The organism is Pseudonocardia sp. ICBG601 (assembly GCF_020496245.1).
Genome location: NZ_JAHLJA010000021.1, coordinates 1 through 55,806 on the forward strand (window position 1 = coordinate 1; position 55,806 = coordinate 55,806).

The 55,806-nt window shown below is 75.0% G+C and carries 52 protein-coding genes and 8 pseudogenes (1 of these 60 only partly in view); 25 read left to right on the forward strand and 35 right to left on the reverse strand.

The genetic code is table 11. The features are described from left to right. Positions 1-246: 246 nt before the first annotated feature. The 3 genes and pseudogenes from KPL57_RS71840 to KPL57_RS07315 all read left to right on the forward strand — a co-directional run. Positions 247-375: pseudogene (locus KPL57_RS71840) on the forward strand (AMP-binding protein); the annotation flags it as partial. A 163-nt stretch (positions 376-538) separates the two neighbouring features. Then, a pseudogene (locus KPL57_RS71845) lies at positions 539-745 on the forward strand (hypothetical protein); the annotation flags it as partial. 271 nt (positions 746-1,016) lie between these two features. After that, positions 1,017-1,976 (forward strand): phosphopantetheine-binding protein, encoded by a 960-nt coding sequence (locus KPL57_RS07315; RefSeq protein ID WP_226350991.1) that lies wholly within the window; start codon positions 1,017-1,019, stop codon positions 1,974-1,976. 328 nt (positions 1,977-2,304) lie between these two features. Here KPL57_RS07315 and KPL57_RS07320 read toward each other — a convergent pair whose 3' ends face one another. Beyond that, the gene (locus KPL57_RS07320; RefSeq protein ID WP_226350992.1) at positions 2,305-2,820 is read right to left on the reverse strand and encodes a hypothetical protein; all 516 of its coding nucleotides are present in this window, start codon (positions 2,818-2,820) and stop codon (positions 2,305-2,307) included. Between the two features lie 119 nt (positions 2,821-2,939). Between KPL57_RS07320 and KPL57_RS07325 the strand changes: the two genes are divergently transcribed. The 7 genes from KPL57_RS07325 (at position 2,940) to KPL57_RS07350 (ending at position 8,939) form a co-directional block, all read left to right on the forward strand. Further along, positions 2,940-3,104 (forward strand): hypothetical protein, encoded by a 165-nt coding sequence (locus KPL57_RS07325; protein ID WP_226350993.1) that lies wholly within the window; start codon positions 2,940-2,942, stop codon positions 3,102-3,104. Further along, entirely contained in the window at positions 3,098-4,255 is a 1,158-nt protein-coding gene (locus KPL57_RS07330) for a hypothetical protein (RefSeq protein WP_226350994.1), read from the forward strand. The genes KPL57_RS07325 and KPL57_RS07330 overlap by 7 nt, the downstream gene beginning before the upstream one ends. 1,070 nt (positions 4,256-5,325) lie before the next feature. Then, entirely contained in the window at positions 5,326-5,667 is a 342-nt protein-coding gene (locus KPL57_RS07335) for a hypothetical protein (RefSeq protein WP_226351097.1), read from the forward strand. Then, positions 5,664-6,077 carry a chorismate-binding protein gene (locus KPL57_RS66010; protein ID WP_308252807.1) on the forward strand — a complete coding sequence of 138 codons (414 nt, stop codon included), beginning with the start codon at positions 5,664-5,666 and terminating at the stop codon, positions 6,075-6,077. Before KPL57_RS07335 ends, KPL57_RS66010 begins: the two co-directional genes overlap by 4 nt. Further along, on the forward strand, positions 6,074-7,102 hold the full coding sequence (locus KPL57_RS69420) for a chorismate-binding protein (protein WP_308252808.1): 1,029 nt from the start codon (positions 6,074-6,076) through the stop codon (positions 7,100-7,102). The genes KPL57_RS66010 and KPL57_RS69420 overlap by 4 nt, the downstream gene beginning before the upstream one ends. Continuing rightward, positions 7,063-8,130 (forward strand): AMP-binding protein, encoded by a 1,068-nt coding sequence (locus KPL57_RS07345; protein WP_308252822.1) that lies wholly within the window; start codon positions 7,063-7,065, stop codon positions 8,128-8,130. Before KPL57_RS69420 ends, KPL57_RS07345 begins: the two co-directional genes overlap by 40 nt. Further along, positions 8,127-8,939: an alpha/beta fold hydrolase gene (locus KPL57_RS07350; RefSeq protein WP_226350995.1), complete on the forward strand. Its 813-nt coding sequence runs from the start codon at positions 8,127-8,129 to the stop codon at positions 8,937-8,939. Before KPL57_RS07345 ends, KPL57_RS07350 begins: the two co-directional genes overlap by 4 nt. Here the strand turns inward: KPL57_RS07350 and KPL57_RS07355 are convergent. Both KPL57_RS07355 and KPL57_RS07360 read right to left on the reverse strand, forming a co-directional pair. Further along, the gene (locus KPL57_RS07355) at positions 8,926-9,960 is read right to left on the reverse strand and encodes an ABC transporter substrate-binding protein (protein ID WP_226350996.1); all 1,035 of its coding nucleotides are present in this window, start codon (positions 9,958-9,960) and stop codon (positions 8,926-8,928) included. The genes KPL57_RS07350 and KPL57_RS07355 overlap by 14 nt on opposite strands. Before the next feature lie 130 nt (positions 9,961-10,090). Next, complete coding sequence (locus KPL57_RS07360) at positions 10,091-10,927, reverse strand: TIGR03084 family metal-binding protein (protein ID WP_226350997.1); 837 nt, start codon at positions 10,925-10,927, stop codon at positions 10,091-10,093. Between the two features lie 312 nt (positions 10,928-11,239). On the opposite strand from KPL57_RS07360, the gene KPL57_RS07365 reads away from it, so the two are divergent. Then, entirely contained in the window at positions 11,240-11,785 is a 546-nt protein-coding gene (locus KPL57_RS07365; RefSeq protein ID WP_020625921.1) for an NADPH-dependent F420 reductase, read from the forward strand. Between the two features lie 4 nt (positions 11,786-11,789). On the opposite strand, the gene KPL57_RS07370 is transcribed toward KPL57_RS07365, so the two are convergent. Together KPL57_RS07370 and KPL57_RS07375 are read right to left on the reverse strand one after the other, a co-directional pair. Next, the gene (locus KPL57_RS07370) at positions 11,790-12,713 is read right to left on the reverse strand and encodes a DUF5996 family protein (protein WP_226350998.1); all 924 of its coding nucleotides are present in this window, start codon (positions 12,711-12,713) and stop codon (positions 11,790-11,792) included. A gap of 106 nt (positions 12,714-12,819) precedes the next feature. After that, positions 12,820-13,119 carry a GNAT family N-acetyltransferase gene (locus tag KPL57_RS07375; RefSeq protein ID WP_020625919.1) on the reverse strand — a complete coding sequence of 100 codons (300 nt, stop codon included), beginning with the start codon at positions 13,117-13,119 and terminating at the stop codon, positions 12,820-12,822. A gap of 368 nt (positions 13,120-13,487) precedes the next feature. Here KPL57_RS07375 and KPL57_RS07380 point away from each other — a divergent pair, with 368 nt between their 5' ends. Then, the gene (locus tag KPL57_RS07380; RefSeq protein WP_226350999.1) at positions 13,488-16,229 is read left to right on the forward strand and encodes a LuxR family transcriptional regulator; all 2,742 of its coding nucleotides are present in this window, start codon (positions 13,488-13,490) and stop codon (positions 16,227-16,229) included. A gap of 34 nt (positions 16,230-16,263) precedes the next feature. On the opposite strand, the gene araA is transcribed toward KPL57_RS07380, so the two are convergent. The 3 genes and pseudogenes from araA to araB all read right to left on the reverse strand — a co-directional run bounded on the left by araA (position 16,264) and on the right by araB (position 20,192). Continuing rightward, positions 16,264-17,775 carry an L-arabinose isomerase gene (gene araA, locus KPL57_RS07385; protein ID WP_226351000.1) on the reverse strand — a complete coding sequence of 504 codons (1,512 nt, stop codon included), beginning with the start codon at positions 17,773-17,775 and terminating at the stop codon, positions 16,264-16,266. Positions 17,776-17,805: 30 nt separating this feature from the next. Next, positions 17,806-18,468 (reverse strand): annotated as a pseudogene (locus KPL57_RS07390) (L-ribulose-5-phosphate 4-epimerase); the annotation flags it as partial. A gap of 21 nt (positions 18,469-18,489) precedes the next feature. Next, positions 18,490-20,192 (reverse strand): annotated as a pseudogene (gene araB, locus KPL57_RS07395) (ribulokinase). A 310-nt stretch (positions 20,193-20,502) separates the two neighbouring features. On the opposite strand from araB, the gene chvE reads away from it, so the two are divergent. From chvE to KPL57_RS07415, 4 genes are all read left to right on the forward strand, one after another. After that, a complete protein-coding gene (gene chvE, locus KPL57_RS07400; RefSeq protein WP_075306627.1) occupies positions 20,503-21,633 on the forward strand; it encodes a multiple monosaccharide ABC transporter substrate-binding protein in 1,131 nt (376 codons plus the stop codon). 92 nt (positions 21,634-21,725) lie between these two features. Then, positions 21,726-23,243, forward strand: coding sequence for an ATP-binding cassette domain-containing protein (locus KPL57_RS07405; protein ID WP_308252823.1), 1,518 nt, complete (start codon positions 21,726-21,728; stop codon positions 23,241-23,243). Beyond that, a complete protein-coding gene (locus tag KPL57_RS07410; RefSeq protein WP_226351003.1) occupies positions 23,240-24,178 on the forward strand; it encodes a hypothetical protein in 939 nt (312 codons plus the stop codon). Before KPL57_RS07405 ends, KPL57_RS07410 begins: the two co-directional genes overlap by 4 nt. After that, positions 24,082-24,489, forward strand: coding sequence for a hypothetical protein (locus KPL57_RS07415; RefSeq protein ID WP_308252809.1), 408 nt, complete (start codon positions 24,082-24,084; stop codon positions 24,487-24,489). Before KPL57_RS07410 ends, KPL57_RS07415 begins: the two co-directional genes overlap by 97 nt. A gap of 86 nt (positions 24,490-24,575) precedes the next feature. Here the strand turns inward: KPL57_RS07415 and KPL57_RS66020 are convergent, their stop codons facing one another. From KPL57_RS66020 to KPL57_RS07445, 7 genes and pseudogenes are all read right to left on the reverse strand, one after another. Beyond that, a complete protein-coding gene (locus KPL57_RS66020) occupies positions 24,576-24,911 on the reverse strand; it encodes a hypothetical protein (protein ID WP_308252810.1) in 336 nt (111 codons plus the stop codon). Then, positions 24,803-25,219 (reverse strand): annotated as a pseudogene (locus tag KPL57_RS66025) (hypothetical protein); the annotation flags it as partial. The pseudogene KPL57_RS66025 and the gene KPL57_RS66020, both read right to left, overlap by 109 nt. Before the next feature lie 136 nt (positions 25,220-25,355). Next, on the reverse strand, positions 25,356-25,475 hold the full coding sequence (locus tag KPL57_RS71850) for a hypothetical protein (protein ID WP_374203682.1): 120 nt from the start codon (positions 25,473-25,475) through the stop codon (positions 25,356-25,358). 124 nt (positions 25,476-25,599) lie between these two features. Beyond that, a pseudogene (gene yjfF, locus KPL57_RS07430) lies at positions 25,600-26,608 on the reverse strand (galactofuranose ABC transporter, permease protein YjfF); the annotation flags it as partial. Further along, positions 26,605-27,636, reverse strand: a complete 1,032-nt coding sequence (locus KPL57_RS07435; RefSeq protein WP_226351087.1) for an ABC transporter permease — start codon at positions 27,634-27,636, stop codon at positions 26,605-26,607. The gene KPL57_RS07435 and the pseudogene yjfF, both read right to left, overlap by 4 nt. A gap of 130 nt (positions 27,637-27,766) precedes the next feature. Beyond that, on the reverse strand, positions 27,767-29,341 hold the full coding sequence (locus KPL57_RS07440; protein WP_226351004.1) for a sugar ABC transporter ATP-binding protein: 1,575 nt from the start codon (positions 29,339-29,341) through the stop codon (positions 27,767-27,769). Between the two features lie 121 nt (positions 29,342-29,462). Beyond that, on the reverse strand, positions 29,463-30,476 hold the full coding sequence (locus tag KPL57_RS07445) for an ABC transporter substrate-binding protein (RefSeq protein WP_226351005.1): 1,014 nt from the start codon (positions 30,474-30,476) through the stop codon (positions 29,463-29,465). 429 nt (positions 30,477-30,905) lie between these two features. On the opposite strand from KPL57_RS07445, the gene KPL57_RS07450 reads away from it, so the two are divergent. After that, the gene (locus KPL57_RS07450; RefSeq protein ID WP_226351006.1) at positions 30,906-31,895 is read left to right on the forward strand and encodes a LacI family DNA-binding transcriptional regulator; all 990 of its coding nucleotides are present in this window, start codon (positions 30,906-30,908) and stop codon (positions 31,893-31,895) included. Positions 31,896-31,904: 9 nt separating this feature from the next. Here KPL57_RS07450 and KPL57_RS71855 read toward each other — a convergent pair whose 3' ends face one another. The 3 genes and pseudogenes from KPL57_RS71855 to KPL57_RS07465 form a co-directional block, all read right to left on the reverse strand. Further along, positions 31,905-32,075: a hypothetical protein gene (locus KPL57_RS71855; protein WP_226351098.1), complete on the reverse strand. Its 171-nt coding sequence runs from the start codon at positions 32,073-32,075 to the stop codon at positions 31,905-31,907. A gap of 43 nt (positions 32,076-32,118) precedes the next feature. Next, positions 32,119-32,901 (reverse strand): annotated as a pseudogene (locus KPL57_RS07460) (LLM class flavin-dependent oxidoreductase); the annotation flags it as partial. Between the two features lie 36 nt (positions 32,902-32,937). Next, entirely contained in the window at positions 32,938-33,495 is a 558-nt protein-coding gene (locus KPL57_RS07465; protein ID WP_226351007.1) for a MarR family winged helix-turn-helix transcriptional regulator, read from the reverse strand. A 68-nt stretch (positions 33,496-33,563) separates the two neighbouring features. Between KPL57_RS07465 and KPL57_RS07470 the strand changes: the two genes are divergently transcribed. Continuing rightward, a complete protein-coding gene (locus KPL57_RS07470) occupies positions 33,564-34,007 on the forward strand; it encodes a Rid family hydrolase (RefSeq protein ID WP_226351008.1) in 444 nt (147 codons plus the stop codon). A gap of 7 nt (positions 34,008-34,014) precedes the next feature. On the opposite strand, the gene KPL57_RS69425 is transcribed toward KPL57_RS07470, so the two are convergent. Continuing rightward, on the reverse strand, positions 34,015-34,275 hold the full coding sequence (locus KPL57_RS69425; protein WP_308252812.1) for a CGNR zinc finger domain-containing protein: 261 nt from the start codon (positions 34,273-34,275) through the stop codon (positions 34,015-34,017). Beyond that, positions 34,239-34,496 (reverse strand): ABATE domain-containing protein, encoded by a 258-nt coding sequence (locus KPL57_RS69430; RefSeq protein WP_308252813.1) that lies wholly within the window; start codon positions 34,494-34,496, stop codon positions 34,239-34,241. The genes KPL57_RS69425 and KPL57_RS69430 overlap by 37 nt, the downstream gene beginning before the upstream one ends. A gap of 96 nt (positions 34,497-34,592) precedes the next feature. On the opposite strand from KPL57_RS69430, the pseudogene KPL57_RS07480 reads away from it, so the two are divergent. Then, a pseudogene (locus KPL57_RS07480) lies at positions 34,593-35,460 on the forward strand (alpha/beta fold hydrolase). Positions 35,461-35,517: 57 nt separating this feature from the next. Here the strand turns inward: KPL57_RS07480 and KPL57_RS07485 are convergent. The 5 genes from KPL57_RS07485 to KPL57_RS07505 form a co-directional block, all read right to left on the reverse strand. Beyond that, a complete protein-coding gene (locus tag KPL57_RS07485; protein WP_226351009.1) occupies positions 35,518-37,647 on the reverse strand; it encodes a DEAD/DEAH box helicase in 2,130 nt (709 codons plus the stop codon). A 339-nt stretch (positions 37,648-37,986) separates the two neighbouring features. Further along, a complete protein-coding gene (locus KPL57_RS07490; protein ID WP_226351010.1) occupies positions 37,987-38,982 on the reverse strand; it encodes an amidohydrolase family protein in 996 nt (331 codons plus the stop codon). 82 nt (positions 38,983-39,064) lie between these two features. Continuing rightward, positions 39,065-39,685, reverse strand: a complete 621-nt coding sequence (locus KPL57_RS07495) for a TetR/AcrR family transcriptional regulator (protein ID WP_020624550.1) — start codon at positions 39,683-39,685, stop codon at positions 39,065-39,067. A gap of 53 nt (positions 39,686-39,738) precedes the next feature. After that, positions 39,739-41,058, reverse strand: coding sequence for a cytochrome P450 (locus KPL57_RS07500; RefSeq protein WP_226351011.1), 1,320 nt, complete (start codon positions 41,056-41,058; stop codon positions 39,739-39,741). 89 nt (positions 41,059-41,147) lie between these two features. Beyond that, the gene (locus tag KPL57_RS07505) at positions 41,148-41,807 is read right to left on the reverse strand and encodes an HAD family hydrolase (protein WP_226351012.1); all 660 of its coding nucleotides are present in this window, start codon (positions 41,805-41,807) and stop codon (positions 41,148-41,150) included. Positions 41,808-41,930: 123 nt separating this feature from the next. On the opposite strand from KPL57_RS07505, the gene KPL57_RS07510 reads away from it, so the two are divergent. Together KPL57_RS07510 and KPL57_RS07515 are read left to right on the forward strand one after the other, a co-directional pair. Beyond that, positions 41,931-42,929, forward strand: coding sequence for a methylenetetrahydrofolate reductase (locus KPL57_RS07510; protein ID WP_226351013.1), 999 nt, complete (start codon positions 41,931-41,933; stop codon positions 42,927-42,929). A gap of 8 nt (positions 42,930-42,937) precedes the next feature. Then, positions 42,938-43,705, forward strand: a complete 768-nt coding sequence (locus tag KPL57_RS07515) for a class I SAM-dependent methyltransferase (RefSeq protein ID WP_226351014.1) — start codon at positions 42,938-42,940, stop codon at positions 43,703-43,705. 18 nt (positions 43,706-43,723) lie between these two features. Here KPL57_RS07515 and KPL57_RS07520 read toward each other — a convergent pair whose 3' ends face one another. From KPL57_RS07520 to KPL57_RS07545, 6 genes are all read right to left on the reverse strand, one after another. Next, positions 43,724-44,563 (reverse strand): glycosyltransferase family 2 protein, encoded by an 840-nt coding sequence (locus KPL57_RS07520; protein ID WP_226351015.1) that lies wholly within the window; start codon positions 44,561-44,563, stop codon positions 43,724-43,726. Next, the gene (locus tag KPL57_RS07525) at positions 44,560-45,846 is read right to left on the reverse strand and encodes a bifunctional PIG-L family deacetylase/class I SAM-dependent methyltransferase (RefSeq protein ID WP_226351016.1); all 1,287 of its coding nucleotides are present in this window, start codon (positions 45,844-45,846) and stop codon (positions 44,560-44,562) included. Before KPL57_RS07525 ends, KPL57_RS07520 begins: the two co-directional genes overlap by 4 nt. Continuing rightward, a complete protein-coding gene (locus tag KPL57_RS07530) occupies positions 45,846-46,568 on the reverse strand; it encodes an acyl-CoA dehydrogenase (RefSeq protein ID WP_226351017.1) in 723 nt (240 codons plus the stop codon). The genes KPL57_RS07525 and KPL57_RS07530 overlap by 1 nt, the downstream gene beginning before the upstream one ends. Positions 46,569-46,573: 5 nt before the next feature. Further along, positions 46,574-47,797, reverse strand: a complete 1,224-nt coding sequence (locus tag KPL57_RS07535) for an ISAs1 family transposase (protein ID WP_226350739.1) — start codon at positions 47,795-47,797, stop codon at positions 46,574-46,576. Between the two features lie 105 nt (positions 47,798-47,902). After that, on the reverse strand, positions 47,903-48,262 hold the full coding sequence (locus KPL57_RS07540; RefSeq protein WP_226351018.1) for a hypothetical protein: 360 nt from the start codon (positions 48,260-48,262) through the stop codon (positions 47,903-47,905). 56 nt (positions 48,263-48,318) lie between these two features. Next, positions 48,319-49,965, reverse strand: coding sequence for a phytoene desaturase family protein (locus KPL57_RS07545; RefSeq protein ID WP_374111668.1), 1,647 nt, complete (start codon positions 49,963-49,965; stop codon positions 48,319-48,321). Positions 49,966-50,233: 268 nt separating this feature from the next. On the opposite strand from KPL57_RS07545, the gene KPL57_RS07550 reads away from it, so the two are divergent. Beyond that, positions 50,234-51,418 carry an alcohol dehydrogenase catalytic domain-containing protein gene (locus tag KPL57_RS07550; RefSeq protein WP_075333366.1) on the forward strand — a complete coding sequence of 395 codons (1,185 nt, stop codon included), beginning with the start codon at positions 50,234-50,236 and terminating at the stop codon, positions 51,416-51,418. Between the two features lie 5 nt (positions 51,419-51,423). Here the strand turns inward: KPL57_RS07550 and KPL57_RS07555 are convergent, their stop codons facing one another. Continuing rightward, on the reverse strand, positions 51,424-51,909 hold the full coding sequence (locus tag KPL57_RS07555; protein ID WP_075306615.1) for an Lrp/AsnC family transcriptional regulator: 486 nt from the start codon (positions 51,907-51,909) through the stop codon (positions 51,424-51,426). 81 nt (positions 51,910-51,990) lie between these two features. Here KPL57_RS07555 and KPL57_RS07560 point away from each other — a divergent pair, with 81 nt between their 5' ends. The 3 genes from KPL57_RS07560 to KPL57_RS66030 all read left to right on the forward strand — a co-directional run bounded on the left by KPL57_RS07560 (position 51,991) and on the right by KPL57_RS66030 (position 53,474). Further along, a complete protein-coding gene (locus tag KPL57_RS07560; protein WP_226351020.1) occupies positions 51,991-52,611 on the forward strand; it encodes a LysE family translocator in 621 nt (206 codons plus the stop codon). A 30-nt stretch (positions 52,612-52,641) separates the two neighbouring features. Continuing rightward, entirely contained in the window at positions 52,642-53,205 is a 564-nt protein-coding gene (locus tag KPL57_RS07565; RefSeq protein ID WP_226351021.1) for a hypothetical protein, read from the forward strand. A gap of 140 nt (positions 53,206-53,345) precedes the next feature. Next, complete coding sequence (locus KPL57_RS66030; protein ID WP_264197843.1) at positions 53,346-53,474, forward strand: hypothetical protein; 129 nt, start codon at positions 53,346-53,348, stop codon at positions 53,472-53,474. 13 nt (positions 53,475-53,487) lie between these two features. On the opposite strand, the gene KPL57_RS07570 is transcribed toward KPL57_RS66030, so the two are convergent. The 3 genes in view from KPL57_RS07570 to KPL57_RS07580 are tightly spaced (each overlapping or abutting the next) and all read right to left on the reverse strand, a layout consistent with a single transcriptional unit that may run on beyond the window. Continuing rightward, positions 53,488-54,288 (reverse strand): glycosyltransferase family 2 protein, encoded by an 801-nt coding sequence (locus KPL57_RS07570; RefSeq protein WP_226351022.1) that lies wholly within the window; start codon positions 54,286-54,288, stop codon positions 53,488-53,490. Further along, the gene (locus KPL57_RS07575) at positions 54,285-55,343 is read right to left on the reverse strand and encodes a glycosyltransferase (RefSeq protein ID WP_226351023.1); all 1,059 of its coding nucleotides are present in this window, start codon (positions 55,341-55,343) and stop codon (positions 54,285-54,287) included. The genes KPL57_RS07570 and KPL57_RS07575 overlap by 4 nt, the downstream gene beginning before the upstream one ends. Then, positions 55,340-55,806, reverse strand: the end of a protein-coding gene (locus KPL57_RS07580; RefSeq protein ID WP_020623966.1) for a glycosyltransferase. It continues 595 nt past the right edge of the window; the window shows 467 of its 1,062 coding nt (coding positions 596-1,062); the start codon falls outside the window, past its right edge — the gene reads right to left on this strand; its stop codon occupies positions 55,340-55,342. The genes KPL57_RS07575 and KPL57_RS07580 overlap by 4 nt, the downstream gene beginning before the upstream one ends.

Here is a 55,806-nt window from a genome sequence, read left to right on the forward strand (position 1 = left end):
TGCGGCCTACGTGCCGTTGGAGTTGGACCACCCCCCGACGAGCGGCTGGCCGAGGTGCTCGCCGCCTCGGGGACGACGCTGCTGGTGACGTCGCGGGGGTGGCCGCACGGTTCGACGGTGCGGTGGAGCAGGTGCGCCTGGACGAGACCGGTCTGTTCGACGGTGTCCCGGACACACCGCTGACCCACGAGGAGCTGGGGTCGTTCGCACCCGGCAACCCTGGGCCGGCTCGACCACCCTGCGTACGTGATCTTCACGTCGGGGTCCACGGGCAAGCCGAAGGGTGTCGTCACTCCGTTCCGTGGGTTGACGAACATGCAGGTCAACCACCGCGCGAGATCTTCGCCCCGACGATCGAGGCGGCGGGCGGACGGGTGCTGCGGATCGCGACACACGGTGTCGTTCGCCTTCGACATGTCGTGGAGGAGCTCCTGTGGCTGGTCGAGGGCCACGAGGTGCACGTGTGCGACGAGGAACTGCGTCGCGACGCGGAACGGCTCGTCGAGTACTGCGGCGAGCACCGGTCGACGTGGTGAACGTGACCCCGACCTATGCCCATCCCCTGTTCGCCGCGGGCTTGTTGGACGCCCCGCACGTGCCGCCGCTGGTGCTGCTCGGTGGCGAGGCGGTGCCGGAGTCGGTGTGGTCGCGGTTGCGTGACACCGAGGGGACGTGGGGCTACAACCTCTACGGGCCGACCGAGTACACGATCAACACCCTCGGCGCGGGCACCACCGACAGCGCGACGTCGACCGTCGGCACGGCGATCACCAACACCGTCGCGCACGTCCTCGACGGCCGCTGCGGCCGGTGCCCGACGGCGTCGTCGCGAGCTCTACATCGCCGGAACCGGACTGGCCCCTCGGCTACTGGACCGGCCGGACTCGACGGCGGAGCGGTTCGTCGCCGACCCCGTGGACCCCGGTGGCCGATGTACCGGGCCGGTGACCTGGTGCGGCGCCGCGGCGACGGGAACCTGGACTTCCTCGGCCGCAGCGACGACCAGGTGAAGATCCGTGGCTACCGGGTGGAACCGGCGGAGGTCGAGACCGCGCTGGGCGCGGTGGAGGGGGTCGACCAGGCCGCCGTCCGTCATCCGCACGACCGGGACGACGAAGCGGCTCGCGGCCTACCTGGTCGGCGACCCCGACCCGGAGACGGTCCGCGACGCGGTGGCCCGCGTGCTGCCCGACTACATGGTGCCCACCCTGTGGGCGGTGGTCGACGCGCTGCCGCTGACGGTCAACGGCAAGCTCGACACCGGTGCGCTGCCCGAGCCCGAACCGATCGCGCACCGCGCCTCCCGCGCCCCCCGCACCCCGCTCGAACAGCGGCTGTGCGCGATCGTCGCCGCCGTCCTCGGACTCGACACGGTCGGCATCGACGACGACTTCTTCGGCCTCGGCGGCGACAGCCTCGGCGCCATCGACATCGCCGCCACTGCCCGGCGCGAGGGCATCGAGCTGCGCGTACGGGACCTGCTCGTCGCCGGGACGGTCGCCGCGGTCGCGGCGGCGCTCGACGCCGGCGAGGGCGAGGGCGAGGGCGGTGACACAGCCGGTACCGCCGGCACGGTCGGTGCCGGGGGCATCGGCCACCCCGGCCGCCGACGAGCCCGGCACCGCGCCGCTCACTCCGGTCCTGTCCTGGCTGGGATCCGTGGGCGGCCCGGTCGCCGGCCGGGCACAGGCGGTGCTGGTCACCACCCCCGCCGGGTTCGACGCCGACGACCTCACCGCGCTGGCCGACGCCCTGGTCACCCGGCACCCGGTCCTGCACTCGGCCCTGGAGACCGACGCGGACGGGCGCTGGACGGGCCTGCAGATCCTCCCCGCGCCGCGACGCCGACCCGCTGCGCTGGTCCGGCGGGTTCCCGTCGACCCGGCCGCCGGGGCGACGCACTCACACCCGCGCCGTCGCCGACGCGACCCGCACCGCCCGCGACGAGCTCGACGCGGGACCCGGCGGGATGCTGAGGCTGCTCTGGTTCGACCGCGGCACCGAACCGGGACGGCTCGCGGTCCGTGGCGCACCACCTCGCCGTGGACGGCACGTCCTGGCGGGTGCTCGCCGAGGACATCGCGACCCACGGCACCGGACCGAACCGGCCCCGGAGGCCACCGGCTTCGCCGCGTTCGCCGCGCGGCTGCGGGCCCACGGCGCCGGACCACAGGTCACCGCGGAGACCGGCTTCTGGAGCGAGACCCTCGCCTCGTCGGCCCTGCTGCCGGCGCTGCGGCCCCGCGGCCACCGGGACACCCACGCCGACCCTCCGGCAGACCGTCGTGACCGGCCCGGACGTCGTCAACCACGCTCGCCGGGCTGCACGGCGCCGGCGCCGAGGCGGTGCTGCTCGCCGTCCTCGGGGAGGCGCTCACCGTCACCGCGCCGGACGGCCCGCTGCTGGTCGACCTCGAACACCACGGCCGCGCCGAGGAGCTCGGGGACGACATCGACCTCGCCCGGACGGTGGGCTGCCTCACCGTGCTCGCCCCGGTCCCGGTGCGCGGCACCCCCGGCCCCGGAGGTACCCGACGCGGCTCCCGCGATCGCCAGGGCCCGCGACGCCGTCGCCGCACCGCCCGGGCGCGGCCTGGGCTGGGGCCTGCTGCGGTACCCGGCCGACGGCACGGCCCGGGTCACCGGCCCGGGAGCGGAGGTCGCGCTCAACTGGCTCGGTCGCACCACCCGGCCCGCCGGGGACCGCGAGCGGCGGCTGGGAGCCTCGCCCCCGAGCAGACCGCGGTACGGGTCGGACCCGCGCCCGGCGTGCGGGTCGCGCACTCGCTCGTCGTCCGACGTGCTGCTGCGCGACACCATCGACGGCCCCGTCCTGGAGTCGACCTTTGCCCACCCCACCGCGTCCTCGACGCCGGCACGGTCGACCGGGTCGCGCAGCGCTGGGCCGAGGTCCTCATGACCTGGTCGGTGCGTGGCTGATGGCGTCCCTGCTGGTCGACGTCAGCCCGCTGCGCGAGGACCGGACGTTCCGCAACCTGTTCGTCGCCCGGACCATCCTGCTGTTCGGGGTCGGGATCGTCGCGGTCACCGTGCCGCTGGAGGTCTACGGCCGCACCGGCTCCACCCCGGTCGTCGGATGGTGACCGCGATCGAGTCGGTGGCGTTCGTCGTCGGCTACCTCGGCGGCGGGGTCCTCGCCGACCGGGTCGACCGCTGGCTCCTGGTGCGCGTCACCTGGCTGATCAGCGGGACGACGTTCGCCGGGCTCGCGGTGAACGCCGCCTGGATCGGGTCGACCCCGTTGACCCGCCGCACTGGTCGCCGCGAACGGCTGTCCGGCGCCACCTGCATCACCGCGATGCTCGCCGTGACCCCGTCCATCGTGGACCGGGCCAAGCTGCACGCGGTCGGGGCGTTGAACACCGTGTCGGCTGCGACTCGGCGCGGTGGTCGCCCCGGCCGTCGGCGGCATCGTGTTCGCGTCGCCTCCGCCGCCTGGAACTACACCGCCGGCGCACTCGCCGCCGCCGTGACCTGGGTGCTGCTCATGGTCGCGCCGCCACCGGGCCGGGGACGGACGACCGCGGCCGCCGCGGCCGGTCCGGACGGCGACCGGCCCGACGCGGCGGCCGGCGCGGGCGGCGGAGACGGCGCACCGCAGGAACCGGTGGAGAGCCCGCTGGCCGCCCTGCGCTCCGGTGCCCGGTTCGCGGTCCGCGAGCCGGTGGTGTTCGGCGTGATGGTCGCCGGTCTCGTCGGATTGTCGGCGGAGGCTCGTTCGTGCTGGTCCCGGCCTTCGTCGAGGCCCGCTTCGGCGGCTCGTCCACCGTCGTCGGCCTCATGTACTCGGCACTCGCGGCCGGGGTGGTGCTCGCTCGCTGGGCAGCGGCTGGGTCCGGCGCAGCCCGCGCCCCGGCCGGCTCCTGCTGGCCCTGATGTCCTCTGCTACGCCTGCTACGCGCTGGCCGGCGCCGCACCGACCGTCGCGCTGGTCCTCGCCGCCCTGGTCGCCGCCGGCGCGACGAACGCGATCGAGGAGGTGCTGCGCTACACCCTGCTGCAGCTCCGCACCCCCGACGCCCTGCTGGGCCGGGTGAACAGCCTGTTCGCCGCCCAGGCCATGACCGGCGCCGCGATCGGCGCCGTCGTCGCCGGGTTCGTCGGCGGCGTCGTCGGCGACGGCGACGCGCTCTGGGTCTACAACACCGTCACCGGTCTGGTCGCCGCCGCGACCGGACTGCTGCTCGGACCGCTGCGCCGGGTCACCCGCGCATCCATCGAGGAGGAACGATGATCTTCGTCGGCGACGGCGCCCTGCTGTGGCGCGCCGTCCGGCACGCCCGGGCCGACGGCCACCCCGTCGACCTCGTCTGCCACGGGCCCCCGCACCACCCCACCGCCGGGTTCGACCCGGCGCCGCCCGCGAGGTCCGCAGCGGAGCCGACCTCGACGCGCTCGCCGGCGAGCTCGCCGAGCGGTGCACCGACGGCCTGCTGTGGTCGATCGACAACCCGTTCCTGTTCCGGGAGAAGGTACTGGCCTCGGGGCTGCGGCTGCTCAACGTGCACGGAGGGCCGCTGCCGTCCTACCGCGGCCTCCCTCCGGTGACGGCCGCCTACGCCGTGCTGCACGGCGAGACCAGCTTCGCCCGCGACCCTGCACGAGATCGACGCCGGTATCGACACCGGCCCGGTGCTGGCCGAGGCGCGGTTTCCCCGTCGACGCCGACGCGTGCTGGAGGACGTGCTGTCCGACCTCGTCGAGGCCGCGCACCGGCGTTCACCGAGAACCTCGGCGCGGTCGTCGACGGCACCGCCGGACCGGCCCGCCGGCCCGAGGGCGAACCCGGCTACTACGGGCTCGCCGAGGACTCGCACTCGCCGGGATGCGGGACCACCCCCGCTACGACCAGGCCACCGACCTGGGGATGTTCGCCGACTACTACCCCGACGCCGCGACGGCCTGGGGCCGCTGAGCCGGCCGTCCCACCTGCCCGTCGACGCCCGGCCCACCACGCCCCGGCACCCCACGACGACCCCCACCCCGGTGGCACGAGCGCCGGCCCGAAGGAGAACCGACCATGTCCACGACCACCGAGGCGGCCGGCCCGCCGCGCACCCAGCCCGCCCCCACCGATCCGACCCGCAGCGCCCGCCGATCGCACGCCTGCCGACCGCACCGCCACCGACCGCACCGCCACCGACCGCACCGCCACCGACCCACCGCCACCGACCGCACCGCGCCAACGACCGCCATCGCCGCCGCGCCACCGCCGTCGCCGCACGGTGCCCGACTCGGACCCCTACGTGCTCTACGAGCGCGGCGAGGACGTGTTTCCTGGCCGCGGGCACCGCCGCCGAGATCGTGCTGGGTCCCGACGGCCTGACCGTCACCGCGCCCACCGGCACCCGGCACGAGCCGCTCGGCGCGGACCCGCTCGGCCAGGTCTCCGCCGCCCTCGCCGAGGTCGGCGGCACCGTGTGGCAGGCGTTCGGCTGGGCGTCGTTCGAGCTGGCCCACCTCCTGCACGGCGGGGAGCTCCCCGCGGACAACCGCACCCTGCTGCACCTGCTGCTTCCCCTCCACACCGCGCACCTGCACCCCGGCGGCGTGGACGTCGACACCGCCGACGACGCCGTCGCACGGGCCTGGCGCGACGCGATCCTCGGTGCCGGGCACGCAGCACCCCGCACCGGCCGGCGGTGACCGTCGACGAGTCCGCCCGCGCCGAGGCCTACCGCGGCTCGGTGGCCGCCGCCGTCGCCGAGATCGGCGAGGACCGCTTCCGCAAGGTCATCCTGTCCCGCACCGTCCCGGTCACCGAGCCGGTCGACCTGCCCGCCACCTACCGGCACGGCCGGGCGCACAACACCCCGGCCCGCTCGTTCCTGCTGCGCCTCGGTGGGCTGGAGGCGGCCGGGTTCAGCCCGGAGACCGTCGTCGAGGTCGCCGCGGACGGGACCTTCTCCACCCAGCCGCTCGCCGGCACCCGGGCCCGGTCCGGCGAGCCGGAACGCGACGCCGAGCTGTCCGACGAGCTGCGGCGCGACCCCCAAGGAGATCTACGAGCACGCGGTGTCGGTCCAGGTCGCCCAGGACGAGGTGGTGCGAGGTGAGCGACCCGGACGCCGTCGTCGTGGAGGAGTTCATGCGGGTGGTCGAGCGCGGCAGCGTGCAGCACCTCGCGTCCCGCGTCCGCGGCAGGCTCCGGCCCGGCGCCACCGCCTGGGACGCGCTGGGACGGCTGTTCCCCGCGGTCACCGCGTCCGGGCTGCCGAAGGCCCCGGCGTGCGCGGCGATCAGCCGCCACGAGGGAGCACGCGGCCTCTACAGCGGCGCGGTGCTGACCGTCGACCACACCGGTGCGCTCGACGCGGCGCTCGTGCTGCGCGCCATCTACCGCGCGCAGGGCCGGACCTGGCTGCGGGCCGGGCCGGCATCGTCGGCGCGTCCACCCCGAACGGGAGCTGGAGGAGACCCGGGAGAAGCTGCGCAGCGTCAGCCGGTTCCTGGTCGGAGAGGAGACGACGTGACCGTGCTCATCGACGGGGCGCTCGGCTGGCCCGACGCGGACGTGGAGCGCTACCGGCGGGAGGGCTACTGGGGCGAGGACACCCTCGGCGACCTGCTGGGACAGTGGGCCGGCCGGTACGGCGACGCCGTCGCCGTCGTCGCGGGGCCCAGCCGGCGGACCTACGCCGAGCTGGACCGGGCCGCGGACGCTCGCGCCCGCTCGCTGCGGGCACTCGGCATCGCCGAGGGCGACCGCGTCGTGGTGCACCTGCCCAACACCGCCGAGTTCCCGGTGACCCTGTTCGGGCTGCTGCGGGCCGGGGCGGTGCCGGTGCTGACCCTGCCCGCGCACCGGCAGGCCGAGATCGAGCACCTCGCCGCGCTCTCCGGGGCCGTCGCCTACGTCGGACCCGACGTCGTCGAGGGCTTCGACCACCGCGAGCTCGCACTGCAGGTGGCGAAGGCGGTCCCCTCGTTGCGGCACCTCCTCGTCGACGGCGAACCGCTGCCGGGACGACCGCGATCGCCGACCTGCCCGCCGGCACCGCCGAGCCGCTCCCGCGGCCCGACCCCGGACAGGTCGCGGTCCTGCTCGTCTCCGGCGGCACCACGGGCAAGCCGAAGCTGATCCCGCGCACCCACCGCGACTACGCCTACAACGCCCGGGCCAGCGCCGAGGTCTGCGCGCTGACCGCCGACGACGTCTACCTCGCCTGCCTGCCGCTGGCGCACAACTTCCCGCTGGCCTGCCCGGGCCTGCTCGGCGCCCTCGGGGTCGGGGCCACGGTCGTCCTCGCGCCGGTCCCGAGCCCCGACGTCACCCTCGGGCTGGTCGCGGCCGAGGGCGTCACGGTCACCGCGATGGTGCCGCCGCTGCTGCGGCTCTGGGCCGACCTCGCCGGCGACGGCCGCGGGTCCTGGGACCTGTCGACCCTGCGCCTGGTCCAGGTCGGCGGGGCCAAGTGCGACGCGACGCTCGCCCGCCGGGTCCGCCCCGAGCTCGGCGCCGCCGTGCAGCAGGTCTTCGGGATGGCCGAGGGGCTGCTGAACTACACCCGGCTCGACGACCCCGACGACCTCGTCGCGGTCAGCCAGGGGCGCCCGCTCAGCCCGGCCGACGAGGTCCGGGTCGTCGACCGCGCCGGCACCGACGTCGCGGAGGGGACGGCGGGGGAGCTGTGGACCCGCGGCCCGTACACGCTGCGGGGCTACTACCGGGCCCGCGAGCACGACGCGACGTCGTTCACCCCGGACGGCTACTACCGCACCGGCGACCTGGTGCGCCGCCTCCCGACCGGGCACCTCGTCGTCGAGGGCCGGATCAAGGACGTCGTGAACCGCGGCGGCGAGAACGTCGCGGCCACCGAGCTGGAGGAGCACCTGCTGGCGCACCCGGACATCGCCGGCGCGGCCGTCATCGGCATCCCGGACGACGACCTGGGCGAGGCGGTGTGCGCGGTGATCGTCCCGGCACCCGGTGCGACCCCGCCGAAGCGGCGTCACCTGCGCACCTTCCTGACCGAGCGCGGGCTGGCCCGCTTCATGTCCCCGGACCGGGTCGTCGTCCGGGACGACCTGCCGCTCACCGCCGTCGGTAAGATCGACAAGCGGGCACTGGGTGCGCTGCTCGCCGCCGAGAGCGAGGTGCGCGGATGACGGTCACGACCCTCAACGGCATCCGGCTGTCCTGGACCGACCACGGAGGCGACGGCCCGCCCGTCGTCCTGGTGATGGGCACCGGCAGCCCGGGACGGGTCTGGCAGACCCACCAGGTTCCCGCGCTCCGCGAGGCCGGCCACCGCGTCGTGACCCTCGACAACCGGGGCATCCCGCCGACCGACGAGTGCGCGCACGGGTTCACCGTCGACGACATGGCTGCCGACGTGCTCGCCCTGGTCACCCACCTCGACGCGGGCCCGGCGGCGCTCGTCGGCACCTCGCTCGGCTCCCGCGTCGTGATCGAGGCGGCGCTGGCCCGGCCGGACCTGGTCACCCGGGTCGTCGCGATGGCCGCGCACGCCCGGCTCGGCCCCGTGCAGCGGGCGATCACCGCGGGCGAGATCGCACTCGCCGACGCCGGGGTCGAGCTGCCCGAGGACTACCACGCCGCGGTGTCCGCGTTGCAGTACCTGTCGCCGTCGACCCTGCGTGCCGACCGGGAGGCCCAGGACTGGCTCGACGTCCTGGCGTTCGCCGGGGCGGGGGTGTCCAAGGGACACCGGGCCCAGCTGCAGGTGTCGATGGACCTGGGGGACCGGACCGAGGCCTACCGGGCGCTCGCCGTGCCGCTGCTGGTGCTCGCCTTCGCCGACGACGCCGCGATCCCACCGCACCTGAGCCGCGAGGTCGCCGACGCCGTGCCCGGTGCCCGGTACGTCGAGATCGCCGACGCCGGGCACTACGGCTACCTCGAGCGGCCCGCCGAGGTGAACCGGGCGACGGTCGCGTTCCTCAGCGGCCGGTAGCGGGCGCGGCGGCCACCCGCTCCAGCGCCGGGCGCAGCCGGTCGAGGAGCCAGCCGGTGGACACCACGTTCGGTGCCTGCAGCGCGATCGCCTCGTCGAGGCCGATCGGGACGTAGGTCGTGCGGGCCAGCGCCCGCGCGACCACCGGGTTGCCCTCGAACCGCCGACGGTCGGCCGGGGTCGGGAAGCTCATGACGACCAGGTCGGCCTCGGCCAGGCGACCCGCCTCCTCGTAGGACAGCGCGACCGTGCCGGGGGCGACCTCGTCACCGGCGGGCGGGTCGGTGGCGAAGGTCGGCGGCAGGCCCAGCCCGAGCGCGCGGGTCAGCGCGGTGGACTGGTTCGCGGGGTCGACGATGACCGGGATGACGTCGCCCCGTGCCTGTCCGACCAGCACCGACCGGCCGGCGAGGCCGGGCAGCTGGGCCCGCAGCGCGGCGACGGCGCCGTCGGCCCGCGCCACCAGCTCCTCGGCCCGCTCCGGTGCCCCGAGGGCCGCGCCGATCCGCCGGGCGTCGTCCTCCATCGGGGCGCCGAACAGCACGTCGCGGTAGACGACGGTCGGGGCGATCGCGCTCAGGCGCTCGTAGGCGTCGCGGTCGGTGACCAGGTAGGACGACACGGCCAGGATGACGTCCGGGCGGTACGCCGCGATCCGCTCCAGCGACAGCGGCTCCAGCTCACTGATCGTCAGCACCCCGTCCGGGAACGGCGCGAGGTAGGGCGCCTGCGGCTGCGACTCCCCGGCGTTGCGCAGGCCACCGACGACGTCCGCCCCGAGCGCCCTGGCGACCGCGACGTCGGCCGACCCCAGCGCGACGACCCGCTGCGGACGGGCCGGGATCGTCGTCGTCCCGAAGGCGTGGTCCAGCGTCAGCGGGAACGCGGCGTCCGCGCCCTGCGGCCCGGCCGCCTGCGGTGCGGCGGAGCATCCGGCGACGAGCAGCACGGTCGCGACGACGAGTGCGACGACGGTGGCGACGACCGACGAGCGGGCCGGGCCGAGCGATGGGGTGTGCACGGTCCGACAGTCGTCCGCGGGCGGCTCCCGGTTCCGGCGAGCGGCGTTCCCCACACCCGCGGCGCCCGTCCGCGTGCGATGTCCCCCGGCGGAGCGGGGTCGCCGCGCCCGTTGCGCCCCGGCGCTCGGGTCACGCGGGTCCTCCCGTGGGCGTCCGGGTCGGCGCCGGGAAGGCGGCCGCGACGGCGCCGGGGGCGCGGCCGGGGCCGGGCGTGTCGGCGAAGGTCTGGGCGATCGCGACCCACTCCGCGGCCACCGGACCGGTCGTGGTCACGTCGGTGTCCTCGACGTGCCGGCGCTGGGTGGCGACCAGGCAGAAGCCGAGCGCGGAACCGGTGACCCGGTCCGCGGCGTCCTCCGGGCCCCAGGTCCACGAGGCGCCGGAGGGGGCGAGCAGCTCGACCCGCACGGGCACCTGCGGGACCTCGCGGCCGTTGTTGCGGAAGGTGAAGCCGAAGGTCTGCACGCCGAGGTGGGCGACGTGGCGCAGCCGGTCCGTCGGCTCCCGGAGCACCCCGAGCGCGTCGGCGACATCCTGGCCGTGCGCCCAGGTCTCCATCAGCCGGGCGGTGACCGAGGACAGGGCACTCATGTCGGGCCCGTACCAGGGCAGCCGGGTCTTCGGCTCGATGCCGCGGAACGTGCCGACGAGGGCGTCGCGGGCCCCGGCGAACCACGCCCGGACCTCCTCCGCCCCGAGCCCGGCGTGGTCCGCGGCGACCCGGTCGGGGAAGCCGGGACCCAGCTCCCGCAGCGCGGCCGCCCGCGACCGGAAGGTCTCCGGGTCCGTCGCGGCGAGGGCGGCGGCCTCGTCGAAGTAGGCGAGATGGGTGAGCTGGTCGCGGACGCTCCAGCCCTCGGCCGGGGTCGGCGCGCCGATCCCGGCGTCGTCGAGGTCGGCGACCATCGCCCGGACGACCGCGCTCTCGGCCTCCAGGTCGTCGAGGACCGCGTCCATGGACACCATGGTCAGATGCTCTCCTGCCGGACGGGCGCGCCGTAGGTCACGTCGCTCGTGTCGGGCCGTCACCTCGCTGCCACGGCCTGCGGATCATGGTGGACCGTGTCGAGGACATCGGGAAGTACAGAGGAGGACATCGGGAAGCACGGACGACCGATTGCGTGACCGATCCCCGGGGACCGCGCCCTTCGTAACGTCACCGCCGGGTCGCCCGTCCCGCACCTCGGCACGCGACAGCGCGACGGGAGGCCCCCGCGGCGACCGATCGCCCGGCTGGTGCACCGGGCCCGCCACGGTCCCGGTGGGAGAGGGGTAGACGTGAGGATCACGATCCTGGGACGCGGCACCGTCGGCGGCGGCCTGGCCGCGCTCTGGTCGGCCGCCGGGCACACCGTCACCGGTCTGGGCCGCGACGGTGGTGACGCGACCGGGGCCGACGTGCTCGTCGTCGCCGTCCCCGGAGACCAGGTCGCCGACGCGCTGGGCCGGACGACCGGGATCGCCGGCGTCCCCGCGATCGACGCCACCAACGTCTACGGACCGCGCGACCCGGAGCACGAGTCGAACGCGCACCTCGTCCGCTCCCGGACGGGCGGGCCCGTCGCGAAGTCCTTCTGCGCGAACTTCGCGTCCGAGTACCCGCGCCTGGCGACACAGACCACGCCCCCGGGCAACCTGGTGGCGGCCGACCCCGCGATCCGCACGCTCGTCGACCGGCTCAACCGGGACGCGGGGTTCGACCCGATCCACGTCGGCGGCCTGGAGGCGGCCCGGGCGATCGAGGACGCCGGCCCGTTGCTGATCGCGATCGCCCGCAACGGGACCGGCCCGTTCTTCTACCGGATCACCCCGACCGCCGGTTAGGCGGTCACGCCCAGCGGAGCGGGTCGTCCTCCAGCGCGGAGCGGTCCCAGTGCCCGAGGTCCGCAGCCGCCTCGTAGGTCGTGCGGAGGAACTCGGCGACCGCGCGGTCCGGGTCGGGTGCGGCGCGGGCGACCTCGTAGGGCAGCAGGAACTGCTGGAAGTCCGGGCTGTAGAAGGCACCGTCGGGGCCGACCGGGGCCTCGGCGAAGCCGTCGGGCGCGGGGTAGGCATAGGAGTAGAAGGCGCCCTCCTCGCCGCCACCGGGCCAGAACCCGCAGCTGGACAGCTCCCGCGAGTAGCCCTCGACCATGACCCAGTCGCCGCAGTTGGGCACCCCGCCCGGGTGCGCCGGCGCCGGCCTCCCGGAGAAGCGGGTGCAGGCCATGTCCATGCTGCCCCAGAAGAAGTGCACCGGGCTGACCTTGCCGACGAAGTGCGCCCGGAACTCACCGAGCACGCGGTTCACCTGCAGCAGCTGCCGCCAGAACAGGGTGGCGGCCTCGGCGTCGTAGGAGGCGTGGGTGAGGTCCTCGGCGAACGGGATCGCCGGGTCGACCTCGTTGGGGTGCGGCCGGATCGGTGCGGAGATGCCGAGCCGGCCGAGCACGTCCAGGACGGCGCCGTAGAACTCGGCCACCGACATCGGCGCCAGGTCGAAGCCGAGCGCGCCGCCGTCGCTGCTGCGGACCTCGAGCCGGTGGCCGAGCAGGTCGAGCTCGATCTCGAAGGCCCCGGTGCCGTACGGGACGGCCGACGTCGTCAGGCCCCGCGCGCTCGGGTACAGGGTCACCTGCCACCAGTGGTTGATCAGCGGGGCGTGTGCCATCCTGATCTTGCCCACGATCTGGGTCCACATGTGCAGGGTCTCGCGGGTGGCGGTCCAGTCCGCCACGCGCAGGCTCGGCCAGCTCGTCGTCGTGCTGCTCATCGGTCTCCTCGTGGATCGGCCGGACCGGGGTCGCGTTCCCGGTCCCGGCGGTGACGCGGCCCGTGGTGGTGTCCACCGGGGCCGCGGATGTGGCGCCGGCGACCGGTCAGTCGGTGACCCTGCTGGTCGCCCGGTACTCGAGGTGGGCGAGCTCGGGATGGCGCGCCAGCCAGGCAGCGACGAACGGGCAGATCGCGAGTACCCGCAGCCCGTCGGCCTGCGCCGACGCGATGCCCTCGCGGGCCAGCGCCGATCCCACCCCGCGTCCCTCGAAGGCCGGGTCGACCTCGGTGTGCACGAAGGCGACGAGCTCCGGTGTGCGTACGTACGCGGCGACGCCGGCGAGCGTCGTGCCGTCGTGGGCCTCGAACCGGTTCGCGGAGCGGTTGTCGGTGACGACGATCATGTGGGGCCTCTCTCCGTGGTCGCCCGTCGACCGGGCCGGCGGTACTCGGGGGTGGTCCGGGGCCGGGACCCCGCCCGCGCCCCGGATCATCGAGGCGAGGTGGGTCAGGCTATCGGTCACGTTCGCGCTGCCGCGGTCGACGACCGGGTTCGACGCCGGTCGCGCGGAACACCGGTGACGTCGGGACCCCCGCACGTCCCGGGCGCATCGGTGGGGGCGGGTCGGATCACCCGGCGAGTGTCGGGTCCGGCCGGTCCCGGCGGATCGGTCGCCGGATCGGTCACCGGACGATCCGGACGACGCGGCTACGGTGGTCCGACGGATCCGCCGTGCCACGGGGAGCAGGCGGGACGAGGCTGCGGGGGGTCATGGAGCTGTTCGGACGGCGTGCCGAGACCGCGGCACTGGAGCGGCTGCTGGCACGCGCGGCCGACGGCGCGGGTGCGGCGCTCGTGCTGTGGGGGGAGCCGGGGATCGGCAAGACCGCACTGGTCGACCACGTCGTCGAGGCCGCGTCCGGGGTCACGGTGCTGCGGACCAGGGGCACCCGGATGGAGACGGGGCTCGCCTTCGGCGCACTGCACGCGCTGCTCTGGCCGGTCCTCGACCGGCTCGACGCGCTCCCGGACCCGCAGGCCGCCGCACTGCGCGGCGCGCTCGGGATCAGCCGGGACCCGGCCAACCGCTTCCTCATCGGCGCGGCCGTGGTGTCGCTGCTCTCCGGCCTGGCCCGGGACCGGCCGGTGCTCGTCGTCGTCGGCGCCGCGCAGTGGGTCGACGAGGCGACCGCGCACTGTCTGGGCTTCCTCGCGCGTCGGGTGCGGACCGAGCCGGTCGTGGTGATCCTGACCGACCACGCCGACCCGGCCCAGGGGCCCTGGGAGGGGGTGCCGGCGCTGGAGGTCGTGGGACTCGCCGACGACGACGCCCGCCGGCTGGTCGCCGCCGCCGTCCCCGACGCCGACGAGGCCCTCGTCGACGACACGGTCGCGATGGCGGCGGGCAACCCGCTCGCGCTGCAGGAGCTGCCCACCGTCGGGCGCGAGGCCGACGACGAGGCGTTCGGGGAGCCGATGCCGGTGGGGCCCCGGCTGCGGCGGGCGTTCTGCGCCCGCGCCGAGGCCCTGAAGCCGGCCACCCGGGCGTTGCTGCTGCTGGCGGCCGCGGAGGGGCGGGGCGACCGGCACGTCGTCGACCGGGCCGGGGCCGGGTGGGGTGTCGACGCCTCCACCTGGGACGAGGCGCTGCGCTCCGGCCTGCTGCACGCCTCGGGCACACGTGTCCGGTTCCGCCACCCGCTGGTCCCGGCCGCCCTCTACGACGGCGCCCCCGTCACCGACCGCCGGGCCGCGCACCGGGCGCTGGCCGCGGCGCTGCCGGCCGAGGACGTCGAGCACCGCGCCTGGCACCTGGCGGCCGCCGCGGACGGCCCCGACGAGGACGTCGCGGCGCTGCTGGAGCAGGCGGCCGCCAGGTGCCTGGAGCGCAGCGCCGGTCCACTGGCGGCACGCACGCTGCGGCGGGCGGCCGACCTGTCGCCGGACCCCGCGGACGCCGCGCGCCGGCTGGCGGTCGCCGCCCGCGCCGCCTGGGGCGCCGGCGACGCCGAGGGAGCCCGGCGACTGCTCGACGACGCCGAGCGCCGGGGCGGGGCGGAGCCCGTCGTGCGGTACAGCGGCGGGCTGCGCGGGATCCTCGAGTTCACCACGGGTCTCTCCGAACGCGCCCACCACTACCTGGTGGGGGACATGGCCGTCGTCGCGGGGACCCGCACGGCGATGGAGCTGGGTACGGTGGCGGCCCGCGCGGCGTGGTCGGCGGGCCGCCCGGACCTGCAGCAGGCGGCGCTGCAGCGGCTGCTCGCCCTCGACCCCGGCGGCGTCCCGGAGCTGGCACCGGTCATGCCGACACTGCGGGCCTGGTGGGCTTGCTACGACGGGACCGGCCGGGCGGCCGGGTCGCTCCCGGCCCCGGACGCGGCCACCGTCGGCCTGCTCGGGACCGTGCCGTGGGAGCTGCTGCCGCCCGTGCCGCTGGTCCAGGCCTGCGGGGTCGAGGGGCCGCTGCACGACGTGCTGCGGGTACAGGCCGCGCAGCTGCGGCGGCGGCACGAGTTCGCCGCGCTCGCGATGGTGCTCGCACAGAGCGCGGTCCTCGACGCCGCGGCGGGCCGGTGGGAGACCGCCGAGGCCGGCGCCACCGAGGGCCTGCGGCTGGCCGAGGAGGTGGGGGCGAACCACGTGGCGAGCCAGTGCCGGCTCTGTCTGGCGAACCTGGCCGCAGCCCGCGGCGACGCCCCCGGCCTGGAGGAACACACCACCCGGGCACTGGCCGTCTCGGTCCGGCAGGAGGTGCGCGCGCTCACCGCGTCGGTGTACTGGGTGCGCGGCCGGGCGGCGCTGTTCGACGGCAGGCCCCGCGAGGCCCTGCACCACCTGATGCCGCTCGACGAGCCCGGCCACGAGGCCGCACACCCCACCTTCGCACTGCTCGCCGCCCCGGACACCGCCGAGGCCGCGACGCAGGAGGGGCGCACGGAGACGGCCTCGGCCCGGCTGGCGGCCGTCGAGACGTGGGCCGGGCGGACCGATGCCCACTGGGCCCGCGCCGCTGCGCACCGTCTGCGCGGCCTCGCCGCAGGCGGGCCGGACACGGAGGCCGCGTACCGGGCCGCGCTCGACGGCGCGGGTGCCGCTCCGGATCCGTTCGAGCGGGCCCGTACCCGGCTGCTGTACGGCGAATGGCTCCGTCGGGTCCGCCGTCGCGCCGACGCCCGGCACGAGCTCGCCGGGGCGGCCGAGGCCTTCGGCCGCCTCGGCGCGGAGCCGCTGCGGGCGCGGGCGCTGCGGGAGCTGGGGCTGGCCGCGCAGTCCGGGGTGCGGCACGAGCCGGCCGCCGCCGGGCTCACCGCCCAGGAGCTGCGGGTCGCCCGGCTGGCCGCCGAGGGGCTCACCAACCGGGAGATCGCGGCCCGGCTGCTGATCAGCCACCGCACGGTCGGGCACCACCTGGGCAGCGTCTACCCCAAGCTCGGCGTCACCTCCCGGGCCGAGCTCGCGCGGATCGACATGGCGGGCGACCTGAGGTTCCGCACCCCCGGGCACGAGTGACCCGGACCGCCGGCCCGTCGCCGGGCGGCGGAGCTCAGAAGCCGCGCGCGAGCCGGTGGTAGGCGTTGTTCCAGCGCAGCTCGTGCAGGAACGTCCGCGGCCGTGTGGTGTCGCCGATGTGCACCAGCTCGGTGCCGACGATCTCGGCGAGGTCGTCGAGGGCCTCGACCCCGACGGCGGTCGACAGCACCGTGTGGTGTGGGCCGCCCGCCATCAGCCAGCACTCGGCCGAGGTCGCGAGCGAGGGCTCCGGGACCCAGGTCGCCGTCGCCACCGGGAGCCTCGGCATGGGCTCGTCCGGGTCGACGACCTCGATGTCGTTGCTGACCAGGCGGAACCGCTCCCCGAGGTCGCAGATGCCGAGCACGACGCCCGGGCCGGGGTCGGCGGTGAACCGCAGCCGGACCGGGTCCTCCCGCCCGCCGATGCCCAGCGGGTGGATCTCCAGCGACGGCCGGGACCCGGTGATGCTCGGGCAGACCTCCAGCATGTGCGCCCCGAGGATGCGCTCGTGGCCGGGACGCAGGTGGTAGGTGTAGTCCTCCATGAACGACGTGCCGCCGGGCAGCCCGGTGGCGACGACCTTCACCGCGCGCAGCATGGCCGCGGTCTTCCAGTCGCCCTCGGCGCCGAAGCCGTAGCCGTCGGCCATCAGGCGCTGCACCGCGAGCCCGGGGAGCTGACGCAGACCGCCGAGGTCCTCGAAGTTCGTGGTGAACGCCTGCGCCCCGGTGGACTCCAGGAACGAGCGCAGCCCGATCTCGACCCGCGCGCCGTAGCGGAGCGCGTCGTGCCGGGCGCCGTCGGGGAGCAGCTCGGGGGCGACGTCGTAGATCTCGGCGTACTCGCCGACGAGCTTGTCGACGTCGGCGTCGGCGACCTGGTCCACCACGGCGACGAGGTCGTTGACGCCGTAGGTCTGCACCGACATCCCGAAGACCCGGGTGGCCTCGACGCGGTCGCCGTCGGTCACGGCGACGTCGCGCATGGTGTCACCGAACCGGACGAGCCTCAGCGCGCGCAGCTCCGCGGCACCGGCGGCCGCACGCGTCCAGGTCCCGATGCGGTCGCGGAGCACCGGGTCGGACACGTGTCCGGCGACGGTCTTGCGGGCCAGGCCGAGCCGGGTCTGGACGTAGCCGAACTCGCGGTCGCCGTGCGCGGCCTGGTTGAGGTTCATGAAGTCCATGTCGATCTCCGACCAGGGGAGGTCGACGTCGGCCTGGGTGTGCAGGTGCAGCAGCGGCCGGGTCAGGGCCTCGAGCCCGGGGATCCACATCTTCGCCGGGGAGAAGGTGTGCATCCAGGTGATCACGCCGAGGCACCGGTCGTCGGCGTTGGCCTCCAGGCAGATCCGCCGGATCGCGTCGGCATCGGTCAGCACGGGCTTCCACACCACCCGCACCGGGATCTCGTCGGCGGCGTCGAGCCGGGCGGCGACGGCCGCGGACTGGTCGGCGACCTGGGCGAGGGTCTCCTCGCCGTAGAGGCCCTGGCTCCCGGTCAGGAACCAGACCTCGTAGCTGTCGAGCAGCGAGCCGCTCATCAGACATCCCTCCTTCGGGTCGGGCGGAGCTCAGCGCTGCCCGTAGACGTTCTGGTAGCGGTCCCAGAGGCTGTCGATCTGGTCCTGGGGGATGGGCACGGTGTCGCCGAGCTGGCGGGCGAGGTGCACGGTGCGGGCGACGTCCTCGCACATCACCGCGGCCTTGACCGCGGAGCGGGCGTCGGCGCCGACGGTGAACACGCCGTGGTTCTGCATGATCACGGCGGGGGAGCGGCTGCCGGTCAGGGTCTCCACGACGCCGCGGCCGATCGACTCGTCGCCGATCAGCGAGAACGGGCCGATCGGGATGTCCCCGCCGAACTCGTCGCTCATCGCGGTGAGCACGCAGGGGATCGGCTCGGCGCGTGCCGCCCACGCGCTGGCGTAGGTGGAGTGGGTGTGCACCACCCCGCCGACCTCGGGCATGGCCCGGTAGACGTGGGCGTGCGCCGCGGTGTCCGACGACGGCGTCAGGTCGCCCTCGACCGGGGTGCCGCGCAGGTCGCACAGCACCATGTTCTCCGGGGTCAGGTCGTCGTAGGAGATCCCGCTGGGCTTGATGACCATCAGGTCGTGGCCGGGCACGCGGGCCGAGACGTTCCCCGCGGTCCAGACGACGAGCTCGTAGCGCACCAGCTCGGCGTGCAGCGCGCACACCTGCTCGCGCAGCCGCGCCACGGTGGCGGCGAGCTCGGGGGGAGGCCAGGGTGTCGGTCATGCGTCGGGGTCTCCTTCTCGCTGGGCGCGGGCCTCGCGGCGGATCGCGCGCAGGCGGTGCATCACGTCGTCGCCGCCCCGGCCGAAGTGGTCGTGCAGGCGGGTGTACTCGGCGAACAGGGCGTCGTAGGACTTCGCCGACTCCTCGTCGGGCAGGTGTGCGCCCTCGCGGACGCGACCCATGGCGGCGGCCGCGGTGGGAACGTCGGGGTGGACGCCCGCGGCCACGGCCGCGTGGATGGCCGAGCCCAGGGCCGGGCCCTGCCCGGCCTCGACGACGGTGAGCGGCAGCCGGGTCACGTCGGCGTAGATCTGCATGAGCAGGGCGTTGCGGGTGAGCCCGCCGGAGACGATCAGCTCGGTCACCGGGACGCCGGAGGCCGCGAAGGTCTCCACGATCATCCGGGTGCCGAACGCGGTGGCCTCCAGCAGCGCCCGGTAGGTGTCCTCGGGCCGCGTCGCGAGGGTCTGTCCGAGGACGACGCCGGACAGCTCGTGGTCCACCAGCACCGAGCGGTTGCCCGAGTGCCAGTCCAGCGCGACGAGCCCGTGCTCACCGACCGCCTGCCCGGCGGCCAGCTCGGTCAGGTACTCGTGCAGGTCGAGCCCCCGCGCGCGGGCCGCCTCGTGGTACGCGGGCGGCACGCCGTGCTCGACGAACCACCCGAAGATGTCGCCGACGCCGCTCTGCCCGGCCTCGTAGCCCCAGAGCCCGGAGACGATGCCGCCGTCGACGACCCCGCACATGCCCGGCACCTCGCGCAGCACGTCGGAGCTCATGACGTGGCAGGTGCTGGTGCCCATGATCGCGACCATCTGCCCCGGCCGGACGGCGTTCGCCGCCGCGGCGGTGACGTGCGCGTCGACGTTGCCGACGGCGACCGCGATCCCCTGGGCAGCCCGGTCCAGCCTGCCGCCTCGGCGGTCAGCGTCCCGGCGACGGTGCCCAGCTCGCCGATCTCGTGGGCGACCTTGGTCTCGGCGAACCCGGCGAAGGCGGGGTTCAGCGCGCCGAGGAAGTCACGGCCGGGGTAGGCGCCGTCCTGCAGGATCCCCTTGTAGCCGGCCGAGCAGGCGTTGCGGACGTAGCGGCCGCACAGCTGCCAGACGATCCAGTCCGCGGCCTCGACCCAGCGCTCGGTCCGGGCGTAGACCGCGGGGGCCTCCTCCAGGATCTGCAGGCCCTTCGCGAACTCCCACTCCGAGGAGATGAACCCGCCGTAGCGGGGCAGCCAGCTCTCGCCCCGCTCGGCGGCGAGGGCGTTGATCCGGTTGGCCTGGGGCTGGGCGGCGTGGTGGCGCCAGAGCTTGGTGTAGGCGTGCGGCTCGTCGGCCAGGTCGGGCACCTCGTTGAGCGGGGTGCCGTCGCGCAGGGTCGGGACCATGGTGCAGGCGGTGAAGTCGGTGGCGATGCCGACCACCCGCGCCGGGTCCACCCCGGCGGCGGCGACCGCACCGGGGACCGCGTGGCGCAGGACGTCGACGTAGTCCGACGGCACCTGCAGCGCCCAGTCCGGCGGCAGCCGGAGGTCCGGCCGCCCCGGCAGGGCGTCGGTGACGACGGCGTGGGGGTAGGCGTGGACGGCGGAGCCCAGCTCGGCCCCGTCGGCCGCACGGACGACGACCGCCCGTCCGGACAGCGTCCCGAAGTCGACGCCCACCACGAGGGCGTCGGCGAGGTCGATCGGTGGTCGGATCATGAGCACTTCCTCGGGTCACGAACACGGTCGGCCGAGCGATCGGACGGCGAGCGAATGTTATCGCTAACAGAAGTCGAACTCAACGGTCCGGTGCGGATGCTCCGTGGGCGACGGCTGGTCGTACGACACGTTCACGTCGATCATGAGGTCGCTGACCGAGACGGACCGACCGGCCGGATAACGGAGCGGTAACGGCGCCTTCCGTGTCGGTGCGTCTGTAGTTAGCGTTCACATTCCTGGGTGCGCCGGTCCGGTCGGGCGGGACCCACCCGCCGCCGTCTCGACGAGGAGATCGCCTGTGTTCACGAGGATGCGCACCGTCGCCGTCGGTGCCCTGCTGGTGCTGGGGCTGGCCGCCTGTGGTGGCCAGGGAGCCGGGGGAGGTGGCGGGGCCGGAGCCGGTGCGGCACCCGGCGACCTGACGGTCGGCGTCTCGATGCCGACCCAGACCTCCGAGCGGTGGATCGCCGACGGCAACGCCGTCCGCGACCAGCTCACCGCCGCCGGCTACAAGGTCGACCTGCAGTACGGGGGCGACGACATCCCCACCCAGTCCCAGCAGATCGACCAGATGGTCACCAGCGGCGCGGACCTGCTGATCGTCGCGGCCATCGACGGGACCGCCCTGTCCGGGCAGCTGCAGGCCGCCAAGGACGCCGGCATCCCCGTGATCGCCTACGACCGGCTGATCCGGCAGAGCCCGAACGTCGACTTCTACGTCACGTTCGACAACTTCCAGGTCGGCGTCGCCCAGGCGAAGGCGCTGCTGCGCGGCATGGGCCTGCAGAACGCCGACGGGTCACCCGGTCCGAAGAAGGGCCCGGTCGTCGTCGAACTGTTCGCGGGCTCCCTCGACGACAACAACGCCTTCTACTTCTTCGACGGCGCCATGTCGGTGCTGAAGCCGCTGATCGACAACGGCACGATCCGGGTCAAGAGCGGCCAGACGACCATCGAGCAGACCGCCACGCTGCGCTGGGGCCAGGAGACCGCCCAGAAGCGGATGGAGGACCTGCTCACCTCCACCTACAACGACGGCAGCCGGCCCGACGGCATCCTGTCGCCCTTCGACGGCATCTCCCGCGGCGTCATCACCGCCCTGCAGAACGCGGGCTTCGGCACCCCGGCCAAGCCGATGCCGACCGTCACCGGGCAGGACGCCGAGATCGCCTCGGTCAAGCTGATCGACGACGGGGTGCAGAGCTCCACGGTCTTCAAGGACACCCGCAAGCTCGCCGAGCAGGCCGTCGTCGCCGCGAAGGCGTTCCTCTCCGGCGGCACCCCGCAGGCCAACGACACCACCACCTACGACAACGGGGTGAAGGTCGTGCCGTCCTACCTGCTGCCGGTCCGGACGGTGTTCAAGGCCGACATCCGGCCCGTCCTCGTCGACTCCGGCTACTACACGGCGCAGGACGTCGCCCGCGGCCGCCAGGGCTGAGCCCCGCGACCGGCCGCACCCCACCTTCCGTGACGGAGGACGACGTGACCGACCACGACCCCGGCGGCGACCTGCCGGACACCATCCTCGAGATGCGCGCCATCACCAAGACCTTCCCGGGGGTGACCGCGCTGTCGGAGGTCTCGCTCGCCGTGCGCCGGGGCGAGATCCACGCGATCTGCGGCGAGAACGGCGCCGGCAAGTCGACGCTGATGAAGGTGCTCTCCGGGGTGCACCCGGCGGGCACCTACGACGGCGAGATCGTCCTCGACGGGCGACCGGCCCGGTTCGCCGGGATCCGCGACTCCGAGGCCGACGGCATCGTGATCATCCACCAGGAGCTCGCGCTGGTGCCGCACCTGTCGATCGCCGAGAACGTGTTCCTCGGCAACGAGCGGCGCGGCAGGCTGGGGCTGGTCGACTGGCGACGGACCCACGCCGAGGCCGCCCGCCTGCTCGCCGAGGTGGGTCTCACCGAGAACCCCGCGACGCCGGTCGGGCGGCTCGGCGTCGGCAAGCAGCAGCTCGTCGAGATCGTCAAGGCGATGACCAAGGACGTCCGGCTGCTCATCCTCGACGAGCCCACCGCCGCGCTCAACGACACCGACTCCGCGCACCTGCTGGAGCTGATCCGGCGCTTCCGCGACAACGGCATCACCTCGATCATCATCTCGCACAAGCTCGACGAGATCGTCTCGATCGCCGACCGCACGACCGTCATCCGCGACGGCCGCACCGTCGAGACCTTCACCGTCGCCGACGAGCCCGCCCCGCGGAACCGGATCATCCGCGGAATGGTCGGCCGTGGCCTCACCTCCTTCTACCCGGAGCGGGCGAGCAGCCCGGGGGAGGAGCTGCTGCGGATCACCGACTGGACGGTCTGGCACCCGACCCAGGACCGCAAGGTCGTCGACGCCGCGTCGCTGTCGGTGCGGGCCGGGGAGGTCGTCGGCATCGCCGGGCTGATGGGCGCGGGCCGCACCGAGCTCGCGATGAGCGTGTTCGGGCGGTCCTGGGGCCGCGACGTCAGCGGCACCCTGCGGATCGGGGGTCGCGAGGTCCGCGCCCGCTCGGTGTCCGACGCGATCGAGGCCGGGCTCGCCTACGTCACCGAGGACCGCAAGCACCTCGGCCTCAACCTGGTCGACGACATCCGGCGCAACGTCTCCGGCGCGGGCCTGCACCGGCTCGCCCGCCACGGCTGGGTCGACGCCGACGCCGAGCTGCGCGTCGCCGAGTCCTACCGGCGGGATCTCGGCATCCGGGCGGCGAGCACGAGTGTCGGGGTCGGCACCCTGTCCGGCGGCAACCAGCAGAAGGTCGTCCTGGCCAAGTGGCTGTTCACCGAGCCGGACGTGCTCATCCTCGACGAGCCGACCCGCGGGATCGACGTCGGCGCCCGCTACGAGATCTACGTGATCATCAACCGGCTGGTGGAGGCCGGCAAGGCGGTCCTGGTCATCTCCTCCGAGCTGCCCGAGCTCCTGGGGATCTGCGACCGCGTCTACACCCTGTCGGCCGGACGGATCACCGGCGAGGTGCCGGTCGCCGAGGCCACCCAGGAGGGCCTGATGGCCCTCATGACCCAGGAGGCGGAGAGCTCCGCATGACCAGCACCCTCCCGAAGAAGGACCCCTCCTCCGACGAGCGCCCCGGCGCCGGCGCGGCGGCCCTGCACTCCGGCACGAGCGACCTGCGACGGCTGCTGGCCGGCAACGTCCGCCAGAGCGGCATCGTGATCGCGTTCGTGGCGATCGTCGCGCTGTTCGCGGTCCTCACCGGCGGCGTCTCGCTGAGCCCGGGCAACATCACCAACATCGTCCTGCAGTACTCCTACATCCTGGTCCTCGCGATCGGGATGGTGATCGTCATCGTCGGCGGGCACATCGACCTGTCGGTGGGGTCGGTGGTCGCGCTGACCGGCCCCGTCGCCGCGGTGCTCGTGATCGGCGGCGGCCTGCCCTGGTGGGTCGGTGTCGTCGCGGCCGTCGGCGTCGGCGTGCTGGTCGGCGTCTGGCACGGCTTCTGGGTCGCCTACGTCGGCATCCCCGCCTTCATCGTGACCCTCGCCGGGATGCTGCTGTTCCGCGGACTGACCCTGCAGGTGCTGGGCAACATCTCGCTCTCGCCGTTCCCCGCGGAGTACCAGCAGATCGCGGGCGGCTTCCTCAACGGGCTCATCGGCGGCCAGGGCTACGACGCGTTCACCGTCCTGATCGCCGCGCTCGGCGTCGCCGGGTACGCGGTGCTCGCCTACCGGAGCCGGGTCGCGAAGGTCCTCGACCTGCAGCAGGTCGAGTCGTTCCCGCTGTTCGCCTGCCGGATCGCACTCGTCGGGCTGGTCGTCATGGCGTTCGCCTGGCAGCTGGCGTCCTCCGCGGGCTGCCCGTGGTGCTGGTCGTCCTGTCGGTGCTGGTGCTCGCCTACGGCCTGCTCACCCGGCGCACCGTGTTCGGCCGCCACGTCTACGCCCTCGGCGGCAACGCGGCCGCGGCCCGGCTGTCCGGGGTGCGGGTCCGGGCCGTCACGTTCTGGATCTTCGTGAACATGGGCTTCCTGGCCGGCGTGGCCGGGGTCATCTACTCGGCCCGGTCCAACGGCGCCCAGCCCGCAGCGGGGAACATGTTCGAGCTCGACGCGATCGCCGCCGCGTTCATCGGCGGCGCCGCGGTGACCGGCGGAGTCGGCACCGTGGTCGGCGCGCTGGTCGGCGGCCTGATCATGGCCGTGATGAGCAACGGCATGCAGCTCATGGGCGTCGACCAGTCCGTGCAGTCGGTCGTGAAGGGCCTCGTGCTGCTGTTCGCCGTCGCGTTCGACGTGTGGAACAAGCGCCGCGCCCGCGGCGACGGCTGAGCACGGCTCCGCCCGACGGCGGCCGGCCGCGGGATCCGCGACCGGCCGCCGTCGCCGTGCGTGGGCCGTGTCGTGCGTGGGGCCGGTCAGGCCGTGTCGACGCCGCAGCGCAGCAGGATGCGGCTGCGGTAGGTCCCGCCGGGCCGCAGCACCGTCGACGGGTAGTCGGGACGGTTCGGCGCGTCCGGGAAGTCCTGCGGCTCCAGGCAGAAGGCGTCGCCGCGCCGGGCGGGCCGTCCGTCGGGGAAGGTGTTCGAGCCGTCGAGCATCGTGCCCGAGTAGAACTGCACGCCCGGCCGGTCGGTGAACACGGTCAGCGTGCGGCCGGTGACCGGCTCGACCACCCGGGCCGCGCCGCGCAGCCCGTCGGCGACCGGGCCGCCGTCGGTGAGGACGAAGGTGTGGTCGAACCCGCCCGCCACCGCCAGCTGCGGGTGCTCCGATCGAGCAGATCGCCGACCCGGACCGGCACGCGCAGGTCGAACGGGGTGCCCTCGACCGGGGCCGGGGCGCCGCGGAGCGGGACGAGACGGTCGTCGACGGGCAGGTAGCGGTCGGCCCGGACGGTGATCTCGCACCCGGCGACCCCGGCCCCGCCGAGGGTGAAGTAGGCGTGGTTGGTCAGGTTCACCACCGTCGGGGCGTCGGTCCGGGCGGTCAGCTCGATGCCCACGTCGGAGCCGGTCACGGTGTAGACGACGGCGACGTCCAGGGTGCCGGGGTAACCGCCGTCGCCGCCGGGGCTGCGGTGGGGTCAGCGTGACGCGGCGCCCGCCGGGCACCTGCTCGACGGGCCCGGCGACGAAGTCGGCGTGGTCGAACCCGGCCGTCCCCGCCGTGCAGCGAGACGCCGGGCTCGTTGCAGGTCAGGACGTGCTCGGTGCCGTCGAGGACGACCGCCCGCCGTCGATGCGGTTGGCGAAGCGGCCGACCGTCGCGCCGCGGAAGGCCGGGTCGGTGCGCGGGTCGGCGCAGCCGAGCAGCACCTCGCCGACGCCGCCGTCGCGGTCGGGGGTGCGCAGCCCGGCGAGCCGGGCACCGTGCGGGTCGACCGGCCACCGCGATCGGCCCGCCGGGCACGCCCAGATCGATCACGACCCCACCCGCGCCGCGGCGGGCGAACGCCCGCTGCAGCAGCACGAAGACCAGCAGCAGCGCGCCGACCACGATCCTGGTCCACCACGAGCTGAGGGTGCCCTCGAAGGAGATGAAGGTCTGGATCAGGCCCAGGACGAGCACTCCGAGCAGCGACACCCACGACCAGGCCGACGCCGCCGGACAGCAGCGTTCCGCCGATGACGGTGGCGGCGATGGCGTCGAGCTCGGTGCCGACGGCCGCCAGGCTGTACCCGGACAGCGAGTAGAAGGTGAACAGCAGCCCGGCCAGCGCCGAGCAGAACCCGCTGATCGCGTAGACCGCGACCCGGGTGCGCCCGACCGCGAGGCCCATCAGCATCGCCGAGTGCCGGTTGCCGCCGACGGCGTAGACGGTCCGGCCGAACCGGGTCCGGTGCAGCACCCACGCGGCGACGGCGACGACGACCAGCGCCACGACCACCGACGGGCTGACGAAGGACCGGCCGCCCAGCGGGATGGCGGCCTGCGCGATCGCGGTGAACGTCGGGTCGGTCACCGGGACGGACTCGACGCTGATCACGTAGCAGAGCCCGCGGGCGAGGAACATCCCGGCGAGCGTCACGACGAACGGCTGGATCTCCAAGTGGTGGATCACCAGTCCCATCGCCGTCCCCAGCGCCACGCCGACGACCAGCACCGCCGCCATCACCGGCAGCGCGGGCCAGCCGTCCGCGAGCAGCGTCGCGGCCAGCACCCCGGACAGCGCGACCACCGACCCGACCGACAGGTCGATGCCGCCGGTGAGGATCACGAAGGTCATGCCGACGGCGAGGACGATCAGGTAGGCGTTGTCGACGAACAGGTTCAGGAAGACCTGCGGGGACAGGAAGTTGTCGTAGCGGACCGAGCCCGCTCCGAACAGGAGCACGAACAGCACGAACGTCGCGAGGACCGGCAGCACCTGCGTCGAGGGCCGCGGCAGGCGGGACAGCAGCGATCCGGCGGAGACCCGCCGGGTGGGCCGGGGCGTCGTGGTCGTCATCGGGACACCGCCTGGGAGGTGGTCGGGGCACCGGTGGGCCTCCGTCGCCGCCTGCGGGCGAGGGCGGACCGGGCCTTCGGGGACTGGAGCAGGCAGACCGCGATGATCACGACGGCCTTGAACACCAGCGTCACCTCGGGCGCGATGCCCGCGGTGTAGACGGTGGTGGTGAGCGTCTGCAGGATCAGCGCGCCCACCAGCGTGCCGCCGATGGAGTACCGGCCGCCGGACAGCAGCGTGCCGCCGATGACGACGGCGAGGATCGCGTCGAGCTCGATCCACAGCCCGGCGTTGTTGGCGTCGGCCGCGGTGACGTTCGAGCTGATCAGCAGCCCGGCGACGCCGGCGCAGAGCGCGACGAACAGGTAGACCGACCAGACGATCCCCCGGGCCCGCACCCCGGCGAGCCGGCTCGCGACGGGGTTGATGCCCACCGACTCCAGCAGCATCCCCAGCGCGGTGCGCCGGGTGAGCAGGGCGACGGCGAGGTAGACCAGCGCGGTGAGCACCACCGCGACCGGGACGCCGAACCAGAACCCGCTGCCGAGCGCAGCGTAGGTCGGGTTGGCGACGGTGACGATCTGCCCGTCGGTGACCAGCATGGCGATGCCGCGCCCGGCCGTCATGAGGACCAGTGTCGCGATGATCGGCTGGATCCCGAGCACCGAGACGATCGCGCCGTTCCAGACGCCGAGCACCAGCGCCAGGCCCAGGGCGAGGCCGATCCCGGACAGCGCCGCGCCGGGGGAGGCCGGGTCCGGTGCGGAGGCGATCCAGGTGCAGGCCACCGCACCGGAGATCGCGACCGTGGCACCGACGGACAGGTCGATCCCGCGGGTCGCGACGACGAGGGTCATCCCGAGCGCGATCAGTGCGGTGGGGGCGCCGTTCTTGGCGATGTCGACCAGGCTGCCGTAGAGGGCGCCGTTCTGGACGGTGATCGCGAAGAACCCCGGGGTCCACACCAGGTTGGCCAGCAGCAGCGCCGCCAGGGCCAGGACCGGCCAGAACAGCGACGAGCCGGTGATCCGTGACCAGGGCCGCCGCCCCGGCGTCGTGCCCGTCGGCGGCGGGGGAGCGGCCGGCGCGTCCGGCGCCGTCGTGGGGTCGGCCGCCGGCCCGTCCGGGGCGTCGGTGGCGGCCCGGACGGGACCGGTGTCAGGCAGCAGGCGTGCCACGCTGGGTGCCTCCCTCGGGGACGATCTCCATGACGGCGGCGGTGGAGGCCTCGGAGCGGGTCAGCTCGCCGACCTTGTGCCGGTCGCGCAGCACCGCGATCCGGTCGGAGAGCCGCACGACCTCCTCCAGCTCGGCGGAGACGAACACGACGGCCATCCCGTCGCCCGCCAGGTCCGCGACCAGCTTCTGGATCTGGGTCTTGGCCCCGATGTCGATGCCGCGGGTCGGCTCGTCGAGGATCAGCAGCCTGGGGTCGGTGATCAGCCAGCGGGCGAGCAGCACCTTCTGCTGGTTGCCGCCGGACAGGGTGCCGACGAGTGCGTCCGGGTCCGCCGGGCGGACGTCCAGCGCCGTGATCCACCTCCCGACGAGCTCGTCGGCGGTGCTCCGCGGGATCCGCCGGGCCCACCCGCGCCGCGCCTGCAGGGCGAGCACGATGTTCTCGCGCACCGACAGGTCGGCGATGACGCCCTCGCCCTTGCGGTCCTCGGAGCAGAACGCGATGCGTTCGGCGATCGCCGTGGTCGGGCCGCCGAGGGTGACCTCCCGGCCGTCGACCCGGATCGACCCGGTCTCGGCACGGTCGGCACCGAAGAGCAGGCGCACCAGCTCGGTGCGACCCGATCCCATCAGCCCGGCGCCGCCGACGACCTCGCCGGGGTGCACCGCGAGGTCGGTGGGCGCGACCCCGCCTGCCCGGCCGATCCCCCGGGCGTCGAGGAAGGGCGTGCCGGCGTGGCCCGCGCCCGGGCCCGCGGGCTGGCGGTCGAGGTCCGCCAGCTCCTCCAGGGCGTGGCCGACCATCTTCGACACCATCTCCAGACGCGGGAGGTCGGCGATCGCGTACTCGCCGACCAGACGGCCGTTGCGCAGGATCGTGGTCCGGTCGGCGATCTCGTAGACCTGGTCGAGGAAGTGCGAGACGAACAGGATCGCCACCCCGGCGTCGCGCAGCTCGCGCAGGACGCGGAACAGCTCGCGGACCTCGCCGGCGTCGAGGCTGGAGGTGGGTTCGTCGAGGATCAGCACCGACAGGTCGGTGGCGACGGCGCGGGCGATCGCGACGAGCTGCTGCACGGCGAGTGGATGGTCACCGACGAGCGAGGCCGGGGCGAGATCGAGCCCGAGCCGCCCGAGCACCGCGACGGCGGTGCGCCGCACCGCGGCCCGGTCGATGCGCCGGCCGCCCCACCACGGGGCCCGCGGCTCGCGGCCCAACATGATGTTCTCCTCGACGGAGAGGTTCGGGCAGAGGTTGACCTCCTGGTAGACCGTGGCGATGCCGGCCTCCTGGGCGTGCCCGGGGCCGGTGAACTCCCGGAGCCCGCCGCGGACGGTGATGGTGCCCGCGTCGATGCGGTGGACGCCGGTCAGCGCCTTGGTCAGGGTGGACTTGCCGGCGCCGTTCTCGCCCATGAGGGCGTGCACCTCGCCGGGGAACAGCCGCAGGGAGACCCCGTCGAGGGCCTTCACCCCGGGGAACCCGATCTCGATGCCGTGCAGTGCCACCACGGGATCGGTCGTGGCGGCCGGTGGCGGTCCGGTCTCGGTCATCGTCGTCTCCGGGGGTCGTCTCCGGTGGGCGTCCCGGGCGCGGTCGGGCGCGGCTCCCGGGAGTGGAGCCGCCCGGTGCCGGTGGATCGCGCTCCACCGGCACCGGGCGGACGGTGCGGGATCAGTACTTGCGCTCGGCCAGGGCGGCCGCGGCCTGTGCCTGGTCGAAGGTGGTCTCGGTGACCTCGACGCGGGCCGGCACCTGCTCGCCGGCGGCGACCTTCTTCACCATGTCCATCAGCTGGCCGCCGAGCAGTGGGTTGCACTCGACCATGTAGTTGATCTTCCCGTCGGCGGTCGCCTTCATCCCGTCCCTGGTGGCGTCCACCGAGATGATCCGGATGTCGCGGCCCGGCACCTTGCCCGCCGCGGTGATGGCCTCGATGGCGCCGAGCGCCATGTCGTCGTTCTGGGCGTACACGACGTCGATCTTCGGCTGGGACTTCAGGAACGCCTCCATCACCTGCTTGCCGCCGGACCGGGTGAAGTCACCGGTCTGCGAGGCGACTACCTTGATCGACGGCGTGCCGGCAACGGCCTTCTGGAAGCCCGCGGTGCGGTCGATCGCGGGGGCGGCGCCGGTCGTGCCCTGCAGCTCGACGACGTTCACCTCCGGCTTGCCCGCCGAGTCCTTCACCAGCCACTCGCCTGCCTTCTCGCCCTCCTTGACGAAGTCGGAGCCGATGAAGGACTTCACCAGGGTCGGGTCGGCGGAGTCGATCGAGCGGTCGGTGAGGATCACCGGGATCTGTGCCCGCTTGGCCTCCTGCAGCACGGTGTCCCAGCCGGTCTCGACGACCGGGCTGAACGCGATCACGTCGACCCGCTGCTGGATGAAGGACCGGATCGCCTTGATCTGGTTCTCCTGCTTCTGCTGGCCGTCGGAGAACTGCAGCTCGATCCCGGCCTGCTTCGCCGACTCCTGGATCGAGGCGGTGTTCGCGGTGCGCCAGCCGGACTCCGCGCCGACCTGGGCGAAGCCGAGGGTGAGCGTGTCCTGGGCCGTGCCGCCGGAGCCGCCGGAGCCGCAGGCCGCGATCCCGGCGGTGAGGGCGATGGCCGCGGCGGCGCCGGCCAGCCTGTGGAAGACGCGGCGCCCGGTGGACGCCGTCGGGGTGGGTGTCGTCGTCGACATCGGAATCCTCCGGGTGGTGCGCTGCGGTGCGCGGCCTGCGGTGAGGGCCGGAGCGGGACCTCGCGGTCCCGGCGCCGACGGTCTCGGTGAGGAGAGATTGTTAACGCGAACACGAAGCCCGGTCAAGGCTCCATTCGAGCCGCCGGGCGATCGATCGGCGAACCTTGCGAGTGTCCGTCGCCGTGCTGGACATCGTGGATGTGAAGGTTAACAATCGATCGATCCGCTCCGCGCGACCCGTAGGCGGGCCGGTCTCCCGGCTGTTCGGGGGACGCTTCTGCGGGGTGCCGGGGAGGTCCCGGTCGTGTCGCGACCGGCGAACGCCCTCCGTGGGTGACACGGTCACGGACGGCTACGCTGCACGGATCGGAGGGGGTGGGCGTGGGGATCGCGATGGAGCCTGGGCCGAGGCCGGGGCGGGCACCGTCCATGTTCGACGTGGCCCGCCGTGCCGGGGTCTCCCACCAGACGGTGTCCCGGGTGCTGAACGCGCACCCCAACGTCCGGGAGAGCACCCGGGTGCGGGTCCGGACCGCGATCGAGGAGCTCGGCTACCGGCCGAACCGTGCCGCCCGCACCCTGGTGACCGGCCGTGACCGGGTGCTCGGGATCGTCGCCCCCCGGTCCACCCTGTTCGGCCCGGTGTCGCTGCTCGCCGCGTTCGAGGAGCAGGCGGTCGGTGCCGGATTCGGGGTCAGTGTCGTCCGGGTCCGCGAGATCGACGGCGGGTCGGTGCGCGAGGCCGTCCAGCGTCACCTCGACGGGCAGGTCGCCGGGATCGTCGTGATCGCGCCGGTCGCGTCGGTGGCCGAGGCGCTCGACTCCGTCCCGGGCGACGTCCCGCTCGTGACCGTCGACGGCGACCCCGAGCAGCAGCTGCCGATGGCGACGGTCGACCAGGTCGAGGGCGGCCGGATCGCCACCGAGCACCTGCTGGCCGCGGGGCACGCGACCGTCTGGCACGTCGCAGGCCCCACCGACTGGTTCGACGCGGCGGGCCGCGCGGCCGGCTGGGCCGCGGCACTGCGTGCGGCCGGGGCCGAGGTGCCCCCGGTGATGGCCGCGGACTGGAGCGCCGACGCCGGGTACCGGGCGGGGGAGCTGATGGCCCGGATGCCCGAGGTGACCGCGGTGTTCGCCGCGAACGACGCGCTGGCCACCGGCCTGCTGCACGCCTTCCACGACCGCGGCCGGCGGGTCCCGGGCGACGTCAGCGTCGTCGGGTTCGACGACGTGCCTGTCTCGGCGCACCTGATCCCGCCGCTGACGAGTCTGCGCGCGGACTTCGAGGCCGTCGCCCGGGAGGCGCTGGACCTGCTGCTGAACCACGGCGACGGTCCGGACGCGCCGCAGGCGGTGCACCGGAGGATCGCCCCGGTGCTGGTGTCCCGCGACAGCGTCGGCCCGCCGCCCCGCTGACGGCCGCCGTCAGTCGGTGGTCTGCACCTTCGTCACGAGCAGCTCCCAGCTGCGCCACCAGCTCTCCCGGCGCGGCGCCGGACCGGTGACGATCAGCTCGTCGGCGTCGGCGCGGGCGGCGAACTCCTCCAGGTACGCGCTGACGGTCTCCGGTGTCCCGACCGCGGTGTAACGGGTCATCGACCGGATCTGCTCGCCCGAGGCGCTGTCGAGGACCGCGTCGGCCTCGGCGTCGGTCAGCGAGGCCCCCCCGCCGGCCGGTGAACAGCCGCACCCGGGACCGCTGCACCTCGCGCTGGATCTGCTGCGCCTCGTCCTCGGAGTCCGCGGCGATCACGTTCACCCCGGCCAGGACGTGGGGGGCGGACAGCTGCTCCGAGGGTCGGAACTCGCGGCGGTAGAGCGCCACGGCCTTCTCCAGGGCGTCCGGCGCGAAGTGCGAGGCGAAGCCGTAGGGCAGCCCCAGCGCGGCAGCGACCTGCGCGCCGTAGAGCGAGGACCCGAGGATCGTCAGCGGGACCCCGGTGCCGCGGCCCGGGTGGGCCTCGACGCCCGGGACCAGGCTGGTCGTCCCGAGGAAGGCCTGCAGCTCCTGCACGTCCTGCGGGAAGGTCTCCGACGCGCGCGGATCCCGCCGCAGGGCCGCGACGGTCGCCTGGTCGGTGCCGGGCGCGCGGCCGAGCCCCAGCTCGATGCGGCCGGGGTGGAGCTCGGCGAGGGTGCCGAACTGCTCGGCGATCTGCAGCGGCGAGTGGTTCGGCAGCATCACCCCGCCGGAGCCGAGCGTGATGCGCTCGGTGTGCGCGGCGACGTGGGCGATGAGCACGCTCGTCGCCGCCGACGCGATCGAGCCCATGTTGTGGTGCTCGGCGTACCAGATCCGCCGGAACCCCCAGTCCTCGGCGCGCTGCGCCAGCCTGGTGCTGGCCTCCAGGCCCTGGGCGACGGTCTCACCCCGGGCGACGGTGGCCAGGTCCAGGATCGACAACGGCAGCGGTAGCGGCATGACAGCACCTCACGGATCGACACGGTGACCTCTCGGTCAACGAACCGGAGGCCCGTCCTCTTCCGTCCCGCGGGTTCCGGATCGGGAATGTTGCGACCCCGCGCGCGGCGGGAAGTCCTGCACCCCGAGCGCGACGCCGATCCGGCCCAGCGCCGCCCGGTCCTGCGCGTCGAGCCGGTCGAGCACGACGTCCCGGACCGCACGCAGGTGGGTCGGTGCCGCGGCGTGCACGACGTCGAACCCGGCGTCGGTGAGGGCGGCGAGGGTGTAGCGGCCGTCGTCGGGATCGGGGGAGCGGTGCATCCAGCCGCGGCCCTCCAACCGCTTCACCACGTTGGACAACCGCGACAGCGAGCCGTTCGTCAGGAAGGCGAGCTCGCTCATCCGCAGCCTGCGTCCCGGCGCCTCGGACAGATGGCTGAGCGTCAGGTACTCGAACAGGGTGATGCCGTGCGCCTGCTGCAGCGGGGCCTCCAGCCGGCCGGGCAGCAGCATGATCAGCGAGATCACACTGGTCCACGCCGCCTTCTCCTCGCCGTCCAGCCACGTCGGCTCGTCACCACCGACCTCCGGCGTCGCCCGCTCCGTCGTCACCCGTCGCCCCCGTCCCTGGTTCCGAGCTCGTACTTTACAGGTGAAGCCATGAGTCGTAGCTTGAATTCATGAGTGAAGTCATTGACCACGCGACCCCCACGTTCCACGTCACGCCGGGCTACGGCGTCACGGCCCGCGACCTGCTCGGCTACAGCCAGGCGGTCCGGATCGGCGACCGGGTGGAGACTTCGGGCCAGGGTGGCTGGAACGACGACCTGGTCGTCGCCGAGGACCTGGAACAGGAGATCGTGCAGGCGTTCGACAACGTCGGGCGCACGCTCGCCGAAGCGGGTGCGACCTGGGCCGACGTCGTCCACATGAACTCCTACCACAAGGTCGAGCCCGGGGCCGAGGCCATCGGCGACGAGCACAACCGGGTCATGGTCCGGGAGTTCCGCAACCGGCTCGGCGGGCGCGCGCCGGTCTGGACCCAGACCGGGGTCACCGTGCTCGGGCTCGCCACCATGCGGATCGAGATCCGGGTGACCGCCCTGGTGGGGTCGGCCGGCTGAGGCCGGCTCAGCGGGTCCGCTCGTAGTGCCGGCGCGCCTTGGCGCGGTTCCCGCAGACCGCCATCGAGCACCACCGGGCGCGGTTCGCACGGCTGCGGTCGAGCAGGAACAGTCGGCACGCGTCGTTGGCGCAGGGGCGCAGCCGCCCGGGCAGCTGCTCCTCGACGGCGGCCCAGGCGAGTACGGCCTCGACGGCGAGCCGGGCGTGCGGGGGCGTGACGGTCCGCCATGTCAGCCGGCCGTCGGTGAACTCCGGTGTCCGGTGCACGCCGTCGAGGAGCGGGTCAGCGCGACACTCGGGTCGGTGTCCCCCCGTGCGACCCGGGTGAGTGCATCCCGTGCGCGGCGCAGTGCCGCCAGCTCCTCCGGGTCGCCGTCGCCGCCGTGCGCCCGTGCCCAGCTGTGTGCCGCGGCGGGGTCGCGGAGGGCGTCGCGCTCCGTGCCGTCGACCAGGGGTCTGCTGTTGAGCAGGTCCAGTAGCAGGTCCACGTCGCCTCCTAACCACATCGACTTCTTTGACAGGTTACATGCGAGCGTGCTTCCGTGACGGTGTCTAACCACATCGAGCACGTGAAGGAGTTAGTCATGCCGCTCGTCCACCATCGGACCGCGACCGTCGACGGACACGAGGTCTTCTACCGGGAGGCCGGTCCCGCGGACGCACCCACGATCGTCCTCCTGCACGGCTACCCGACCAGCTCGTCGATGTTCCGGCACCTGATCCCGCTGCTGGCCGGCGACCACCACGTGATCGCACCGGACCACCTCGGCTTCGGGCACTCCGCCGCCCCGACGGCGGCCGAGTTCGACTACACCTTCGACGCGCTCGCGGACGTCACCGACGGGCTGCTCGAGCTGCTGGGGGTCGACCGCTACGCGCTCTACGTCCAGGACTACGGCGCACCGATCGGCTGGCGGCTCGCCCTCGCCCACCCGGAGCGGATCACCGCGATCGTCACCCAGAACGGCAACGGCTACGAGGACGGGTTCGTCGAGTCGTTCTGGACCGACGTCTGGGCCTACGGGGACGCGCCCGGCCCGGAGACCGAGCCCCCCCGTCCGTGCCGCCCTCGGCCTCGACGCGATCCGGTGGCAGTACCTGCACGGGGTGCCCGACCCGGGCACGGTGGACCCGGACACCTGGCACCACGACCACGCGCTCGTCTCGCGCGAGGGCAACGACGCGGTCCAGCTCGCGCTGTTCCGCGACTACCGCACCAACCGACCGTTGTACCCGCGTCTGCACGAGTTCCTGCGGACCTCGGGGGTCCCGGTGCTCGCGGTGTGGGGGCGCAACGACGAGATCTTCGGACCGGACGGGGCACGGGCGTTCGCCCGGGACGCCGGCGACGTCGAGGTGCACCTGGTGGACGGCGGCCACTTCCTGCTCGAGAGCCACCTCGACGTCGTCGCCGGGCAGCTACGGCGCTTCCTGGAGCGGGTCCCGCGGTGAGGCGTGCGCCCGACGGTGGACGCGCGGGTCGGTCCCGGCCGCGCCGACGGCCGCCGCTCACGCGGCCGCCAGATCGGCCTCCAGCGCCTCGGTGAGCAGCGCGACCAGCGCCTCGCGCTGCACGTCGGCCGACGAGCCGGACACGTCGTCGGCGCCGTCGAGCGCCGCCGCCGCGAGGCCGGCCTTGGCGTCGATCAGGTCCGCGATCCGGGCGTCGATCGTCTGCGCGGCGAGGATCCGCCACGCGGTCACCGGTTCGGACTGGCCGATCCGGTGGCTGCGGTCGATCGCCTGGGTCTGCTCGGCGGCGGTCCAGGACAGCTCCGCGAGCACGATGTTCGATGCGACCTGCAGGTTCAGCCCGACCCCCGCCGCGGTCAGCGAGCACACCGCCACCGCGACGCCCGGGTCGTTCACGAACGCGTCGATGTTGCGCTGGCGCACCGTCGGCGTCTGGTCGCCGCGGATCGAGGAGTACCGCACGCCCTGCTTGGCGAAGGTCTGCTCGGCGGCGTCCATGACGTCGACGTGCTTGGCGAAGAACACGACCTTGCCCGCGCTGCGCGCGATCTGCACCGCGTAGTCCGCCGCCAGCCCGGCCTTGGCCCGGCCGAGGCGGCGCATCATCGTGAACACGTTGTCCCCGGAGCCCGCCTCCGCCGCGTCCTTCTGCTCCCAGCCCGCGACGTCGCGGACCAGGCCGTGGTCGATGCCCTCGACGCCCGGGCCGGACCGGCGGGCCGCCAGCGCCGCGGTGTAGCGGGCCACCATCCGCCGGGCCAGCGCCTTCTCCGCCGCCCGGATCGACCGGCCGGTCGGGCCGTCGATCTCGACGGGCAGGTCGGCGATGCGCCGGGCCGGGATGTCCGCGGCGACGTCGATCTTGCGACGACGCACGATGCCCATGTCGACGACGCACTGGCGGGCGGCGCGCTCGAACAGCCCGTCGGCCGGGGTCATCCCGGTCGCGGTCAGCGCGTCGAGCAGCTCGGCGCGCGGCTTGGTCGCGTCGATCCAGCCGAGGAACTGCCAGATGGCGAGGAAGTCCTCGACGTCGTTGATCAGAGGGGTGCCGGTCAGCGCCATGAGCAGCGGTCGCGGGATGAAGGCCCGGATCTTCTCGGCGATCTCCAGGACATGCTTGGACCGCTGCGAGGTGCGGTTCTTGATGAAGTGCGCCTCGTCGACGACCATGCCGCGGAACCCGAAGTCGCCCAGCCAGCCGATGTGCCGGTCGAGCACCTCGTAGTTGACGACGACGATGTCGGCGAAGCCGTCGACGGAGTCGCCGTTGCCCTGGATGGCGGTCGCGGACCGGCGCGGCGCCCACAGCGCGGCCTCGCGCACCCAGTTGGTCTTCACCACGTTCGGCACGACGACCAGCAGCGGGTAGGCGTTCGCCGCCTCCGCCGCGCGCAGCGCCTGCGCGGTCTTACCCAGGCCGGGCTCGTCGGCGAGCAGGAAGGTGCGGTGCCCGTTCTCGGCGGCGGCGACGAGCTTCGCCTGGTGCGGCATCAGCTCCCGGCCACCCGGGATCGGGCGGGTCGACGGCTCGGGCAGCTCCATGCAGGCCGGTGCACCGGCCCCGGCGCGCTCGAAGGAACGCAGCAGCGGGCCGAGCAGCTCCCAGCCGGTCAGCGGGGTCGGGCGCGGGCCGCTCGGCGGGGCGGCGGAGAAGTCGGGCGCCAGGAACGGGTTGGCCATCTGCCGGGCCACCACGGACTGCGGCACGACCTGCGGCTTCGCCGGGACCTGCGGGACGTCGACGGGCTCCGGTTCCGGCTCCGGCTCGTCGACCTCGATACCGGCCGAACGCAGCATCTCCCGCTTCAGCGCGCGCGCCGAGTCGGAGACGACGGCGTCGTCGGCGAGCAGGGCCAGCAGGCCGGCGTCGCGTACCGCGTCCATCGCCAGCGCCTTCGCGATCTCGTCGAGGCGCTGCAGGGTCTCGGCGCGCTTCGCGTCGTCGTGCCGGTCGCGGACCCGGGCCCGTTCGTCACGCAGCAGCAGCGCCACCGTCTGGAACTTGGTGCGGGTGGCCGGGGTGACCCGGCCGCTCCGCAGAGCCGTCCGCACCTCGCGTGCGGCCCCGGTCAGCACCGACATCACGTCGTTGCCGCGCGGGCGGCGACGTCGCTGGGGGGTGCCCTGGCGAGCCCCGGTCCGGGGCCTGCCTCCTCGCGCCACGTACTGCTCCTGTCGACGTCCTACGGCGCCGGTCCGTGGCCGCGTCCCGTCGGGGGCCGCGGCCGGACGTGCTCGACGTGACGAAGGGCCTGATGGCCCCTCCGCACCACGAACCGGCCGGTGGGGGATCGCAGTCACGGAGGTCGGCGGTCCGGCTGCGGGAAGCGCCACAGGCCGTCGACGGTGTCCGGGACCCGCTCTCCGCCCCGGCTGTGGAACGCCCGGGACGGGCGGCAGATCTGATCCGGGTCCCACCCTACCCCGCGCGGGCCCGGTCGGCGCGTGACACACCGGTGGCGGTCGACACCACTGCCGACACCCCTGCCGACAGCACTGCCGTCACCGGTCCGGGCCGACCGGTCCCTCGATCCGGAACAGCCGGCGGGCGTTGCCCTCGGTGAACAGGGCGCGGTCGGTGGCGTCGAACTCGTCGAGGAACGTCTCGACCTCCACCCGCGACGGGTGCTGGAAGGGGTGGTCGGTCGAGAACAGCAGCCGGTCGGGGGTCGTCACCGCCAGCGCGTGCCGCAGGTGCGCGGGGTCGAGCATGCCCGAGCAGGTGAGCACGATGTTCTCGCGCACGTACTCGGGCACCGAGCGTTCCAGCCCCGCGACCCGGGCGACGCCGTTCGCCCGGTCGGCCCAGTAGGGCAGCAGCTCCCCCCAGTGGCCGAGCACGACGGTCAGACCGGGGTGCCGGTCGAAGGTGCCGCGGGCGATCAGGCGCAGCACCGCGACGGCGGCCTCCACGTGCCAGCCCCACCCGAACGTCGCCAGCGCCAGGTCGGTGGTGGTGCCGAACCCGGAGTACGACGCGTCGCGCACGGCGGGCGGCGGGACCTGCGGGTGCACGAACACCGGCAGCGCACGCGCCGCGGCCACGGCGAACAGGTCGTCGAGGCGCGGGTCGTCGAGCAGGAGCTCGCCGCTTCGGCCGTAGACCATCGCCCCGACCATGCCCAGGTCGGCGGCGCGTTCCAGCTCGGCCGCGACCGCCGACGGCGCCGCGGTGGGCAGGGTCGCCATCGCCCGCAGGCGTCGCGGACGGTCGGCGACGGCCGCGGCGGCGGTGTCGTTGAGCTCGCGGCACAGCGCGACCGCGTCCGCCGGGTCCAGCGGCCCGGTCGAGGGCGGGGCGACCGAGAGCACCTGCAGGTCGACGCCCTGGGCGTCCATCGCGGCGATCCGGCCCGCGCCGAGGTCGTGCAGCTGCGCGAGGTGGTCGCCGATGCCGTTCAGCGCGGTGCTCGGGTCCCGCCGGTCCGCCGGCAGGGCGGCCAGCGCCGCGTCCAGCACGGGCGAGGTCCAGTGCTCCTCGACGGCGATGATCGACATGGGTGCTCCCGCGGCTGTCGGAGGACCGGCCGCGCGATCACGGGGCCGAGGACGATGCTGCCATCGTGGGGACGGCGGGGTCTCAGCGCCCGGTGCCGCCGGGCTGGTCGACGCGCAGCAGCCGCAGTGCGGAGTCGATCTCCACGGCGAGCCGGGCCGCGTGGTCGCGTCCGCCGGAGGCCAGGCCACGGGCCTGGGCCACCCGCAGCGCGGCGAGCGCGACCGCGGCGAGGACCTGTGCGTCCCTGTCGGGCGCCCGGTCGGCGATCGCCTCGGCCAGGGCGGCCTCCTGCTCCAGCAGCACGGCCATCTGCCGGGCCTGCAACGCCGGGTCGTGGTGGGCCAGGTGGAGTGCGGCCCGGGTGTCCGGGTCCCCGTCGTCGCCGGTGAGCACGCCCAGCGCGGCCTCGCGCACCGCGTCGAGCACCGGCTCGTCGGTGGGGCGGGCGCGGAACGCCTCGACCAGGTCCGCGGCGCGGTCACGCACGACAGCGAGGACCGCGTCCTCCTTGCTGGGGAAGTGGTTGAAGAACGTCCGCACCGACACCCCGGCCTCGTGCGCGATCATCTCGACGGTGACGCCGTCGAGGCCGTGCCGTTCCGACAGCCGGACCGCGGCGGAGCGCACCCCCTCGCGGGTGGCGAGCTTGCGCCGCGCGCGCACACCGGGCGACGGCGGCCTGGTCCGGTCGGAGGTGTCCACCCCGGCATCCTGCCCTCCGGCCGGCGGGGCCTCAGTCCCAGGTCGGCCCCAGGTCAGCCCCAGGTCACCGGCAGCGCGTGCACCCCGAAGATCAGCATCTCGTTGCGCAGCGGCACCTGCTCGGCCTCGACGGCCAGGCGGAGCCCGGGGATGCGGGTGAACAGACGCTCGAAGCCGACCTGCATCTCCACCCGGGCCAGCTGGGAGCCGATGCACTGGTGCACCCCGTGCCCGAACGCGAGGTGCGGGACGCGCCGGCGGGACAGGTCGAGCTCGTCACCGGCGTCGACGGTGCGCGGGTCGCGGTTGACCTCCGGCAGGGCGACGACGACGGTCGACCCTGCCGGGACGGTCACCCCGCCGACCTCCAGGTTCTCGGTGGCGACCCGGCTCACGCCGAGCTGGATGATGCTGAGGTGGCGCAGCAGCTCCTCGACGGCGTCGTCGATCCGGTCGGGGTGCTCGCGCAGGAAGGCCAGCTGCCCGGGGTCACGCAGCAGGGCGAACGCTCCCAGGCCGAGCATGTTCGCCGTTGTCTCGTGGCCGGCCCCGAGCAGCACGAGGGCGATGTCGACGAGCTGGTTGTCGGCCCGCGGCGGGTCGGTGTCGTGCACGAGCCCGGACAGCAGGTCGTCGGCCGGGTTCTCCTTCTTGTGCGCCACCAGCCCGGCCAGGAAGGTGTACAGCTCGCCCAGGGCGCGGGCCCGGTCGGCGTCGGACGAGGTGGAGCTGAGCCCGACCGCGGTGTTCTCCTGGAACCGGGCCCGGTCGGTGTAGTCGACGCCCAGCAGCTCGCAGATCATCTGCGACGGCAGGGGGAGCGCATAGGCGGCCACCAGGTCCGCGCCGGGGCCCGTGGCGAGCATCGCGTCGATGTGCTCGTCGGCGATCGCCCGCATCCGCTGGGTCAGCGCCCGCATCCGGCGCACCGTGAACTGGCCCTGCAGGAGGCGGCGGATCCGGGTGTGCTCGGGCGGGTCCATGAAGACGAACATGCCGTCGGTCCGCGCGACGTCGGCAGGCCGGAGCGGCTCGCCCCGATCGGCCGCGGCGGCGAGCTCGGCCACCTCGTGCGGCTGCAGTGCGGTGGCGTCCTTGTAGCGGGCGCGGTCCGAGCTGAACCGGGTGTCAGCCAGCACCGCGCGGGCCTCCTCGAAACCGAGGACGAGGAACGCGCGTGCCCCGTTGCGCAGCTCGACGGTCTGCACGGCGCCGCCACCGCGGCGGGCGGCCAGGCCGGGGGCGGGGTCGAACGGGCAGCCGGGAGGCCGTTCGAGCAGGTCCTGGGGCACGATGCTGCGCAACCCGACCGGCGAGCCGGTCGTGTCCGTCGTCCCTGGCGCGGCGGCGTCGGTCGACATGGGGCTCGACATGGGGCTCCCTGCGGTGGGTCGGTGCGTGGTGGGGCGCCGCCGACGCTACCAACTCGCTGCACGGTGTGCAGCGAAATCGAGTGCCCGCCTCAGCCGCGCAGGATCCGCGGGATCGCCTGCCGCACCGCCGCGAGGTCGGTGAGGACCTCGACGGCGCCGGCCGCGGTCAGCTCGTCGACACCGGCGCCGCCGGTGCGCACCGCGTAGGCCGGGTGCCCGGCGGCCGCCGCGGCGCGCACGTCCCACTCCGAGTCGCCCAGCACGAACGCGGTCGACCCGGCGACCCGGCGCACCGCGGTCCTGACCAGGTCCGGGTCGGGCTTGGTGCGGCGCGCGTCCTCCCGGGTGAGGCAGGCGTCGGCCAGCTCGCGCCCGCCGAACAGGTCGAGGTAGGCCTCGACGTGCTCCGGGTCGCCGGAGCTGGCCAGCACGACCTTCATCCCGAAGCCGTCGCGCAGGTCGGCGAGCAGCTCCGCGGCCTGCGGCAACGCGACGACCTCGCCGAGCAGCGGGTCGAACTCCTCCTTCCAGGCCGCGCGGGCGTCGTCGCCGTGGGCGTCCTCGAACTCCTGCCCCGCCACGGCGGGTACCAGCTGGTCGCCGCCCATCCCGACGGCGCGGTGCAGCCGCCACAGCGGCACCGTGACGTCGAACCGGCGCAGGGCGCGGGACCAGGCGAGGGCGTGGTGGTAGTTCGTGTCGACGAGCGTGCCGTCGACGTCGATCACCGCGGTGTCCGGGGTCGTCATCCGCGCGGGGTACCCGCGCGCCGCCGGTCCAGTCCGGGTCCGCCCGGTGATCTGCGCCCTGCGGTGCCGCCGGGTGGAGCGACCGGCCTGCCGGGCCGCGGTGCCGCACCTAGGGTCGGCCGGGTGCACGCCTGCCCCAAGCGGATGCAGTTCGGCCCGTGCGGTGGGGTCCGCCCCGACCACGGCTGCGAGCTCGGCACCGGCCCCTGCCCGTTCGCCTCGGCGCCGCTGGTCCCCTGGACCGGGCCCGCCGGTCGCCCGGTGCTGCCCTCGGCGTTCGACGGCGGCGGACCGCTCGTGCTGACCGACCTGACCAGCCCGCCCTACGACCCGGTGGCGCTGCGCCGGATCGTGGCGACCACCGCCGCGGGCTGCGACGCCGTGCTCGTCGGCCAGCACCACGACGCCCCCGACTTCCCGCCGACCATGCTGGCGGCACTCGTGCGGGAGGCCGGTGCCCGTCCGTGGGTGACACTGACCTGCCGGGACCGCAACCGGGTCGTGCTGGAGCAGGACGTCGCCGGGCTCGGCGCCGCCGGCGCGGACGCGGTGTTCTGCGTGACCGGCGACGCCCGCGGGCCCGGGGTGCGTCCCGAGGTCACCCAGGTGTTCGACCTCGACGGGACCCGGCTCGCGGCGCTGGCGGCCGCCGCCGGGATGGCCGCCGTCGTCCCGGAGGCACCGGACGCCGCACCGGTGGCGCTGCGCCCGGCGCGGCTCGCCCAGAAGCAGCGCGCCGGTGCCGGGGCCGCCGTGCTCAACCATGCGGCGTCCCCGCGGCGGGTCGCGGAGTTCACCGCCGCCGCCCGGGCGTACGGCGCGAGCCTGCCGGTCGTCGCCGGGGTGGCGGTGTTCACCGACGAGCAGGGCGCGCGCACCCTGGCGGCGTTCCCCGGGCTCGGCCTCGACGCCGACGCGGTCGAGGCGGTGCTGGGCGCGCCGGACCCGGTGGAGGCCGGGATCGCCGCCGCGACCGCCGAGGCGCTGGAGCTGCTCGCCGTCGACGGGGTGGACGGGGTCAACCTGTCCGGGCGCGGCACCTCCGCGGGCGACGACGCCGCGGCGGAGATCAAGGCCGAGATCGGCCGGCGGATCCGGCGTGAGCTGGCGACGACGGGGTAGGCGCGCCCATGGCCGACCTCGTCCCGGAGCGGATGGCACAGGAGTTCGACACCGTCGCCGAGTGGACCCGCGCCGCGGTCGCGGAGCTGGGTCCCGACCACGCCCTGCCCGCGGCGTGCCGGGGCAGCGCGAGCCCGGCCGGGCTGGACTGGCTGGTCACGGCGTGCGGGCTGGGGCCGGGCACCCGGCTCGCCGACATCGTGGGCGGTACCGGAGGCCCCGCGGCGTGGGCCCGGCGACGCGCCGGGGCCGACCCCGTCGTGGTCGACCCGATGCCGGAGGCCTGCCGGACCGCGGCCGCCCTGTTCGGGCTGCCGACGCTGGTCGGGGCCGGAGACGCCGTCCCGCTCGCCGACGGTGCGTTCCCGGCCTGCTGGTGCCTCGGCGTGCTCTGCACGGTCGAGGACAAGGCCGCCGTGCTGGCCGAGCTGCACCGGGTGCTCCGCCCGGGCGGGTCGCTCGGGCTGCTGGTGTTCCTGGCCGACACCGAACGCCCGGCCGGGTCCCCGGAGGGCAACCGGTTCCCGTCGGCGCCGGAGCTGCGCGCCCTGCTGCACGACGCCGGGTTCGCGCTCACCGCCGAGGCGGCGCTCACCGCCTTTCCCCCGTCCCCGCAGGACTGGCGGGACAGCACGGCCCGGGTGGACGCGGTCCTGGACCGCGACCACGGGCACGATCCGCGCCACGCCGCGGCCCGCGAGCAGTCCGAGCGGATCGGGCGGCTGATCGCCGACGGCACCGTCACCGGCCTGCTGCTGCACGCCGTCGCGCGCTGACCGCGGCGCCCGCCGGGCTCACGCGACAGGCATGCCCGCCCCGCCCGCGCCGACACCCGGCCGGGGCTGCGGGAGGGCCGGACCGGCGTCGCGCAGCAGGTCGGCCAGCCCGCCGCGGGCCCGGCCCCGGGTGCGGGCGCTGGTCCGGACCGTCCCGGGCGCACCCGGGACGACGCGATAGCCACCGGCCCGCAGCCGGGCGACGAGCCCGTGGTCCTCGCCGCAGGCCAGCGGCGGGAACCCGCCCACCGCGGCCCACGCGTCGGCGCGCACGCCCAGGTTGGCCCCGTACACCGGGTGCTCGGGCGGCGCCGGCTCCCCGGGCGGGCGCGGCAGCCCGGGCAGGTCGAGCACCACCCCACCGGCGCCGGCGTCGGCGCCGGCCGCGGCCAGTGTCAGGTGCGCGGCCACCCAGCCGGGGGTCACGGTGCCGTCGGCGTCGGTGCCGAGCAGCCAGGTCGTGGCGGGGGTGGCGCCGTCGGCGGCGAGCAGCGTGGCCAGGGTGCGGGCGGCGAGCTCGCGGACCGCGCCGATCGTGACCGGTCCGGCGACCCCGTGCGGCCGCTGCACGGGCCGGCCGCCGGGCAGCGGGGCCACCCCGGCGGTGGGTTCGAGCACCGTCACCCGCACCCGGGCCGCGGCCGGGTGCGTCGCGGCTGCGGCCCTGGCGAGCGCGGCGGTGGCGTCGGAGCAGCGGTCGGCGACCACGCACAGCGCCCGCGCGGTGAGCCCTGGCGTGTGGTCGAGGGCGGTCAGCACGGAGCGGACGCACGCGGCGACGGTGGCCGCCTCGTCGTGGGCGGGGACGAGCACCCCGACGGCGGACGGTGCGCCACGGGTCCGCACGGGCCGGCTCACCGGCGCCGGACCACGTGCAGCAGGAACTGCTCGTCGGTGTGCTCGACCAAGGTGTCGAAGCGGTCGTCGGCCAGCACGCGTGCGTGCACGGCCGCGGCGTCGGCGGGTGCCTCGGCGGGCCACTGTCGCCAGTGCACCAGCACCAGGTCGCCGCCCGGCACCAGCGCACCCGCGATGCGGTCGAGCACGGCGTCGACCCGCGTGGCGGGCAGGTAGTAGAGGAACTCCGCGAGCACCACGAGGTCGACGCCGCCGGGGACGGCCCGGTCGTCGTCGACGTCGGCCCGGAGGATCTCGACGCCCGGGGTCTCGCGGACGGCCTCGGTGGTGGCGGCGACGGCCTCGTCGACGACGTCGGAGGCCACCAGCCGGTCGCAGCGGGCCGCCAGCGCGCGGGTCAGCTCGCCGAGCCCGCACGCCGGTTCGGCGGCGAGGGCGTAGTGCTCCCGGGGCAGGCAGGCCAGCAGGACGTCGCGCTTGCGCCGCTCGTAGAAAGAGCCGCGCACGTCCCAGGGGTCGGCGCCGTCGCGGTAGAGCCCGGCGAACAGCTCCGGCGGCGCCCCCGAGGGGGACGGCTCCCGGAAGTGGACCTCGTGGTCGCCGTCGAAGTGCGCGAGCGTCGCCGCGGACAGCACCGCCCGGGTCCCGCCGGGCGGCACCGCGGACTGCGACGCGTGCGCGGCGATCGCGCGCCGCCGGGCGTCGCGGTCCTCGGGCGACAGGGTCAGCCGGTGGGCGCGCTCCCATGGCACGCCGGGGTCGGTCGGTGGGATCCGGGTGCGCGCCCAGATCGGGAACCCGAAGCCGTGGGCGGTCACCGGGGCGGCCCGGGGGCAGGCCCGGCCGACCGCGGCGTGGTCGGGGTGGGGGTCGCCGCGCCACGGGCTCGCCCAGGCGTCGGCGCCGGCGAGCAGCCCGGTCAGCGGCCCGACGAGCTGGTCCTCGTGCAGCGCCGAGTCGGGCAGCCCGAGCCGGTGGACCGTCGCGGGGACGCCCAGCTCGGCCAGCGCCGTGTCGAGCTCGGCGAGGCGGGTGCGGGCCAGCTCGGCCCGGTCGATCGACCCGACCTCGGGCAGGGCGGCCTCCCCGTCGCTGGCCAGGACGATCTCGACGGTGCCGCCCGCGGCGACGACGCTGCGCATGAGCCCGGCCGCGCCGAGGGTCTCGTCGTCGGGGTGGGCGCAGACCACGACCAGGCGTCCGAACGCCGACGGGTCCAGCTCGCGCCGGGCGAGGGTCACGGCCGCGTCCTCCCAGACGTGCGCGGCCTGTACGGGCTCCATCAGGTCGCCGGGGCGACCAGGGCGCGCCCGAGGGCGGCGAGGTCGCGTCCGCCGTGGTGCTGGCGGAGGTAGATCTGCAGGTCCGCGAGACGTTCGGTGAGCAGCGGCGACCCGGCCAGCACGGCCACCCCGGCGATCTCCGGGGCGGCGTCGAGGACGGTGCGGCACGCCCGCTCCACCGCGGCCCGCACGGTGGCGACCGCGTCGTGGTGGGGGCTCGTGGGGTCGGCGTCGATCCGGGCGGCGGTGACGGCGAGCAGGGCGTCGGCGGCCGCGACGGCCGCGTGCACCGCCCCCAGCGCGGCGAGCCGGTGCGGGTCCGGGTCGGTGGTGCGCAGGGGTTCCGCGACGTGGTCGACGACCGCGGCGGCGGCACCCAGCCACACCGCGGCCACCCCGGCTCCGCCGTGGGCGAAGCCGGGGCGCGCGGTGTAGGCGTCCGGGCCGCCGACGACGGCCTCGGCCGGTACGGGCACGTCGTGCAGCACGACGTCGTGGGTGTCGCTGGCGGCCATCCCGGACGCCCGCCAGGCGGTCACCCGTTCCACCTGCGGGGCGCGCAGGTCCAGGTCCATGAGTCGGGTGCCGTCCTGCGCCCCGGCGACGACCAGGGCCCGGTCGAGCAGGTGGGTGCCCGAGCAGAACCGCACGGTGCCCGTGAGGCGCAGCCCGTCGCGGCCGCCGTCGAGCCGGGCCCCGCCGCCGGACCAGGGCCCCGGCAAAGTCGCTAGATGATCTTGTAGGTGGTCAGTGGTCGATGGGGGTCGCGGGCGTGGTGGCGGAGTGCTGCGGCGATGTTGCTGACGCCGTGCAGGCGTAGCGCGGTGATCGCGAGGTTCCGCAACGCCGACATGACCTGCGGGGCGTGACCGGTGTGGGCGGTGGCGCGGTCTTCGTCGAAGCAGACATCACGGACCCAGTGCAGGCGATTCTCGATCGACCAGTGCCCACGGATCCAGCGGGCGAGCAGTCCTGGATCGGCGTCGGTGCTGGTCAGGCTGGTGATCGCGTAGGCGGTCTCGGTTCTCCACTTCCCGCCAGGCCGCAGTGGGCGACGCCGGCGCACCAGCTTGATCGCCTGGGATGCGTGGGGGAAGAACTCTGCGCCCAGGTCGGGACAGGGGTGCAGGCTGACCACGCTGATCGTGCGGGTCTCGACGCGGCCGTGCCCACGCCCGCGTTGACGATCAGCGACGCCGATCTGGGTCCAGGGCAGCGCCCGTACCCGTGCCAGCAGCGTGGGCTGGTTCGCTTTGATCGTCATCAGGTAGTGCCCGCCGCGGCGGTGTAGGTAGTCGGCGTGGGCTCGCTGGGTGTGCAGAGCGTCCGCGGTGACCAGTACATCGTCGAGGTCGAGGGGGTCGAGCAGCGCGGTGAACGCGGTGATCTCGCTGCCCTTCTCTGCGACCTGAACCTGGCCGAGCACGCCACCGCTGGTCTGGTCGAGCACCGACACCAGATGCGGGAGCCAGACCCTGCCGTCGGCGGCACGGACGCGGGCGCCGCGCAGGGTCTTGCCGTCCAAGGCCAGCACGCGGCGCTGTTCTCGCCGGGGTGTGCCCTCCGGGGCCGGCTGGGCGCTGAGCTGGGGCAACACCCAGGACTGCAACGCCGCCTCCAGCGCCGAGGCGTCGACCCGTTGCAGGACCCGGCGGATGGTCGACTCGTGCGGAGCGACCGCGCCCACCCCGAGCACGTCCAGCACGGCGCGGCCGACGTCATGGGCGTACTCGGCGATCGCGGTGAACGACCGGGCCCCCGCCAACACCGCGCACGCCCCCAGTAGCAACACCGCGAGGACACCGTGGCGGACACCGCGTGGTTTCCGCGGGTCCGGCACTCGCGACAGGGCCTCCACCAGCGACAACCCCGCCGCCTCACCGACCGGCGCGGCTCTCCCCGCGTCAGGACCGACCTCCAGGCCTTCCAGAGCAGCAACGATCGGAGACACTGACACTGCGGACACAGGCTTCCTGACGTGAGCAAGGATTCGACACCCTCATGATCACGCCAAGCCTGTGTCCGCACCCACCCCCACCCCCCACATCACCGCAGCTCAGGACCCACCCATCACGACTTTGCCGGGGCCCTGGCCGCCGGACCGCGACGCCCAGACCCCGTAACTGGCGCCCGGGGCGGGGGAGCGGTGGAGGTCGGCGAGGATCGCGACGGCGTCGGCGTGCCCCTCGGCGAGCCGCGCGACCGGCAGGTCCCGTCGTGCGATGCGGGCCAGCCGGGCCCACCGGGTCGCGGTCGCCCCGGCGCCGGGCAGCGGGAGGTCCAGCTCACCGGCGGCCACGACGGCCGTGAGCGTCGCCCCGGGTGCGGCCGGGAACGGCTCGGTGGGGCCGGTCGGCGCGGGCACCGGGTCCAGGACGCCGGTGCCGGTGACGGCGGGTCGGTGATCGATGGTCACGGATGACCGTATGTCCGTCTCCCGCGGGTCCAAACCCGACCGGAGGGTGGTCGGGCTCAGCCGTACAGCCGCCGGTGGGCGAACCGGACCGCACCCCGGTAGAGCGCACCGGTCGCCCCCGCCGCGGCCAGCGCGGCCCGCGCCGCGTTGGCGCCGGGCCCGCCGTGCACCGCCCCGCCGGGGTGCGCCGACGCCCCGGCCAGGAACAGGCCCGGCACCGGGGTGTCGGCGCGGCCCAGACCCGGCACCGGACGGAACACCAGCTGCTGGTGCACCGCGGAGGTGCCCGCGGTGATCGCCCCGTCGACGAGGTTGCCGTCGCGGCGCTGCAGGTCCGCGGGCCCGGCGACGGCGCGGGCCCGGACCAGTGACCCGAACCCGGGGGCGTGGTCCTCCACCACCTGCTGCATCCGGTCGGCCCAGCGCAGCACCTCGTCGCGGCCCCAGCCGAGCCCGCGCGGCACGTGGGTGTAGGCCCACGCCGACTCGGTGCCGGGCGGGGAGCGGGTCGGGTCGGCCGTGGTCATCTGCCCGAACAGCAGGAACGGGTCACCGGGCAGCCGTCCCGCGGTGAGGTCGGCGGCGTAGCGGCGCAGGCCGTCGAGGTCGGCGCCCAGGTGCACGGTGCCCGCCGACCGGGCGCCCGGCGCGGTCCAGGGGACCGGCCCGTCGAGCGCCCAGTCGAGCTTCACCGTCGAGTGGTCCCACTGGAACCGGTCGAGGTCGGCGACGAAGCGGGCCGGCAGGTGCTCCTCGCCGACGAGGTCGCGGTAGAGGCGGGGCGCGTCGACGTCGGCGAGCACCGCCCGGCGGGCGAGGACGCGCTGCCCGGCCGCGTCCACGACACCGCCGGCCCGCCCGGACGGTCCGACCAGCACGGTCCGGACCGGTCGTCCGCAGTCGAGCCGACCGCCCCGTGCCGTGAGCCGGGCGACGAGCGCACCGGTCAGGGCACCGGCACCGCCCTCCGGGACGGGGAAGCCGACACGCTGCCCGAGCATCGCCAGCAGCCAGCCGTAGGCGGCGCCCGCCGCGGAGTCCGGCCCGAGGTCGGTGTGCAGGGCGTTGCCCGCGAGCAGCAGCGGGGCGGCCCGGCCCCCGAAGTGCTCCTGGGCCATCCGGGCGACCGGCTGTACCAGCATCCGGGCCAGCCGCAGGGCGTCGCCGGTGCCGAGCGTGCGCAGCAGCCGGGTCGCCGGGCGGACCGGTGGGAACGGGCGCAGCGCGGCCGCGAGGACGTCGTCGCCGATCCGGTCCCACTGCGCGACGAGTGCGCGCCACGCGGCGCCGTCGCCGGGGTGGTCGTCGTCGAGCGCGTCGGCGGTGTCGTCGAGGCGGCGGTGCAGCACCGCGCACCGGCCGTCGGGGGTGGGGTGGGCGAGCACGGCGGGGGCGTGGCGCCACACCAGCCCGTGCGCGCCGAGGTCGAGCTCGCGCAGCACCGGGGACGCGGCGCCGAGGGGGTGGAAGGCGCTGGCGAGGTCGCTGACGAAGCCGGGCGCGGTGATCTCGGCCGAGCGCACGGCGCCGCCCGGCGCCTGGGCGGCCTCGCAGACCAGGACGTCCCAGCCGGCGTCGGCGAGCAGGTTCGCCGCGACGAGACCGTTGTGCCCGGCCCCGACGACGACGGCGTCGACCCGTTCTGCCACCCGTTCTGCCACGCGGTCCCCCTCCCGTGCCACGGCCCGCGGGCCCGCGTGCATCCGCGGTACCCGGGCTCACGGACGTCATGCCGGTCACGACGGGCAGCCCGCCGGTGCGCGGGTGGCCGCGCCGGCACGTCGACCGACCGGTGCCACGGACCCGGCCGAGTATGCCGACCCGGCCCGGCACCACTCCCACGGCCACGCGGCGGGCCGCGGTGGGACGGACCGCCGGATGCTGGTTGCCGGCCGGACGCCCGTGCCGGTTTCGCCGGGGTGCGCCCGGGTAGCCGGGCGCCCACACCACCGGCGACCCCGAGGAGACCCCATGCGTGCCCTGACCTGGCACGGCCGCCGCGACGTCCGGGTGGACACCGTTCCCGACCCGGTCATCGAGCAGCCCGACGACGTGGTCGTCCAGATCACCAGCTCCGGCCTGTGCGGCTCCGACCTGCACCTTTACGAGGTGCTCACCCCGTTCCTGACCCCCGGCGACATCCTCGGCCACGAGCCGATGGGTGTCGTGGCGGAGGTGGGATCGGCCGTCACCGAGCTCTCGGTCGGTGACCGCGTCGTGATCCCGTTCAACGTCAGCTGCGGGCACTGCTGGATGTGCGAGCGCGGCCTGCAGTCGCAGTGCGAGACCACCCAGAACCGTGAGCAGGGGACCGGCGCCTCCCTCTTCGGCTACACCCAGCTCTACGGGCAGGTGCCCGGCGGACAGGCCGAGTACCTGCGGGTGCCGTTCGGCAACTCGCTGCCCATCCGGGTCCCCGAGGGTCCGCCGGACGACCGGTTCCTGTTCCTGTCCGACGTGCTGCCGACCGCCTACCAGGCCGTGCAGTACGCCGCGACGCCCGCCGACGGGACGCTGGTGGTGCTGGGGCTCGGGCCGATCGGCGACATGTGCACCCGGATCGCCGCGCACCTGGGGGTCCGGCGGGTGGTCGGCGTGGACGTCGTGCCGGAGCGCCTGGCCCGGGTCGAGGCGCGCGGGGTGACCGCGCTGGACCTGGGCCACGGCGACGACGAGGTGCTCGGCGCGATCCGGTCGATGACCCGGGGCCGTGGCGCCGACGCCGTCATCGACGCGGTCGGCATGGAGGCGCACGGGTCCCCGGTCGCGGCCGCGGCCCAGAAGCTCGTGGCCGCGATGCCCTTCGGGCTGGGCCGCACGGTCATGGAGACGGCCGGTAGTGACCGGACCGCGGCGCTGGAGCTGGCGATCGGCGCGGTGCGCCGGGGCGGCACGATCTCACTGTCGGGCGTCTACGGCGGCAGCGCCACCCCGCTGCCGCTGCTCACCCTGTTCGACAAGCAGGTGCAGATGCGGATGGGCCAGGCCAACGTGTGGCGCTGGGTCCCGGACCTCCTGCCGCTGCTCGGCGACGACGACCCGCTCGGCGTCGACCACTTCGCCACCCACCGGGTCCCGCTGGAGGAGGCGGCCCAGGCCTACTCGATGTTCCAGGACAAGAGCGACGGCGCGGTGAAGGTGCTGTTCACCCCCTGAGCTCGTCATGATCCTCGTCGTCCGGTGTCGAGCCCGTGCTCCAGCGGCAGCCCCCGGTCGGCGACGACGTCCTTCATCACCAGCGTCGAGGACAGCCGCTGCACGCCGGGCAGCGTGGTGAGGCGCTCGTCGTAGAGCCGCTGGAACGCGGGCAGGTCCCGGGTGATGATCCGCAGCAGGTAGTCCGGGTCGCCGAACAGCCGCTGCGCCGCGACGACCTGCTCGATGTCGTCGACGGCCGACTCGAACGCCTGCACCGTGTCCTGCACTGCCTCGTGCATGGTCACGAACACCAGCGCGTCGAACCCCAGGCCGAGCCGGTGCGCGTCGAGGTGGGCGCGGTAGCCCGCGATCGCCCCGGAGGACTCCAGAGCACGCAGCCTGCGGTGGCACGGCGACACCGACAGCCGCACCCGCTCGGCCAGCTCGGTGACGGTCAGGCGGCCGTCGGCCTGCAGCTCGGCAAGAATCTTCCGGTCGATCGTGTCCACGGAGAAGAATCTTGCACCATGCCGGGTGCTCGGTGGGAACAACGGGAACACCTGTCGGCGCCTCGTGCCTAGCGTCGTGGCATGCCGATCGGAAGTGTGCTGGGGTTCTCCGGCCTGTCGTTGCTGCTGGTCCTGACGCCCGGCGCGGACTGGGCGTACATGATCCGCGCGGGGCTGCGCGGACGGACCGTGCTGCCGTCGCTGGCGGGGCTGCTCGGCGGGCACCTGGCGCTCACCGGCCTGGTCGCTGCCGGGATCGCCGCGGTCGTCGCGCGCCGGCCGGAGGTCCTCACCGTGCTCACCGCCGTCGGCGCGGTCTACCTGCTGGTGCTCGGTGCGACGACACTGCTCCGCCCGGCCGGTCCCGCCGTGACGGCCGTCGACGGCGGGGGGTCCGGGCTCGGCGACCTGGTCCGTGGCGCCGGGGTCAGCGGGCTCAACCCGAAGGCGCTGCTGCTGTTCCTGGCGCTGCTGCCGCAGTTCACCGACCCGGCCGCGCCGGTCCCCGTCGGCGGTCAGATCCTCCTGCTCGGCCTCGTGCACGTCCTCGGCTGCGCGCTCGTCTACACCGGCGTGGGTGTCGGCGCCCGCGCCGTCCTGGCCGCCCGGCCCGCCGCGGCGCGCGTGGTGTCCCGGGTCGCGGGTGCCGCGATGGTGACCCTCGGCGCCGTGCTGCTGGCATCCCAGCTCGCAACGGTGTAATCATGTAAGCATCGATGCGGGAGGTGCGCGATGACAGGACGAGGACGCGGGCGGGGCGGCTGGCAGCAGGCCGACCTCCCCCCGGCCGACGACGCCGCGGCGTGGTTCTCCGGACGGCTGCCCGACGGGTGGTTCACCGGGGCGCCGGAGGTGACGGTCGACAGGGACGAGATCGTCGTGGTGGGGGAGCTGCCCCCGCTCGACGCCGACCACCCCGACACCGACGAGGGGCGCGCCGACGCCGCGGCCGCCGAGGCCGGGCGGATCTCGCGGTTCCGGGAGGAGACCCGGGACCGGCGGATCGAGATCGCCCGCCAGGCCGAGAGCCGCTACCGGCGCAAGGTCGCCTGGGGCGCGCGGATCGGCGGGACCCGCGAGCTGTTCACGACGATCTCGGTGCCGGTGATGACCCGGCTGCGCCAGCCCGAGCGGGCGGTGCTCGACACCCTCGTCGACGCCGGGGTGGCCCGGTCCCGGTCGGACGCGCTGGCCTGGTCGGTGCGCCTGGTCGGCCGGCACGCCGACGAGTGGCTGACCGAGCTGCGCGAGGCGATGGGACGGGTGGAGGAGCTGCGCTCGCAGGGCCCGGAGTGAGACCGCGCTGAGACGGACGGCGGCAACCGCTCGACCGGACGTCGCGCCGGCCGGGGCCGTCCGTCGCAGCCGCGCCGCCGTCCGTCCCATATCCGGACCGGTGGCGTGTGAACGCGGTGTCGCCGGGAAAGATCCTGGTCATGTCGATCCTCGCGTACGCACACCGGGCCCTGGCCCGCCGTGCGCGGCCGGGCCGGGCGTCGGACCTGTGCTACTCGTGCATGCGGCCGGTGCAGTTCTGCGCCTGCCCGCCCCGCACCGCCTGCTAGTTCCCGACCGGTCTCATCCGACCCGCAGCACGTCGCGCCGCGGGTCGAACTCCACTGCGCCCGCCGCGTGCAGCTCGCTCAGCCAGCCCGCCATCGGCCACCAGCCCCACCGGGCGTGGAACAGCCGGGCGTTGCCGACGATCTCGGCGATCCGGGCCGGGTCGGTACGGGCCGGCGGATGATGCTGGTGGTAGGCGTGCGCCCCGCCCACCCACACCAGGTCCAGCCCGCAGGACAGCGCGAAGTCGGTGTCCTCGCCGCCGTAGCCGGCGTAGTCCTCGCAGAACCCGCCGCCGGCCCGCCACGCGTCGGCGGTGACGGCGAACGACAGCGACCAGAACAGCTCGCGACGCGGTTCGGCCACCAGGGTTCCGTCGGCCGGGGCCGGGCGCGCCGGGTGCGGATCGGTGTGCCGGTGCAGGTCCCGCTCCGGCAGCACCTCCGCCGGCAGGTAGGTGACCGGCCCGCACAGCAGCGCGTCCGGGCGCCGTGCCGCGGCGCGGCGGTAGCCGTCGACCAGGTCGTCGCCGGGCAGGCAGTCGACGTCGAGGAACACCAGGAGCGTCGCGCCGTCGGCGAGCGCGGCGACCGCCCCGGCGTTGCGTGCCGCGGCGAGCGGCAACGGGCCCGGTGCGGGGACGGTCAGGACCCGGGTCGGGGGGCCCGCACCGTCGGTCACGGGGTCCTCGCCCATCCCGACGACGACGTGGCTCACCGGCGGGCCCGCGGCGAGCACACGTCGCTGGCGGGTGAGGTGGTCGGCGCGGCCGCGCACCACGGTGACCACGGCGACCCGCGTCGCGGGCGCCCTCACGCGGCGATCCGTTCGAGGACCGCGGCCGCGCGCTGCGCGGCCCGGCCGTCGGACCAGCGCGACCAGCCCGCCCCGCCGCGGGACAGCGCCTCGTCGAGCACCCCCGGCCAGTCGGCCGGGGCGGGCCAGCGGTCGCGGACCGTGGCGAGGCCCGCCGCCCGCAGCACCGCACCGGTCGCGGTCTGCTCGCCGTACGGGCGCTCGGCCGGGACGACGACGGCGGCCCGGCGCGCGGCGGCGATCTCGGCGACGACGTTCTGGCCGGCGTGGCCGACGACGACGTCGGCGTCGGCCAGCTCCGCCCACACCTCGCCCGTCCAGCCGGCGCAGGTGAGGTTCGGCGGGGCGCCGGCCAGCGCGCCGGTGAGGCCGCCGGCGACCCGCCAGGTCCAGTCCGGGGTCGCGGCGGCCGCGGCGGCGAGCGCGGCCGGGTCGGCGCCGCCGTCGCCGCTGCCGGTCAGGACCAGCACCCGACGCCGGCCCGGGCTCGGGCCGGCGGTGCGGTCGTCGTAGCGGGACAGGCCGCGCAGGTGCACCGTCCGGCCGGTCAGCTCCGGGCGCCACGGCCGCGGCGGGTCCGCGGGCCACGGCGCGAGGAGCACCTCGGCCAGGTCGTAGGCGGTGCGGTGCGGCCGGTCGAGCCGCTCCCCGGGCTGCGCGACGACGGCGACCGGAACCCCGTGCAGCCGCGCCAGCAGGGCGATCTCCACGGACACGTCGGCCACGAGCAGCCGGGCCGGTCCCGCGGCGAGCAGCGCCGAGACCGCGGCGGTGCGAGCACACAGACCGTCGTGCCGGCGGGGCACCCAGTGCAGCGTCCCGCCCGCGGTCACATCGGCGGTATCGGTATCGGTGACGGCATCGGTACTGGCGCAGGTGTCGCTGCCGCCGGTGTCCGGGGGCAGCTCGTGCCAGGCGCCGGGCCAGCCGGGCGGGGCGGGCCTGCTCCCCACCCCGACGACCGGGGTGCGGCAGTGCGCGGCGATCGCGGCGGCGCGGTGGGCGTGCCCGCTGCCGTGGTGGTGCACGTAGTAGACGATCGTGCCGCCGGTCATGCGGCGGCCAGGGCACGGTAGATGCGCTCGTAGCCCTCGACCATCACCTCGGCCGAGCAGGTCGCCTCGGCGTGCCGGCGGGCGTCGGTGCGCGACAACAGCGACGCCGCGCGGATCGCCTCGGCCAGACCCTCGACGTCGCCGGGCTCGGCCAGCACCCCGCTGAGCGGGTCGACGATCTCGGGCAGTGCGCCCCTGGCGAACCCGGCGATCGGGGTCCCGCAGGCCAGCGCCTCGGCGACGACCAGACCGTAGGGCTCGTCCCAGCACGGCGACACGACGGCGACGGTCGCGTCCCCGACCAGGCGGGCCAGCGCGCGGTGGTCGAGATGGCCGACGTAGTCGACGCCGTCGCCGAGCAGCGGGGCGACGCAGGAATCGAAGAACGCCCGGTCCGGGCACGGCCCGGCCAGCCGCAGCCCGGTCCCGGCCAGCCGCGCCGCGTGGATCGCCTCCACCGGGC

What these genes read in the sequence shown, in the direction of transcription:
- araA (WP_226351000.1), bottom strand. Translation starts at nt 17,775, where the DNA reads ATGAGCGGCTCGCTGCTCGACAGCTACGAGGTCTGGTTCCTGACCGGG.
- KPL57_RS07375 (WP_020625919.1), bottom strand. Translation starts at nt 13,119, where the DNA reads ATGATCGTCGTCACCGACAACCGCTCCGCGAACCGGTTCGAGGCCCAC.
- KPL57_RS07500 (WP_226351011.1), bottom strand. Translation starts at nt 41,058, where the DNA reads ATGTCGAGCCCCATGTCGACCGACGCCGCCGCGCCAGGGACGACGGAC.
- KPL57_RS07370 (WP_226350998.1), bottom strand. Translation starts at nt 12,713, where the DNA reads ATGAGCAGCACGACGACGAGCTGGCCGAGCCTGCGCGTGGCGGACTGG.
- KPL57_RS07360 (WP_226350997.1), bottom strand. Translation starts at nt 10,927, where the DNA reads ATGGTGTCCATGGACGCGGTCCTCGACGACCTGGAGGCCGAGAGCGCG.
- KPL57_RS07380 (WP_226350999.1), top strand. Translation starts at nt 13,488, where the DNA reads ATGGAGCTGTTCGGACGGCGTGCCGAGACCGCGGCACTGGAGCGGCTG.
- KPL57_RS07560 (WP_226351020.1), top strand. Translation starts at nt 51,991, where the DNA reads ATGCCGATCGGAAGTGTGCTGGGGTTCTCCGGCCTGTCGTTGCTGCTG.
- KPL57_RS07440 (WP_226351004.1), bottom strand. Translation starts at nt 29,341, where the DNA reads ATGACCGAGACCGGACCGCCACCGGCCGCCACGACCGATCCCGTGGTG.
- KPL57_RS07470 (WP_226351008.1), top strand. Translation starts at nt 33,564, where the DNA reads ATGAGTGAAGTCATTGACCACGCGACCCCCACGTTCCACGTCACGCCG.
- KPL57_RS07550 (WP_075333366.1), top strand. Translation starts at nt 50,234, where the DNA reads ATGCGTGCCCTGACCTGGCACGGCCGCCGCGACGTCCGGGTGGACACC.
- KPL57_RS07565 (WP_226351021.1), top strand. Translation starts at nt 52,642, where the DNA reads ATGACAGGACGAGGACGCGGGCGGGGCGGCTGGCAGCAGGCCGACCTC.
- KPL57_RS07325 (WP_226350993.1), top strand. Translation starts at nt 2,940, where the DNA reads ATGGCGTCCCTGCTGGTCGACGTCAGCCCGCTGCGCGAGGACCGGACG.
- KPL57_RS07490 (WP_226351010.1), bottom strand. Translation starts at nt 38,982, where the DNA reads ATGTCGATCATCGCCGTCGAGGAGCACTGGACCTCGCCCGTGCTGGAC.
- KPL57_RS07330 (WP_226350994.1), top strand. Translation starts at nt 3,098, where the DNA reads ATGGTGACCGCGATCGAGTCGGTGGCGTTCGTCGTCGGCTACCTCGGC.
- KPL57_RS66030 (WP_264197843.1), top strand. Translation starts at nt 53,346, where the DNA reads ATGTCGATCCTCGCGTACGCACACCGGGCCCTGGCCCGCCGTGCGCGG.
- KPL57_RS07575 (WP_226351023.1), bottom strand. Translation starts at nt 55,343, where the DNA reads ATGACCGGCGGCACGATCGTCTACTACGTGCACCACCACGGCAGCGGG.
- KPL57_RS07525 (WP_226351016.1), bottom strand. Translation starts at nt 45,846, where the DNA reads ATGGAGCCCGTACAGGCCGCGCACGTCTGGGAGGACGCGGCCGTGACC.
- KPL57_RS07505 (WP_226351012.1), bottom strand. Translation starts at nt 41,807, where the DNA reads ATGACGACCCCGGACACCGCGGTGATCGACGTCGACGGCACGCTCGTC.
- KPL57_RS07515 (WP_226351014.1), top strand. Translation starts at nt 42,938, where the DNA reads ATGGCCGACCTCGTCCCGGAGCGGATGGCACAGGAGTTCGACACCGTC.
- KPL57_RS07445 (WP_226351005.1), bottom strand. Translation starts at nt 30,476, where the DNA reads ATGTCGACGACGACACCCACCCCGACGGCGTCCACCGGGCGCCGCGTC.
- KPL57_RS07450 (WP_226351006.1), top strand. Translation starts at nt 30,906, where the DNA reads ATGTTCGACGTGGCCCGCCGTGCCGGGGTCTCCCACCAGACGGTGTCC.
- KPL57_RS07350 (WP_226350995.1), top strand. Translation starts at nt 8,127, where the DNA reads ATGACGGTCACGACCCTCAACGGCATCCGGCTGTCCTGGACCGACCAC.
- chvE (WP_075306627.1), top strand. Translation starts at nt 20,503, where the DNA reads ATGCGCACCGTCGCCGTCGGTGCCCTGCTGGTGCTGGGGCTGGCCGCC.
- KPL57_RS07545 (WP_374111668.1), bottom strand. Translation starts at nt 49,965, where the DNA reads ATGCACGCGGGCCCGCGGGCCGTGGCACGGGAGGGGGACCGCGTGGCA.
- KPL57_RS71855 (WP_226351098.1), bottom strand. Translation starts at nt 32,075, where the DNA reads ATGACCCGTTACACCGCGGTCGGGACACCGGAGACCGTCAGCGCGTAC.
- KPL57_RS07320 (WP_226350992.1), bottom strand. Translation starts at nt 2,820, where the DNA reads ATGGTGTCGCGCAGCAGCACGTCGGACGACGAGCGAGTGCGCGACCCG.
- KPL57_RS07405 (WP_308252823.1), top strand. Translation starts at nt 21,726, where the DNA reads ATGCGCGCCATCACCAAGACCTTCCCGGGGGTGACCGCGCTGTCGGAG.
- KPL57_RS07410 (WP_226351003.1), top strand. Translation starts at nt 23,240, where the DNA reads ATGACCAGCACCCTCCCGAAGAAGGACCCCTCCTCCGACGAGCGCCCC.